General features: G+C 61.5%; 30 protein-coding genes. 6 read left to right on the top strand and 24 right to left on the bottom strand.

Going from position 1 to position 44096, the window contains the following annotated elements; all coding sequences use genetic code 11:
- Positions 1-185 precede the first annotated feature (185 nt).
- From P5205_02070 to P5205_01965, 22 genes are all read right to left on the bottom strand, one after another.
- Positions 186-1553: a DUF481 domain-containing protein gene (locus P5205_02070; GenBank protein ID HSA09133.1), complete on the bottom strand. Its 1368-nt coding sequence runs from the start codon at positions 1551-1553 to the stop codon at positions 186-188.
- Between the two features lie 59 nt (positions 1554-1612).
- Positions 1613-2698, bottom strand: coding sequence for a hypothetical protein (locus P5205_02065; protein ID HSA09132.1), 1086 nt, complete (start codon positions 2696-2698; stop codon positions 1613-1615).
- A gap of 22 nt (positions 2699-2720) precedes the next feature.
- Positions 2721-3005 carry a hypothetical protein gene (locus tag P5205_02060; protein HSA09131.1) on the bottom strand — a complete coding sequence of 95 codons (285 nt, stop codon included), beginning with the start codon at positions 3003-3005 and terminating at the stop codon, positions 2721-2723.
- The gene (locus tag P5205_02055; protein ID HSA09130.1) at positions 2995-3327 is read right to left on the bottom strand and encodes a lipocalin family protein; all 333 of its coding nucleotides are present in this window, start codon (positions 3325-3327) and stop codon (positions 2995-2997) included. The genes P5205_02060 and P5205_02055 overlap by 11 nt, the downstream gene beginning before the upstream one ends.
- A 197-nt stretch (positions 3328-3524) precedes the next feature.
- Positions 3525-5819, bottom strand: a complete 2295-nt coding sequence (locus P5205_02050) for a DUF2959 family protein (protein HSA09129.1) — start codon at positions 5817-5819, stop codon at positions 3525-3527.
- Positions 5820-6090: 271 nt separating this feature from the next.
- Positions 6091-8433, bottom strand: coding sequence for an arylsulfatase (locus P5205_02045; GenBank protein ID HSA09128.1), 2343 nt, complete (start codon positions 8431-8433; stop codon positions 6091-6093).
- A gap of 52 nt (positions 8434-8485) precedes the next feature.
- Positions 8486-9388, bottom strand: coding sequence for a transporter (locus P5205_02040; protein ID HSA09127.1), 903 nt, complete (start codon positions 9386-9388; stop codon positions 8486-8488).
- Between the two features lie 24 nt (positions 9389-9412).
- Positions 9413-10390, bottom strand: a complete 978-nt coding sequence (locus P5205_02035) for a transporter (GenBank protein HSA09126.1) — start codon at positions 10388-10390, stop codon at positions 9413-9415.
- Positions 10391-10439: 49 nt separating this feature from the next.
- Positions 10440-11057 carry a hypothetical protein gene (locus P5205_02030; GenBank protein ID HSA09125.1) on the bottom strand — a complete coding sequence of 206 codons (618 nt, stop codon included), beginning with the start codon at positions 11055-11057 and terminating at the stop codon, positions 10440-10442.
- A 37-nt stretch (positions 11058-11094) separates the two neighbouring features.
- Entirely contained in the window at positions 11095-12918 is a 1824-nt protein-coding gene (locus P5205_02025) for an alpha/beta fold hydrolase (protein HSA09124.1), read from the bottom strand.
- A gap of 171 nt (positions 12919-13089) precedes the next feature.
- On the bottom strand, positions 13090-15498 hold the full coding sequence (locus P5205_02020) for a hypothetical protein (protein ID HSA09123.1): 2409 nt from the start codon (positions 15496-15498) through the stop codon (positions 13090-13092).
- A gap of 30 nt (positions 15499-15528) precedes the next feature.
- The gene (locus P5205_02015) at positions 15529-16239 is read right to left on the bottom strand and encodes a hypothetical protein (GenBank protein ID HSA09122.1); all 711 of its coding nucleotides are present in this window, start codon (positions 16237-16239) and stop codon (positions 15529-15531) included.
- Between the two features lie 106 nt (positions 16240-16345).
- Positions 16346-16879, bottom strand: a complete 534-nt coding sequence (locus P5205_02010) for a hypothetical protein (GenBank protein HSA09121.1) — start codon at positions 16877-16879, stop codon at positions 16346-16348.
- Positions 16880-16918: 39 nt separating this feature from the next.
- Positions 16919-17611: a hypothetical protein gene (locus P5205_02005; GenBank protein HSA09120.1), complete on the bottom strand. Its 693-nt coding sequence runs from the start codon at positions 17609-17611 to the stop codon at positions 16919-16921.
- Entirely contained in the window at positions 17608-17928 is a 321-nt protein-coding gene (locus tag P5205_02000) for a hypothetical protein (GenBank protein HSA09119.1), read from the bottom strand. Before P5205_02000 ends, P5205_02005 begins: the two co-directional genes overlap by 4 nt.
- A 12-nt stretch (positions 17929-17940) precedes the next feature.
- Positions 17941-18387, bottom strand: a complete 447-nt coding sequence (locus P5205_01995) for a response regulator (GenBank protein HSA09118.1) — start codon at positions 18385-18387, stop codon at positions 17941-17943.
- A gap of 154 nt (positions 18388-18541) precedes the next feature.
- On the bottom strand, positions 18542-19597 hold the full coding sequence (locus P5205_01990; GenBank protein ID HSA09117.1) for a transporter: 1056 nt from the start codon (positions 19595-19597) through the stop codon (positions 18542-18544).
- Between the two features lie 18 nt (positions 19598-19615).
- Complete coding sequence (locus P5205_01985; GenBank protein ID HSA09116.1) at positions 19616-21376, bottom strand: arylsulfatase; 1761 nt, start codon at positions 21374-21376, stop codon at positions 19616-19618.
- Positions 21377-21603: 227 nt separating this feature from the next.
- A complete protein-coding gene (locus P5205_01980; GenBank protein ID HSA09115.1) occupies positions 21604-22461 on the bottom strand; it encodes a transporter in 858 nt (285 codons plus the stop codon).
- Positions 22462-22631: 170 nt separating this feature from the next.
- Positions 22632-23078 carry a response regulator gene (locus P5205_01975; GenBank protein HSA09114.1) on the bottom strand — a complete coding sequence of 149 codons (447 nt, stop codon included), beginning with the start codon at positions 23076-23078 and terminating at the stop codon, positions 22632-22634.
- Between the two features lie 130 nt (positions 23079-23208).
- A complete protein-coding gene (locus P5205_01970) occupies positions 23209-23886 on the bottom strand; it encodes a response regulator (GenBank protein HSA09113.1) in 678 nt (225 codons plus the stop codon).
- The gene (locus tag P5205_01965; protein ID HSA09112.1) at positions 23883-25967 is read right to left on the bottom strand and encodes an ATP-binding protein; all 2085 of its coding nucleotides are present in this window, start codon (positions 25965-25967) and stop codon (positions 23883-23885) included. Before P5205_01965 ends, P5205_01970 begins: the two co-directional genes overlap by 4 nt.
- A 334-nt stretch (positions 25968-26301) precedes the next feature.
- On the opposite strand from P5205_01965, the gene pepF reads away from it, so the two are divergent.
- Together pepF and P5205_01955 are read left to right on the top strand one after the other, a co-directional pair.
- On the top strand, positions 26302-28119 hold the full coding sequence (gene pepF, locus P5205_01960) for an oligoendopeptidase F (protein HSA09111.1): 1818 nt from the start codon (positions 26302-26304) through the stop codon (positions 28117-28119).
- 110 nt (positions 28120-28229) lie between these two features.
- Positions 28230-28841, top strand: a complete 612-nt coding sequence (locus P5205_01955) for a hypothetical protein (protein HSA09110.1) — start codon at positions 28230-28232, stop codon at positions 28839-28841.
- A gap of 102 nt (positions 28842-28943) precedes the next feature.
- Here the strand turns inward: P5205_01955 and P5205_01950 are convergent, their stop codons facing one another.
- On the bottom strand, positions 28944-30329 hold the full coding sequence (locus P5205_01950) for an alpha-amylase family glycosyl hydrolase (GenBank protein HSA09109.1): 1386 nt from the start codon (positions 30327-30329) through the stop codon (positions 28944-28946).
- A 37-nt stretch (positions 30330-30366) separates the two neighbouring features.
- The gene (locus tag P5205_01945; protein HSA09108.1) at positions 30367-33852 is read right to left on the bottom strand and encodes a carbohydrate-binding protein; all 3486 of its coding nucleotides are present in this window, start codon (positions 33850-33852) and stop codon (positions 30367-30369) included.
- Between the two features lie 97 nt (positions 33853-33949).
- Here P5205_01945 and P5205_01940 point away from each other — a divergent pair, with 97 nt between their 5' ends.
- The 4 genes from P5205_01940 to P5205_01925 all read left to right on the top strand — a co-directional run bounded on the left by P5205_01940 (position 33950) and on the right by P5205_01925 (position 44058).
- On the top strand, positions 33950-38050 hold the full coding sequence (locus P5205_01940; protein ID HSA09107.1) for an alpha-amylase family glycosyl hydrolase: 4101 nt from the start codon (positions 33950-33952) through the stop codon (positions 38048-38050).
- A 92-nt stretch (positions 38051-38142) separates the two neighbouring features.
- Positions 38143-41907 (top strand): alpha-amylase family glycosyl hydrolase, encoded by a 3765-nt coding sequence (locus P5205_01935; GenBank protein HSA09106.1) that lies wholly within the window; start codon positions 38143-38145, stop codon positions 41905-41907.
- Between the two features lie 370 nt (positions 41908-42277).
- Positions 42278-43000, top strand: coding sequence for a PEP-CTERM sorting domain-containing protein (locus tag P5205_01930; protein ID HSA09105.1), 723 nt, complete (start codon positions 42278-42280; stop codon positions 42998-43000).
- A 140-nt stretch (positions 43001-43140) separates the two neighbouring features.
- Positions 43141-44058, top strand: a complete 918-nt coding sequence (locus P5205_01925) for an MBL fold metallo-hydrolase (protein HSA09104.1) — start codon at positions 43141-43143, stop codon at positions 44056-44058.
- Positions 44059-44096 lie beyond the last annotated feature (38 nt).

Raw genomic sequence — 44096 nt, 5'->3', positions numbered from 1 at the left:
CGGGTCGCCACAGTTTGTGGGTGTGGAGGAAGGTTTGCCATTTGCGTTGACCGGCAGGGCGCATTCCAATGGTTGCAGCAGGCGCGCCGGCCCGTGGGGAGAGGGGGAGGCTGGTGCGACTACTGCATCGTGTTTTGCGGCTCGTGTTGGTGGTCGCGAAGAAGACGGAGGGCTCAGAGGCGACGCTAGAACCTTAGTCCCAGTCCCAGCGTGAGGTAGAAATCGCTATTCTGGGGGAGGTCGCCGTTGGATTCCATCGCGGGCTTGTGCAGGTATTCCCAGACAAAGGAAACGTCCAGGTCCAGGTGCCGCTTGATCTTGAACTCGAGGCTGGTGACTGAGTGATGGGTATACTGCCCGGCCTCCTCTTTTGTGAAGATGCTTTGTAGTTTCTCGCTCAGAGTCAGGCGCCGGGAGATGTCCACCTTGAAACTCGTCGACACGAAGGCGGCGGGCGTTGTGGCGCTTTCCGACTGACCGGTCTCCACCTGCTCAAATCTGGTGTACTGGGCGGCGGGACCTGCAGCCACGTTCCATGTCAGGCCCGAACGGTCGAAGATGTAGTAACCGCCACCTACCATGGCCGTCCCTCGCAGCGAGATGTTGGCAACAGGGTCGTGGTAGTATTCGATCGAGCCGGGGCGAACGAACCAGTGACGATCCAGCCGCACATCGTAGGTCAGACTCGCACGCTGGTTGTTGGCGTTCTGAATTCCGTTAGCCTCGCTGTAATTTCCCAGGTAGTCGAATACCAGGTCCGTGTTAGGCGTTCGCCGGGCCAGCTCGGCACTGGTACTCAGCGTAGTGATGCGGTTGTTGCCGGACTGGAGGCTCAGCCCGACGCTCAGGTTGCCGGACCAGTAGCTTATCCCCTTGCTGCCGGCAGGGGTAATACCGAGAACCCGGTCCCGGGGCGAGGTTAGCTCCTCCGCTCCGCCCACGGAAACGACGCCATTGCTAAGCACAACAGTTCCAAACACCGGTTCTTCGCGGTCGTCGAAGCGAACCCACGCCGGCTCGGCGGGACGGATCTGCCGAATGTCCTTCAACCGGAAGCTCTGTTCGTCCAGCTCGTCGTTGTCGAACTCCACGGTGCGGTCCTGGAGGTACTTGAATCTGCCGCTGAGCCAGGAGCCGGATTTAAGCTGAATCCAATCCGGGTTGTCGTGGCCGAGGCTGGGGGGAAGCCAGGCGTTGGTCGAGGTCGGAGAGCTGAAAGTCGAGAGTGGGTTCGTGCCCAGCGGCGGCTGGTTGGTGAGCGGCAACACGCTGACCGGCTCGCTGGCCGACTGGCGCTGGAGCTCGCGAACCTGCGCGCGCGACAAGGTAAGACGCCCGGCCACCTTTGACTCGAAGACGACAGTGCCGGGCGTCTCAGCGATGATCCGGCCCACGAACCGCTCACCCTCAGCGGTGACCAGCACATCGGCGTGATTCATGGTGGGCACCTTGACTTCGCCGGGCGATGCAGCGGCAGCGTCCGATTCGCTGGCCGAAGCTGCCCAGGTGAGCAGCAGCCAGATAGTCACGACGGCTACGCGATGAACCTTCACATGTCTCAAGTCAACCTGGTCTTAAAGTTCATGCCCAGTGCGTGGTTTGTTGTGACTGCTTATTGCGCGGGGATGGTGATCAAGGGCATTTTCTCGGAGCTGCCGGATTCGGCGAGGGTGAAGAAGAACATGACGGCGGTGAAGGCGCGTTTGGTTTGCCAGTCACCGTCGTCAACCCAGAACCAGTGGTCACGGTAAGGCACGGCGGCGAAAGCATGCCCCGGCTTGTCCTTGCCGCTGTGAATCCGCACAAAGGTCTGCCGGCTCCCCGGGGCGGCTTTGTCGAAAGCGGGCACGGCGCTGCGTTCCTTCAGGTGGACTTCCGGCACGTCCAGATAGCTCGAGAAGGCGCCCATGATTTGCAGCATGGAGCGGCTGTTGACGGCCAGCTCATTGTCCACCCCGCGGACCGGCGAATAGGCGAGCACGTATTTGTCCCCTTCCGCTGGCAGCTTGAGCAGCCGCCGGATTTCCGCCGCCTTTTCCAACATGTCGGCGGGGACATCGTCGCGCCGGAAGAACACCACCCCGGTCGAGCCTTTGGCCTTGTCTTCTTCGACGCGCATGCCGAACGCGCCGGCGGCCTGCACCTGGCGCAGCAGGTCCAAAGCACGGAGGAACTCCGGGTCCGCCTCGCGCATGGCGCCGGCGGCGACCGAACGGTTGCGCACGCCATTCAGGCCTTCGACGGTCAGGGCCAGGATGAAATCCGCCGGGAAGCCCGCTTGCAGCATGAAGAAGATGTTTTTGGGATCAATCGGCGTGATGAGGCCGCGCAGGAATCTTTCCCCGGTCAACGGCACGTAGGTGATGGTGGGCCGGTCGGTGTAGAGGGCCTGTCCGCCAGCCGCGAGGTAATTGCCCTGGATGGCTTTTTCGGAGGAGAGGGTGCCGTTGATGCTGACACCCGTTTGCATGGAGTAGCCACTGACGATGGACGCCACGTCCACAAACACCGGCAGGTCCATGTAGCGGAGCTTGACGATGTTGAGGAGCGTCTGCTGTTTCCACGAATCGGCGATGGCCGTGCTGTAGTCGAAACGGTCCACGGCCACGGTCCTGGGGCCAAGATGAGTGCAACCGGTCAAAACCACGGCGCCAGCGAGCACCGTGGCGAGGAGGTTTTGTTTGAGCCTTGTTTTCATAGTTGTGCGCTCTTGTTTGTCTTTATCTGCTGTGGTTATGAAAAGTGCTTTCATGCTCCAGCTTTGCGTTCTTGATTACGCCAAAAGGCAGCGAAGCCGGCGTGGGGCTGACTTCCAGTCTGGCTACGCTGGCCCAGGGAATGACGATCAAGCGGCCCTCTGCCTCGAAGGCGATTTTGTCGGATTCCATGATTCTCTTCATGGCTTCCAGCACCGTCGCCTGCGAGTTCCTTACCTGAATCGGAAAAGATATTTCGAGCCTGGTGCCATTGTTGTAGTGCACGACCAGCTTTCTGTCATCGTTCATAATGTTGTAGGTTGATTTCTGGTAGCTTCTCGTCTGGCCGACGAACCTGGAGTGGCTCGTAGCGCGCCTCTGAAATCGCAGGCGCGCCGTATTCCGCGAGGGCGGCCTCATTCGCCATTTGCAGCCGCGTCGGCAGCCGAGCGACCTCATACCAACGGCCGGCGTAGCGGCTGAGGTCGACCGACGCCGCAGTGGCCGGAGCGTCCAAGCCCCTGCTGGTGGTGGAACTGGACACCAGCCCACGCCCGAGCAGGAATAAGCCAACCGGACGCAGCATGGTAAAGGTCCCGGATTGCACCGACCTATTGGTTTGTTTGGTCATGACTGGTTTGAACAACTGCCCGCGCCCACCGGCGGGCGCGGGCAACACGATGCGATTTCTTCGGCTACCTGATCCGGGTCGCCCCAATCTTGCCGTTAAAGGAAGACGACGCGGCGTCGAAGTAATCGAGCACCACCGGTGAGGTGCCGATTCAACTCGCTGAATTCGCAAGCCTGGCGACGGCCTCGCACCTCGGTTTACTGGGCTTCCGAGGACAGCGCTTTCGCCATCTTATCCATTTCCTTCAGCGCAGCCTTCACTGCCTTGTCCACAAACTGGTGGTTCCAGTTGGCGCTCCTAACGGTGCCCTTGATCGCCTTGACGCCGCCCGGGGTCACGTCCGAGGCCAGGGCTTTCTGAATGTCGCCCAGGTCGGAGAGAAAGGGTCTGAACTTCTCGCCTGCCTGCCCGAGCGACGCCTCCACCTTGTCGTAGCTCTTCTGGACATTGCCCATTCGCTTCTGGGCCTTCTCCCGAAGGGATTGATTGGCAATGCCATTGACCGTGTTTTGCCAGTCCTTGAAATACTGTCGGCCATCGCTGGCCATCCATTGGGTCCGCGTCCGCGTCCAGCCGGCCGCCGATTCCGTGTTGGCCACTTCCTTGCAAAACGTGGTGTAAACAGGTCGGAGGTCACCTTTCGTCTGTGCCGTAAGGGCGTTCAGCGAGCCCAACGTGACCTTGAGTTGTGCCGAGGTCCGGCCCGTCTCCACGCGGGCTTCGCGGATGCTCCTGGCGAGTTGTTCCTGGCTGGCCTGGCTGGATGTGACCAGCAGGGCCGTCAGGCCGATAATGAGGTAGTTTTGCTTTTTCATATGTTGTTTGTCTTTCGTTTTGGTTGATGTCTCTAATCTATGTCTTCTACTGCTGCTTTTACGTTCGTGTCGCCAGCGAGAACGCGGACAAGTTGCACAGCGCGCGGGTTCACGAACGAAACTTTCACTGCCTCCCCATGGCCGCCTTGATCGCGTCCTCGGGATTGACGGTGTGGTTGTTCGGATCATCCGTGATCGAGAGCTGCACGCCTCTATCCTCTCCTTGTAGGCGTTGCTCACCGGTCCGCAATCGGGAGATACCGGGGCGCCCGAATCCTCACCCACATCGCATCCGTCATCGGCGGAGAAGATCATCGCCTGGGTCCAGTCCTGGTCCGAGTAGAGTTCCCACACGTTTTCGTCTAAGGGCACGTTCTTCGCCCCGATCAGCACCCAGGGAGTCCGGTGTTTCGTCGCAGCGGTCCAGCCTTTGTGGTAGATGGCGCGGTTGCCGAACATCTCGAAGTATTGCGTCTCGTGCCGCTCGGCGGCCTTGGGCGCGTCGAAGCTGTAGGCCATGCTGACGCCTTCGATGGGATCCTGCTGGACGCCGTCCACAGATTCGGGCTGCGGCAAGCCGGCCGCTTCGAGCACCGTCGGCACCACGTCAATGACATGGGCGAGCCGCGAGCGGATTTCGTCCCGGGCCTTGATGCCCTTGGGCCAGTGAACGACGGTGCCGTTGCGCGTGCCGCCCCAGTGGGAAGCCACCTGCTTGGTCCATTGGTAGGGCGTGTCCATCGCGTGCGCCCAGGCGACCGCGTAGTGGTTGTAGGATTCCGGCCCGCCGAGTTTGTCGAGGCGCGCCATGAGGAACTCCAGCGTCTCAAGCGGGGCCAGCCCGTTGAAGTTGGCCATCTCGTTGTAGGCGCCGTTGATTGTGCCTTCGGACGAAGCGCCATTGTCGCCCACGATGTAGTAAATGAGCGTGTTGTCGAGAATCTTCAGCTTGTCCAGCGTCTCCACGAGACGGCCGACCTGGTGATCGGTGTATTCCATGAATCCCGCATTGACCTCCATCTGGCGGCGCAGCACGGACTTGAGCGCCTCCGGCATCTCGTCCCACGACGGAACTTCCTTGGGCCGGGGCGTGAGCTGGCAATCGGCCGGGATGATTTGCAGCTTTTTCTGGCAGGCGAAGGTTTCCTGGCGCAGCATGTCCCAGCCTTGGTCGAACTTGCCCTTGTATTTGTCGGCCCATTCTTTGGGCCCATGATGGGGCGCGTGCGTGGCTCCTGGGGCGTAGTAGATGAAGAACGGCTTGTCCGGCGCGAGCGCCTGCTGCTGGCCGATCCATTTGATCGCCTTGTCCGTCATGTCCGGCACCCAATGATAGCCCTGCTCGGGCGTCTTTTTGTTTTCCACCGGCGTGTTGCCTTCGAAGAGCGTCGGATACCAGTGGTTGGCCTCGCCGGCGATGAAGCCGTAGAAATACTCAAAGCCGCCGCCGCCGGTGGGCCAGGCATCAAACGGCCCCGCCGGGCTCGTCTGCCAGACCGGCACCTCGTGGCACGGGCCGCCAAAGGCGCTGGAGGAGCCGAAGCCCGCGTCGTCAACGAGGACGATCAACACGTTCGGCGCGCCCTTCGGCGGGCGCAGTTGCGGGATTGGCGGATACTTGGCATCCGGGCTCTTCATGTCATGGACGACCGAGTCCGGCCGGACCGTGTTCGGCATGGGCAGGACGGAACGGTTGAGGGCGGCTTCGCTTGCCTGCGACAGACTTTGCGAGCTTAGACCCGCGCCCAGCGCCAGGCTGAGAAGGGCCAGTGTGGTTTTAATCTCATAGCTTTCATAGTGTTTTGTTGTTATTTCTTGCTCAATCAAAAGGTCTGCGGATATTCATGTTTAACTTTCGTCGGCACTGGATTTCCGTCTCGTCGGTGAATTCGCGGGCCGGTCCGTGCCGGAGGAAGTGCCGGGCCAGCTCGCGTGGTTCACAGACGTATCATTTCACCTCAACCGTGACTTTCGGGATGCGGCCGGTGAAGCGCGACTTGGCTTCGCAGCCGATGGACTCCACCACCGGCGTGCCGAGATCAATGCCCACGTCCGCCGTCTCGTCGGCAGAGAAAAGCCCGCCTTGGGTGTGATCGATCCGGCCCTCAGCCACCTTGTTGCTATCCACAAACAGCGTGCCCTTCCCGCCTTTGCCGGGGCCGCCGCCGTCGTAGGCGAATTCGAAGCGAAGTGTGTGTTTGCCGGCCGAGAGCGGCTTGGTGTCCGCAATCGTCGTGCTTTTTAGGCCCAGGAAGTTGTAGTCGTAGGCCGGGATGCCGTCCTTGGCATAGAGCGCCCAACCACCGAAGCGACCGGCTTGCGCGAGGATCATGCCGTGCGCGCCTTTCTCGGGCACTTCGATCTCGGCGGTGATGGTCTTGGACCGGTTCTTCACGTTGATGAAGACACTTTCCATCATGCCAGACATGCCTTCGGCGACGGTGATCGAGGTGCGTTTCCCCATGAGATCGGGGCGGCCCACGAGATCGCCGTTGAGCCGCTCGAACACGCGGTCATCAATGGGCAGCACATTATATTTCCGGGCCTCATTAAGGAAGACGGCCTGCAACTCCTTGAGTTTTTTTGGGTTTGCCGCGGCGAGGTCGTTGGCAAGGCTGAAGTCGGCGCGGGTATCGTAAAGTTCCCAAATGTCTTCCGCAAGCGCCCGGCGTGGCTTGGGTTCCCACGGCGCCTTGTGAGTGGTCCGGGCAAACCAGCCGTCGTGGTAGATCGCGCGGTTGCCGGCGATCTCGAAATACTGCGTGGTGTGGCGCTCCTTGGCCGCCGCGTTGTCAAACGTATAGACCAGACTGTTGCCTTCCATCGGAATCTGCGGAGTGCCGTTCACGACCTTGGGTTCCGGCAGGCCGGCGGCTTCCAGAATGGTCGGCGCGATGTCAATCACGTGGCTGAACTGGGGGCGCACCTCGTTCTTCGCCTTGATGCCCTTGGGCCAGTGGGCAACCATGCCGACGCGGGTGCCGCCGAAATCGGACGCCATCTGTTTGGTCCATTGGAACGGCGTGTCGAGGGCCACGGCCCAACCAGCCGCCATGTGCGGATAGGTTTGCGGGCCGCCCCATTTGTCAACCAGCTTGACCATATCCTCGACTTTCTCGGTGACGCCGTTGAAGTAGGTCATTTCGCTGAACATGCCGTTCATGCCGCCCTCGGCGCTAGTCCCGTTGTCGCCGGCGATGTAGAACACCAATGTGTTGTCGAGTTGGCCCACATCGTCAATGGCCTGAATCACGCGGCCAATTTCGTAATCGGTATGTTCCACGAAAGCGGCAAACACTTCGGCTTGCCGGGTGAAGAGTTTCTTCTCGTCGGCGGACAGCGTGTCCCAATCCTTGATGGCTTTGGGTTTCGGCGCAAGCCTGGTGCCGGCGGGCACCACGCCCATTTTGAGCTGCCGTGCGAGCGTCTCCTCGCGCAGCTTGTCCCAGCCGCCATCGAACTTGCCCTTCCACTTCGCGATCCACTCCTGCGGCACATGGTGCGGCGCATGCACGGCGCCCGGCGCGTAGTAAATGAAGAGCGGTTTGTCCGGCGTCATGGCTTTCTGGAACTTCAGCCACGCCACTGCCTGATTCGCCATGTCCGTGTTCAGGATGTAGTTCGGGTCGTTGGGAAGCTCGACCTGGGCGACCCCGTCATGCAGGTACGGCGCCCACTGGTTCGCTTCACCACCGATGAAGCCATAGAACTTGTCAAAGCCCTGCCGCAACGGCCAGCGGTCGAACGGACCGGACACGCTGGTTTCCCAGACCGCCGTCTCGTGCCACTTGCCGAACGCCGCCGTGCTGTAGCCATTCAACTGAAGAATCTTCGCCAGCGGGGCCACGTTGTTGGGGACCTCGCCGGTGGCACCGGGCAGACCCGTCGCCATTTCGGTGATGAAGCCCATGTTGCCCGTGTGATGGTTGCGGCCCGACTTGAGCGCGACGCGCGTCGGCGAACAGAGCGCCGTCGTGTGGAAGCTGTTGTAGCGAAGACCGCCCGTCGCCAGCTTCTGCATCGTGGGCGTCTTCATCGGACCGCCGAAGGTTTCCGTGGCACCGAAGCCGAGGTCGTCAATCAGGATGACCAGCACATTGGGCGCGCCCTGGGGTGCCTTCACTTCTTGCCTGGGCGGAATGGTCTTCACGTCCTTGGCGTAGAGTTCCTTGAGGGCGGGTGGTTTCGGGAACTGAACCGGCAGCACCGTCCGGTCGAGCCCGTCCGCCGCTGGTATTGCAATTGCACCTAGTGCGAGACTGAGGGTGGTGAGGATAGATTTTGTTTTCATAGTATCGTTTCGTTTGGAAAAGACCCGTTCGGTTGCAGGTGGTTCATGGGGTTTACTTCGGAAACAGGAATGAGATCTGGAAACGCAGGCCCCATTCCGGCGCACCGCTAGGCCCTTCAGCGTAATAGCGTCCGCCAACTTGCAGGGAGATGGGCTGCTTGCCAACTTTTAGCAACTGCTGCACGAACAGGTTCACCGGCACGGTCCATTGGGACCGCTGCCAATCATAGGTGCTCTCGGTATTGAGCCCGATGCTGGTGAAGGTCTTGGTTGTGTAGGACACAAAAGGTTGGAGGAACGTGCGATTGACATCAGCGCGACGCTCCTCACCAGCGAAGGACCAGACGTGGTTGAACAGAGTGCCATAGGTCCACGGCCCCTGCTGCTTTAAGACGACGGCGGTAGGGCCTGCGCCCCATTTTTCCTCGCCGAGCAGATCATCCGTGGCCGTCGGAATCTGCAGCACGGGTCCGGCACCCCAAATCCAGCCTCCCGGTCCGGGTTTCACTGGCGAGAAGAAGAGGCTCTGGGTCGTATCGGCAAGGCCCGACCTGGTGCCGGGGCCAGAGTAGTTTTCCCGATGAATAAAAGGCAGGATCGTGCGCGAAATGACATTCCAATTCTCGTTGAGCGATATTGGTATCACGGGTTGCACCGTTACCTTGTATTCAAATCCATCGTCCGCAGGGCCCGCACCCCAATCAAAATTGTTCTGAATGGGAACGCTGATGAGGCTGGCGATGGGGTTTAAAGTCGCCTTGGCGAGGGCGGCGGCTTTTGCTTGCTGATCCTCAGCATCAGAGACGGCTCCCGCACCACTTCCAGTGTCGGCCGTCTGGAGAGTAAGCGGACGGTAAAAACTCCCCGCGTTGTTCTGCGCGAGGGCCGTTGCCGCGGTGAGCGTGAAAACCAGTGTGATCAGGGAGAGCTTTATGGGATTTGTTTGGTTGGTCATGTGAGTTGTTTGAACTGCCAATCGTCAGAACAGAATGCCCAGCTTTACCCAGACGTAGTCGCCCTCCAGGCGCTTATCGGTGTCCAACTCGGGTAACCACTTAATTTCAGCCAGCAAGGTGGTATCACGGCCCAAGGGGCGAACGTAAGAAATAACCGGGCCGATACCGCAGGTCATTCCTTCGAAATCGCCGAGTCGCGCGCCGGGGCCACTGTCACCGGTCAATTGCTGGTAGTAAAAGGCGTTTCCACCCACACCCGCCAAGCCTCCAAAGAGAGGCAAGTGCTGCGCCACCGTCAGATCCATGTGCAGGGATGTGCCACTGGTATAATCGGTGTCGCCGTTTTCCGTGTTGAAATCCACACCGGTGTAAAGGCTGACTTCGGTGCCAATCTTGCTGCTGAACCAGCTCGCCATGATGCCCGGCTCAAAGGACCAGTAGTTTTTGCCGACGTTGGCCAGCCGGCCCTGTTCATAATCTCCGGTGGGAGCATAGATGCCCAGGCGGAGGTCGAGTTTGAGGTCGGGCGCGATATTTGTCCATCCCAGCATAAAAGGATAGATAGTCATATCGCCGAACCCATCCGCAGTATCTTTGGCTGTAAAACGGGTGCCAGGCTGTCCACCGGGGCCTGTGCGCTGCGCTTCTCCTTTCACTTCCAGCCAGACATAAGGCAGCGCCACACCCGCCGCCAACCCGCCGCCCAGGACGCTCCACGGTGTCTGGTAAACCGCCACGACGGTATTTGCATATACTGTTGCGTCGATGCCAGCGGTGAGTAACCCACCGAGCGGCAACTGGCGATTGACGGGCGCACTGGCTTCGTAATAGGTGAAGAAGTCCAGCACGGCGATACCGCCGGGCTTGCCAGGGAAAGCGTCAATGAAGGACGCGGTGCTACCGGGCATGTAATGGGCACTACCGCCCTCTTCGGCATGCGCGGTGACGGCGGTCATTGCCAAGGTACAGGCAATACCGGCTATAAGAACCTTCTGTTTCATAGTCATGTTAGGTTCTAATTTGTGATCTGTTAAGTTCTTGCCAGATCCGCTATGAGGGCGTTTCGACACTGAGCACCACCATTTCGGTGATGCGGATCACCACTTCTTCGCCGACATGCCGCTTCGTGAGGTCCACGTCCGGACGGACGGCGACCTTCCGGATGGCGCCATCCGGAAATTGGAGTGTGGCCCTGCGAGCTTTGAGATCGATTGCGGTTACCCTGGCGGTCACCTGCACGGTCTCGGTGACGATGCCGCCTGGTTTGGCGCCCTTGGGAGCCAGCGCCACGAACGCTGCGCCACCCTCCCTTTGTGACGCGCCGGCTTCGGCCAGGTAGGCAACCACTTCTTCGGCCACTGTCACCTTGAGTTGGTCACCTATACGGATCTGGTCGAAGTTGATCACATCAGGGCCGCACTTCACCGTGGTCTTCTTTCCATCTGAGGTGACGAGCGTCACTTTGCGGTTGGCCGCATCAATGCCGATCACAGTAGCCTTCATGCTGTGCGTCTCCACGACCAACCCGCCCGGCACGCCCTCCTGATAGGCGGTGGCGGCGGTCGTCTCGATGGGCGGCGTGAAAGGGGTAGACGAGCAGGAGGCGAAGGTTAGCATGGCGGCTGGAAGCAGCGCCAATCTCGTTATGTCCAGTGTTTTAGCGTTCATAGGTTTCTGTTGGTGGTTTTTTGTCCAGTTATTGTGTTTATTGATGGGCAGCCAGCTTGAGGCTGACCGGCAGGTCGGCCTGAGCGGTCTTGGGTGGCAATTCCTTGAGATGTTCGTGGAGGATGCGGCGCACTTCCTCGATCGTGGCCGGTTGATTCAGGCACGAATGTTTGCTTCTGACGACGAACTCGGACTCCACATAGTCCACGTGGGCACTTTGGTAGGCCACTACCCCGTCCCGCCCCTGCCGATAGTCGCCTTCCCCCAATACAGGAATAATGGAGTGAGCCTTCACCGACGGCACAACGGGGATTTCCGCCAGGACCAAAAGGCCGGGGTTCTTCGGTGACATGCCGTCGAGACTGGTGGGCAGCTTGTCGCCGGCAAAGTTCCCGGCGTCGGAGCCTTTGGCCAGGAGGAGCAGTTCTTTTCCGCGGGAAGCCAGAGTGCCGGGCAGCGTGACCAGCCGCCGGGCCAGCCGGCGGGCGAGTCCGCCAGAGAGGTAGCTGCCGCGGTGCGGGGTGGCAATGAACACGAGGCGGCGCACAAACGGCAGCGGCTCGAGGAAAAAGAGGCTTCGGAGTTCCGCGCGCTGCGCGTCACTAGTCTTCAAGTCTTCCAAGCGATTGGTGCTCAGCACGTGCCAGAGGCGGTCGCCGGTATCCACGGCGGCGCACTTGGTGAGCAGGCCCCCCTGGCTGTGACCGATCACCACCATTTGCCGCAACGCAGTGTTTGTCCCCTGCGGGTCAAGCCGTTGCGCCTCGGCCGTCAGGGCCGCGCGCAGGTCCGCAATGGATCGCACCAGCGGATTGCCACTGCCGTACTTAAAAGTCCAGAACTGATAGCGCTGGCGCAACACGGGGTCGGCGATCAGGGTGTTGCCCATTTCCGCCCAGGTGACCGGGCTGGAGAAAGTGCCATGGACAAGCACGACCGGGATGCGGCCCGATTCATAGGGCTGATTCAGGATCAACTGGCTGGGACTGCGCTTGGCTGGAGCGAGGAAATCCAGTTTGCCGAGCTTCCAGATCGTGGATTGGTTCAAGGTGTAGGCGCGATAGGTCGTGAGATCGGTCTCCAGCGGCACTTTAGCCTGTCCGATCGTCACGTTCGTGTCTTCGAAGGGAGAATACAGTTCCAGCGCGGCGGCGCCCCGGCTGGCAGCAAAGTCGGCCAGCGTCCCTTGCAAGCGTAGCAGCACCGTAGCGGGCACGGCCCGCCGCATGCCCAAAGCGGGATCGGTCGGCAAGACCGCAATCAGTGGCGCCCCCACACCCGGCTCGCGGTTGCGCACACTCAAGCCGTGGACGCGGAATTGATCCGCAAGCAGGATCTCCTCGCACTGATGGAGTTGCAATGCCAGCTCGTCTTGGCGAAGCCGCAATTCGATTTCGCCCATGGGCAGCCGGCGCCGGGCGTTTTCCAGTCGAACGACCGCGTTGGTGCTCCGCGGTCCGGTGAGCGCCAGGCCGAGACCGTAGTTGTAGAAATCGCACGCCGCGCGAAAGCGGCGATCGAACGGGCCGGGCGGCGCATCTTCTCCGTCACCAAACAGGAACAGCCAGGCATAAACCGCCGCGCCGAGGTAGTAGTCACGCGCCTCGCGCGGGTCCCAGGGCTTGACGCTGCGGCGAATGTGGTCCCCCGCCGCGTAGCTCAACTCCGCCAGCGCGAATAGGAGGTCTCGATCGCCGGTGGCCAGAGCCTTCTGGTAGAGCTGATGCACAGCCGCATCCGGCTGGCGGGGGGCCAGGCGGTCCAGATCGTAGCGGTGCAGGATCGAAACAGTATCCGCACTCGGCCCGCCGGTGCGGAGCGCGCTGGCTTGCACCTGCGCATAGGCCTGCCGCGTGGTCACGCGGACCGCGCCAATCGACGCGGTACAGCCGCCCAGGATTAAGGCCGCGAGAGCTGCCAGAGGGCCCGCGAATGATCTCAGCCTGGCGAGTCCTCGTGCCCGGGAGGGGCACCTCGGCCATTCTGGGCTGGTGGCGGATAAGCTCTGGGGTTTCATGCGGGCGAGGCGTTGTTATCTGCGCCGTCCGCCCCCGCCGCTGCGGGAGCCGCTGAAGCTGCTGCCACGGGAGCCACCCGAACTTTGCCACGACTGTGCTTTCTGGCTTTGCCGATTCCCATACTGGCGCGCCTGCGCCTGCGATTCCATGCTCTGCTGGTTGCGGCTCCAACTGCTCGAGGCGGAAGAAGCGCTTGTCGCGGGCTGTTGCCGATAGGAGCTGGCCTGGGCCTGACGGCTCGCGCTGGATGTGCTGGAGGCTTGCGGCTTGGCGGCGGCGGGCTGCGGTTTGGTCGTGCTTTCCCAACCACTGCCCGAGTTTTGCGACCATCCCCCGTCGGAGTCCTTCTTGTAAACGGTGCCGTCCTTTGCCGCATACACATCGCCCGACTGGGTCTTCCCGACCGACCCCTGGCTGTTTTTCGTGTCCCATGCCACCATACCGCTGCCCTCGGTGGTTCGCACCGCCCCAGCACTCCCGTAAGCGCCTGAGGCATAGCGGCCCGCCGCGCCTTGGCCGGTCGTGGGATTGTAGGCCGCGCCACGCCCGGCCGAACCGTAGGCGGTGCTGACCGACCCGCCCGCTGCTCGAGCTCCCGTATATGGATTGTACGCCGCACCCTGTCTCGCGGTCCCGTAGGGTGTGCTCACCGTACGACCCGCCGCCGAGGTGCCGGTGTAGGGATTATAAGCCGCCCCGCGGGCGGCGTTGCCGTAGGGACCGTAGGCGTAGCTTGAGCGCGCGTAAGTGCCGGTGTACGGGTTGTAGGAAGCCGTCCGCCCGGCCCCGCCATAAGGCCCGTATGAGACGTGCGCCGAGGCGTAGTAACCGCCATAACCGTGGTGATACACCGCGCCGCAACCGTAAGAGTAATGGCACGGGGGTGGGTAATAATAGTCGTCGTGGTGGTGGTCAGCGATGGCCGCGCCGGCCAACATGCCCATGCCGAACATGAGCACGCCCGTCGCGGCCACATATTGCCCGCTATAGCCGGACGTTTGGCTGTAAACGACGGTCGTCGGCGTCGAGCTTTGAACCACCACGTAGGTGACATTGTAGTTCGGGTTGGACGGCGGAATCGTGTAAATCGCCGCCGGCACGCTGGTGCAATAGGTCCAAGGCCCGCTTGGGGTGGGCGCCGTGAGCCACGCCCCCCCGTAACACCAGTAGTACCCGCCGCTGACCAGGAACACCTGGTTAGGCGTGTTGACCGCATACTGGACGGTCGTGCTCGGGATGGTCACGAATTGTGGCGCGCCGCTGTAAGTCACCACCTCTTTCACCGGCGCCATTTGCACCGTGGTGGTGCTGGGTACGGAGGCCAACAAGACGGCGTCTTGTGCTTCGCGCGTGCCGGGGACTGAGGCCTTCACGAAGGCCGCCGGATCATCATCGGGGATCTGGGCAAAATCCAGCGGCAGATCTCGGCTCGCCGCGGACCAGGGTCCAGCTATGCTGGCTGCGCGGAACCAGCGGCCGGCGACCAGGAAGTAGAGCTTGCTGTCGCCCGTGTGGAGAAACAACACGCTCTCTGTGTTGTTCACGCGGAGCAAGCGAGTCCCGCGGATGGGCATGTAGCTGGGGGGGCCGTCGGTCAGGATCATCTCGGCGGGTTCCTTCGTCACGAAGACGGTCGGGGCGATCTTGGCCGGTTTGCCAGGCAGCCGACGTCGAGCTTCCGCCCAGTTCTCGCTATTCGGCAGGGAGTAAAGGGAGGGCGGCAATGTCCGGGCCGGAGTCCACGGCCCGTTGAGCACGTCCGCCGTCGTCAGCCAGCCTTCGCGATTAAGGAGGTAATACTGCCGGCTCGCAGAATCGTAGAGCACATCCCAATTCGTATTCAGCGCGAAGAGGAGATCCGTGCGGTTGGTTTCCACGGGCTTGAACTGGGGTTCGCCCATGAAGATGACCAGGATGGCGGGGGTGGTGCTGCTGAAGATCTTTGGCGGGTCCAAATTGACTTCAACGGGCGGCTGAACCGGTTGCGCAGCCGGGTTCAGGTAAGCGATCACGCGATCCAGCGAAAGCGTCATTGCCTGCCCGGACGGGTGGAGTTCTTCCACAGCTTCGCGCAACTTCTTCAGTTCCGACTCCGGCACGTTGGCAAAGCGCAGTTCGCGCTTAAGGGGTATGAGGGCAACAACGCGCGCCGTGTGATCGGCCACGGTGAGCGCGTCCACCTCGGCTACGCCGAACTTCTCCTGTTTCGACACGCCTTTGACCGCGATGGCGCAACGGAAATGGAGGTTGGTATATCCGTTCCAGTAATCCACTTGGGGCTGATAGACGGTGAGCTGCTGCTTGCCCTTCTTGAACACACGCGGCCAGCCCGGGTCGGCCGGCTGCGCGGTCGCAGTGCAACCGTTGAAAGCCCCCGCCAGCAACAGTGGTGCGAGCAAGACTGGGCCGATTCGAGTTTTCATGAGGTTGGAATCGCGTTCGCTGGCGGAAGACTACATCTTTCGGTAGCCGCTGTTGGTTACGGTGACCTTCAATTTCTTGGCCCGCGCATCGAGCGCGGCATTGGAGGGGTACGCGGTGCCGTCGTTTAACTGGCCCATGCGCACGTCCAGGGTGACGGCATCGTCAGCGTCGTCCAGGTAGGTGGAAACCTTTAAACCGAGCGGGCGGTTGTTCGTCAGGTCCACTTCTACGCCAAGATTGTCCCCTGACTTTTCATAGTCTCGGAAGTTGAGCCGCGCGCGTTTGCCGGGCTGGAGGATTTCGATCGATACCTTTCCCATATCCTTGGCCGCCTGGATCCTCGCCGGGCTGGGCGGAACATAGCTTTTCACGAGGGCAATCGCGTTTTTCATGTAGTCGGTCAATTCCTCCGTCTTCTTGGCGGCGATCCGGCCCCGCACCCCGCGCTTCTTCTTTGGCTCTGGGGACTTGTTGAGTTCGACCTTTTGCACGCCGCCGTCGGCGCCGTAGTAGCACTGCGTTTGCTTGCGGGACTTCTCCTCGCCTTTGAGGCTGACGACGGTGGTTTCAATCCACTGATACTGGCGAAGGATCGCTTGGCTGGCAGCCAGTGTCGCCTTGAGCATGGCGGCACGCTCGGCCGCGGTCGGTTGTTGGGCGAAGGCCGGCAGCGTGAGCGCGGCCAGGACGAGGGTCAGGCATGATTGTTTTGCGAAGTTCAGGATATGATTGCGTCTCATAAGTGTCTTTTTGTTGCTTGGCGGACCCGGGTGCTGGAGCCCAGTCGTGGTTGCATTGTGTTACCGGTGGTTATTGGATTCATGGTTGCTTTTGCTGAATCGGACATCACTGAGATGGTTTCTGTGGCAGGGTTGGAGTAATCTGCGGCATTTCGGAGGCAATGCCGATGTCCACGAACAACGCCATCTGGTTTTCCACCTGAAGGAACTGCGCGGCTCGCATGGGTGACACGGTTGCGCTGATCTTCTTGTGGTACTTCGTCCACAGATCGAGCCGTGACTGGACGTTTTTCAGCCACTTGGCGGCCATCGGCTTGGCGTTCTGGTCGTTGAGGCTGCCCTTTTGGTAGTGGGCGGCGAACTCGCGGATCAACGCCAGCTTCTCGTCGCCCACGCGTGCCAGTTCCTTTTCGTAATCGCGGTAGATGGGCCAGAACACTTCTGCCTCGGGGCTGGTGAGTTTCATGGCCTGGTTGATCGTGCGAATCTTGGCCGCGTTGAAGTCCGAGCGCAGCACCTCGAAGTAGGTGCGCGCGTCGTCCGTCTGGTTCGTGGTGGCGGACTGGGCACCGACCCGGTTGAGTCCGAACAGCAGGGTTCCGGCAAACAGGCTGAGAAGCAATTTTCTGCTGATATTCATGGTTTATGGGTTTGGTGATTGAGTTTCTGGACTGTGGCCTTATTTGTTCAATTTCGAGTCTTTCCAGTACTTGGTGCCTGAAACGGTAGCCTGAAGGGAGACGCCGCTTTCGGTGAACTGGTAAATCTCCATGCCGCCGCGAGTTGCGAGGGCGGTGCCGGCACTGCCGTGCCCGCCGGCTTTGGCCGTCAGATCCGTGGAACTGCCGGCGGCCACGGTGCCCTCTTTGTAGTTCACGCCGGCTTTCACACTCTGTTCGCCGGAGATGCCCGTATCCTGGTATTTGGCACTGGCATCTGCCTGGCCGCCAAACTGCACCCCCTGCTCGACGAACTGCTTCATCACGGCGGGGTTGTGAAAGATGAAGATGACCCGCAGGTCTTTCACGCCGGCGCCCACGCCGCCGCCCAACGAGGCGACGCGCATGAAGGTTTCTTTCCCAGTCTGGTTGTCCACCACCATGCCGTAACCGTTGGCGCTGGCCAGCAGGAGCAGGTTGAGGCTGACCTGCTTGAAGGTGGCGTAGCCCGCGGCCTGGCTCAGCGTGCCTTGCAGCCGGGGATTGGCGGCGCGGAGCTGCCCCAGCATTTCATCGCGCTGCTGGCGAATGCTTGCTTTTTTCTCGGCTGCGGTGCTGCCCTTGGGGCCAAACGGCCCGGCCCGGCCCTCCGCGGGGCAGGACACGACGAACCAGGCGCCAACAATGAGAGCGAGGTGTAGATGGGATTTCATCTCGGGAACAGGAAGGAGACTTGGAACCGCAAGCCCCACTCGGGCGCTCCGTTCGGACCTTCAGCGTTATAGCGCCCTCCCGCTGGAGGGGCGATGGGCGGTTTGCCCACCTTCAGCAACTCCCAGAACCACCCGCTCCTCGTCGGGTTCACCAGCGAGAAGAAGTGACTCTGGATGGTATCGGCCAGGCCGGACTGGCTGGAGGGGCCTTTATGCTTCGCCTGATAGCCGCCGTTCCCAATGGCCCGGGAGATAACGCTCCAATTCTCGCTCAGGGGATTCGGCATCACCGAACGGAAGTGCGTATTAGTGTTCATGGGGAGTGCTTTCTACCGGAGGACTTTGCCAGATCGGCGCTCGGCGTCCGTAATCTTGGGAGAAGCGACCCCGGCAGCACGCCGGATCGTCTCCAAGATCTGTCCTCCGGGATCGGTCTTTCGGAAATAACCCGCACAGCCGGTGGCCAGCGCCCGGGCTCGCACCTCCGGCTCATCGTGGGCCGTTATGAAAATGACGGGAGTGGCATCCTGGACCGCAGCCAGGCGCTGGCCCAACTCCAGACCCGATATGCCCCCTAATTGGATGTCGAGGAGCAGACAGTCGAACCGCGGACGCTTGGTGTCCTGGAGCAGCGCCTCCGCTGACGCATAAGTGACTGGCTGAAGTCCGGCTATACGAAGCAGCCGGGCGAACGAACGACACACGCTCTCGTCGTCGTCCACAACCGCGACGTAGACGGTGCTTTTGTCCGGACCTGGCGATTTCATGAAGTGCATAGTCCCAGAAACATCAAAACGGCCGCTACTGCCCTTTGGGGAAGCTGGTCAGTGACCAGCCAACCCTGATCAGTGATCGGTAAACCGTTTGTGTATTCGGCCAACTGCTTGAAATATCTCAAGTGCATGCCACAGCACCTGCGGAGCACCTTAATCATTCCTCGTCTTTGAGCCGCTTCGAGCCCTGGACGATCTTGTGCCAGCCGTACGTGATCGAGATGCGAAAGCCATCCATCTGGAGATCCCCACGGTCGTTGTCGTTGACCGTTGCCATGTAGCCGGCGGTGACAGAGAGGTTGTCGCTGATCTGATAGCCGAGGGTGAAACCGACGCCCAGGTTGTTCAGCGAATCGCCCTTAACTCCGTCTATGCTCGACTTGCCGCCAGTTACCCAGGTCGAGTCGAGCGACCCCCACAGAGTCTCGGTGAGGTCGCGGGTCAAATGCGCCTCCAGCTGAAATATGGGGTCCGTGCTCAACCTGCGGCCCACGTAGTCGTTGTTGTCGCTGAAGAACCAGACCGAGGGAAGCAACTCCAGAGTGGTGCGCCGGCCTGGCACCCACGGCCCGATCTGCTGGATGATCGGCGCTCCCACCCGGCCATACCAGCGGTTCTGGCCAAGGTTCAGCGGCTGATCGTTGTCGTAATCGCCGATCGGGAACGCGACGTCCGCGATCACGTTGAGCGAAAGCTTGGGCTCGTAACGCACAAGGTCGGGGATGCTCTTGAGCGCCTTGGGCCCGATGAGATTGTAGCCCACCTCCAGCATTGGATCGCCGAATCCGTTCGCGTCTTTACTGAAACTCTCACCGGCCACGCTGACATCGCCGGAAATCCGCCCCACCGGTTCGAGCACCGCCAGAGTAAGCGTGCGATCGAATAGCGGCAGCATTTTGGCGTAACCGACGACCAGGACGTTGGCTTCGACTGAAGCCGAACTATTGGTGAACATGACATGCGCCGGGTCTATGGGATTGGCATTGCCGCTCAAGTTTTGGTAGATGACCGGCACGGCATTTGCCCCGGCGAGGCTCTGCCAATAAAAGCGCGGCGGCACCTGCGCCAGTGCGAGCGTCGGACAGATTATCGCTAGAGCAAGGGTGGCGGTGGCGAGGCGATGAGAGCACGGCGCGGATGGTGAGTAATCCCCCTGGCGGTGCCGTTTGATTTCGTTGTTCATGGGATGGGTGGTTCGTTGAATTGAGTTCATTTTGGGATTTGGGCGCGATTACGGTTTCGGGTCGGCCAGCATGTTGGGTGGCGGCACGAACTGGCGTTTATAGATGAGCGGCGGGTAGCCATCCACCACGGGATAGCGGTCCGGCATCTTCTTCGCCATTCCCTCCCATATCACGCGGCTGGGCAGAACCACCTTGTTGGCGCGGACATAATCGTCCCAGAGCGCCATGAGGGCCTTGACCTTTTCGGGTTGCGCGGCGGCGAGATCGTGGCGTTCAGCCGCATCATTGGCCAGGTTGAATAGCTCCCATTCCTCGGTGCCATACGGCTTATACTGCCATCGCAATTTCCAGTCACCCTGGCGGACCGCGTGATTGCCGAAGATTTCCCAGGCCAGGTAATCCTGGGCCGAACGCGGCGATTCCTCCTGGCCCGCCAGCATTTTGACCCACGACTTGCCGATCAGCGGCGGCGGTTCGTGACCGTTGACGGTCTTGGGATAACTTGCGCCCGCCACTTCGAGCAGGGTGGGCACGAGGTCCGCCACGTGCATCAGGGCGCTGTGGTTGATGCTCCCCGGCGCCCGTTTGACAATCGGGCCGCTGACGATCAGCGCGTTGCGGATGCCGCCCTCGGCCATGTTGCCTTTGTATTGGCTGAAGGGGGTCATCGAGACCTGAGCCCACATCGGGCCATAGCCGACGTAGGTATGCGGATCCCCCCAGGCGTTCGGATGGGTTTGCGACCACTGCATCGAGGCGAACAGGAAATCGCGCGTGCCAGGCGTGCCTGCAATCATCTTGAAGAGGTCGGCCCCTTCCGCCCCGTTGTCGCCGAACACGATGAAGATCGTGTTGTCGTACTCGCCGATCTTCTTCAAATAATCGATCAGCCGCCCGGAGTGGTAGTCCAGGTTCTCCACCATGCCGGCGTACAGCTCCATCTTCTTGCCCATGATGGCGCGCGCTGCGGGCGCGAGCAGGGCGGCATCGGGGATGAACCACATGCGCTCGGCCAGTTCGGTGCCCTTCGGCACGAGGCCCATTTCAATCTGGCGCTTGAGCCGTTCCTGGCGCAATACGTCCCAGCCCTTGTCGTATTCGCCCACATGCCGGTTGCGCCAGTCGCGCGGCAGATGATAGGGGTCGTGCGGCGCCTGGTGCGAAACGTAAGCGAAGAACGGCTTGCCATCCTTCCGGTTTGCTTCGATGTAGCCGATAATCTTGTCGGTGTAGGTCTTGGTGGCGTAGTAATTCTTCGGCAGCTTCTTCAGGTATCGCCCATCCTCGGTGAAGTTGGACAGCGGGCTGACGGCGGTGAAATTCCACTTGTCCCAATAGCTGCCCGCGCCGTCGAGCAGCGAGAAGTCGCGCTCGAACCCGCGCGCGGCAGGAATTTGATCGGGCTTCTTGCCCATGTGCCATTTGCCGGCCATGTAGGTGTGGTAGCCGGCATCCTTGAGCAACTGGGGCAGGGTAGTGACGTGGTTGTTGAGGTAGCCTTCGTAGCCGTCCACGCCCCACTGGTTGGGCGCAGTCCACTCGTCCATGTTGCCCAAGCCGTTCAGGTGCGTGTCCACGCCGCTCAGCAGCATGGAGCGTGTGGGGGAACAACTGGCGCTCGTGTAGAACTGGGTGCAGCGCACTCCGGCCTTGGCAAGGGAATCGAGGTTTGGCGTGTTGATCTCGCTGCCGAAGCAGCCCAGGTCCGAATAGCCCAGATCGTCGCCGAGGATGATCACGATGTTCGGCCGCTTGCCCGAGACGGCGGTTGAAGGGCCCGCAGCCTGCAGACACACTGTCGCCGCCACGAGGGCAGCCAATGACCAGGCAACAATCAGGTGCTTCTTGTCAGTGCTTTTGCCTCTCCTTCCCCCAGGAAGCTCGTGACAGGCCGAAGCGCCAGCGTCGTGTGGAGAACTGCAATCGGCCGAAGCCAAGCGCGAGGCCCAGGGCGGTGATGATGAGTGCGCTTTCATACTTGATTCCATCTCGTTTGCTGAACTGTCTCTTTGTTGGGGTGGTTAATTCAAGGGGTTTATTTCGGGAACAGGAAGGCGACCTGGAAACGCAGACCCCATTCCGGCGCGCCGCTGGGACCTTCGGCGTAATAGCGTGCGCCGATTTGCAGGGCGATGGGCTGTTTGCCCACTTTCAACAACTGCTGCACCGTCACATTGATGGGGACCAGCCATTGGGATTGCCGCCAGTCATAGTTGGATTCGGTGTTCAACCCAAAGCTCGTAAAGGTCTTGGTGGTATAGGACACAAACGGCTGGAGGAACGTCCGGTTGACCTCCGCCCGACTGCTTTCCCCGGCAAAAGACCACACGTGATTGAACAGCATTCCGTAAGTCCATGGTCCTTGCTGCCGCAGAGCCACGCCCGTCGGGCCGGCACCCCATTTCTCCTCCCCCAGCAAATCATCGGTGGCGGTCGGAAGCTGCAGCACCGGACCGGCGCCCCAGATCCACCCGCCCTTCGTCGGTTTCACCGGCGAGAAGAAGAGGCTCTGGACGGTATCCGCCAGGCCTGACTGGCGGGATGTGCCGATGACGTCCTCCTGATAGACGTAGGGCAGGATCGTCCGGGAGATGACGTTCCAATCCTCGCTCAGCGAAATCGGAATCACCGGTTGCACGTTCAGCTTGTACTGGAAGCCGTCGTCCTTAGGCCCACTGCCCCAGTCGAAGTTGTTTTGCAATGGGACGCTGATGAGGCTGGCGACGGGATTGAGGGTCGCCTTCGCCAGGGCCTCGGCTTTGGCTCTTTCGTCGTCAGCCGCCGAATCGCTTTGGGCCAACGCCACGGTCGCCGCGAGGGCGCCGACCCACATCGCGTAGAGGAAGTAATTGTTTCGGGTGATTTTCATTTGCGTGACTTGTTTCAGTTGCATGGGTTTGGATGCCTTATCTGGGCGGAGGCGGCGGTAGCGCCGGGAGACCCTGCCCAGCGCGGCCGCGCAATTCCTCGATCAGGTCTATGCCTTGGGTCATGGTGTTCATGGTGTTAGCTGTGGCTTGTCGGCAATCAGCAATCAATAATCGGCAGTCTTTGTTTTCTTGGTCATGGCTTTTTGGTGGAAGTCTTGCCAGGGCACAGACGGGGACCCGGCGTCTTGCCATGAGCGGTGCTCGTGGCGCGCCGGATGGCCTCCAGCACCTGTTCCCCGGGATCGGTCTTGCGGAAATATCCGGCGCATCCGGTCGCTTGCGCCTGCGACCGCACCTCTGGCTCATCATGGGCCGTGATGAAGATGACCGGGGTAGAATCCTTGACCGCCTTCAGGCGCCGGCTCAATTCCACGCCGGACATGCCGTCCAACTGGATGTCGAGGACCAGGCAATCGAAGTGCGGACGTTTGGCATCCTCGAGCAGCGCCTCCGCTGAGGCGTAGGTGACGGGTTGAAACCCGGCGGTGCGAAGCAGTCGGCCAAATGAGCGACACACGCTTTCGTCGTCATCCACGACAGCCACGTAAACGATAGCCTTGCTTGCGCCTCGGGATTCCATGGGCGCATATTCCCAGAGAGAGAGAAATAAGCGCTACTGCCCTTTGGGGAAGGTGGGGAGAAGTAACCAGCAATCGGTGATCGCAAGCCGCTTCGTCAGCAGCAACCCGCCGCTGGTTACCGATTACTGGCTAATGACTGCCAACCGCTGATTGCTCAATAAAGCCCGCTGCCTGAACCATGCGGGTCAGCTCGGCCACAGAGTGCACCCGGAGCTTGTTGGTAATATGGGTGCGGTGGAGTTTCACGGTGCGCTCGTGGATACCGAGGTCGGCGGCGATCTGTTTGTTAAGCTTGCCTTGCACAACGTGCTGGAGAACTTCGCGTTCGCGGTCGGTCAACAACTCGAAGGGCTGGCGCAAGGCCTGGAAGCGAGCGCGCTCCGCCCGATCCTGTTCGTTGCGAGCCAAGGCGCGCTTCACGGCGGCGATCAAGTCCTCCTTGGGCGCGTGCTTGGTCAGAAAGTCCTCCGCCCCGCGGCGCATGGCTTGCACCGTGATGGGAATATCACCATGACCGGTGAGGAAGAGGACCGGCAGGTGGCTGTCCGCCTTTTGCAGCGCCTCCTGCAAAGCCATCCCGTCCATGCCCGGCATCTTCAGGTCCGATACCACGCAACCAGCCATGTCGGCTCGCAATTCCGCGAGGAACTCCGCTGCCGAGCTGTGGACGACCACGTGCAAGCCGGAGGCCCGCAGCAGGCGCGAAATGGACCGCAGGAAAGAGAGGTCGTCATCAACGACGAAGACGGTCGGTTGCGGCAAATGGCCGGGGGCGAGTGGCGAGTGGCCAGTGGCGGGTGGATTCATCGCGCGGTTAGTCGTTTGTCGCTCTTCGCCCCTTGCGCCTCTCCACTGTTCACCGGCAGGGTGAAACAGAAACACGCTCCGCCTTCCGGGCGATTCTCCGCCCAGATTCTGCCCTGGTGCGCTTCGATGATGGTCTTCGACACGGGTAAGCCTATGCCCATACCGTTGGTCTTTGTGGTGAAGAACGGCTCGAACAACCGCTCGAGCAATTCGCCGGGTATCCCCGGACCGTTGTCGCAGACGCGGACTTCAACCCCGCCGTCCCCAGCTCGCCCCACGGCGACCTGGACGCGCGGCTCCTTCGTGGCAGCCTCACCCAGCGCGTCCATGGCGTTAAGCAGCAGGTTGAGCAGTACCTGCTGAAGATGAATGCGGTCGCCCCGGGTGCTCGGCAGACCCGGAGCGGCGAAGTAACCCAGCTTCACCCGGCGAGCTGCGGCATCGGATTGCACCAGCGACAGGACCTCGGCGATCACGTCATCCAGCGCGACCGGTTGCAGGTCGAGGCTGCGCCGTTTGAGCAACGACCGCAGCCGGTCAATCACCTGGCCCGCCCGTTGGTCGTCCGTGCGAATGTCCTTAACGATGGCGCGCAGCTCCTCCCAGTCGGGCGAAGGCATTCCAAGCATGAGCTCAGCCGCCTCGGCATTGCGCAGGATGGCCCCGAGCGGCTGACTGAGTTCGTGGGCGAGCGCGGAAGCCAGTTGCCCCAGCAACGTCACCCGGCCCGAGCGAGCCAGGCTGCTCCGCAGTTCCTGCGCCTCCCTCGCGGCGTTCTTCAGCTCCGTAATGTCCTTTCCAAAGGCCGACACCCCGAAAATCTTGCCGTCCCGCCTGAGGACGCTAAAGCTCAGGAGCAAGGTCCGGGTGTGCGTGTAAGTCAGGTATTCGATCGTGAAAGGGCCCTGCTGTATCGCCCGTTGGTAAAACGCGCGCCACCGCTCCACATATTCGCCTGCCGGAAACAGTTCTTGCGGCCGCATCCCCGGCTCGATACGGATGCCCCGGCCCTGCAGGAAGTAATCCCGTAAGCCCCGGTTAAATGTCATGAGGCCGAATGAAACGGGGTCCACGCTCCAAATCAGATCGCCGGTGCTGTCGATGATCTCATTCAGGGTCGTCTGGGTTTCACGCAGCGCTTCCTCGGCCCGTTTGGCCGTGGTGATGTCCACAGACACCCCCATCAGCCGGCCCTGATCTCGTTTCCCGCCGTGGGAGAGCTGGCCGCGCGCCCGAATCCAGCGAACTTCTCCGTCCGGCAGCACGATCCGGTACTCAACGAACAGGGGGGTCTCGGTGCGCAGGGTATTCTCGACCGCCCCGCGGACAGACTCGCGTTCCTCGGGATGGATCACCTCCAGAAAGCTCTCTTGGGTCAAGAGAACATCTCGGCTGAACCCGAACAGCGCCCGCTCACTGCCCGAGGCCCAGACCTGCCGGGATTGGCGGTCCATGCTCCACGCCCCCATGCCCGCCGCGTCCAGAGACATGCGCAACTGCTCTTCGCTCTCGAGCAACGCCTGGTCGTAGCGCTTGCGGGCCAGCGCGTTGGCAAAGATCTGCGCGACCAGTTGAAGGCGTTTCACGATCTCCTCCGGCCAGGGGCTTTCCTCCCGGACCGTATTGAATGAAAGCGCGCCCAGTGTTGGTCCTCCCCCGGCTGAAAGCGGGATGGTCAGACTGGACTTGGTGCCGTAATGGCGCCAACTCTTCAGGTCGCGGGCCGCTTCCGCCGGCGCCTCGGCCAGCGAAGCCAAGGCAATGATTCTCCCCGCTCTCACCTCCTCCAGGCACCAGGGAAAGTGTTCCAGTGCGTTCATCCGCTCAGGCACCGGCGGGCCTCCCAGCGGGCGATAGAGATGGGTCAGAGTGATCACTTCCGGGGCATCAGCCGATACCTGCCAAAGCGTGCAAAGATCCAACCCGAGAGACTCGCAAACGCGGCGCTGGGCATCCTCAATTTCGTGGTCCACCTGTCCGGGAGGCAGGTTGACGAACTTCGACGAGAGATCGGCAATGAGCGTCTCAAAGCGCAGGCGCTCCTCAAGTTCAGGAAGCGGAGTGTTAGGTGGCGGCGTCATCGGTCTGTCTCAGTTCCTCCGGAAGGGTAGCTTGAGGGGGGTGCTGGTGGCTAGCGCCAAAGGTCTGGCTGGGACGTCGCTTGGGGCAGGCAGGGCCCGGCGTGCCGGGCCGAGCCGGTGCTGCCCGGCCTTGCCGGCAAGTCCCCCGCTTGGGGCTGGAACCACGATTGCCGATCGTGTAGCCTGTCTGCGTCGAGCGGCGCGCCGCTTGCGAAAGTTTGAGTTTGAGCCAATGGTATCCGCAAGCATGCGTCTGAACTTGATGCGCAAAATGACAACATTAACCATTCCGAGCGCCCGGTTGCGGCGCTGCACTTCCATTGCTCTTCTGGCTATGACCTCCGCCCTGCCCGCCGCCAGCACCACCCCGGAACGCTCAACGATCGAGGACCGCTACAAGTGGGACCTCGGCAAAATGTATGCCTCGCCGGAGCAATGGGAGGAGCATTACCAGCAGGTCTCCTCGCTCGTGACCGAGTTTGCCGCCAGGAAAGGAACCACCGGCCAATCCGCCAGCAACCTGCTGGCCGCTCTCCAATCGCGGGACCAGGCCAATATCCAGCTCGAGAAGCTCTATGCCTATGCGGCGATGAAACGCGACGAAGACATGCGCGTCCCCGCCGCCCAGGCGCTCTACCAGCGCGCGCAAACGCTGGCGGTCAAGTGGGACGAAGGGAGCTCCTGGTTCCAGCCCGAGCTGCTACGAATTCCGGAAGATCGGCTCCGCGGCTGGCTGGGGGGCGCCGAGTTGAGAGTCTATCAGCATTACTTCGACGACCTGCTCCGGACCAAGGCGCACATCCTGTCCGCCCGCGAAGAAGAACTGCTGGCCATGTCCGGCAAAGCCACGGACGCGTCGAGCGAGTCCTTCGGCCTGCTCAGCAACACCGAGCTGCGCTGGCGCACGGTCAAGGACGCGGAGAACCGGGATATCGAGATCACCACCTCGTCCTTCAGCCAGGCCATGCAGTCCAAGGACCGCCGCTACCGGCACGACGCGTTTCTCGCGTTGCACAACAGCTTCCTGGATGTGAAGAGCACGCTGGCCGCGACCCTGGCCGGCGCTATGCAGAGGGACTGGTTCTACTCCAAGGCCCGCGGCTACCCCACCTGTCTCCACCGCGCGCTCGACGCGGAGAACCTCCCGCTCGGGGTGTATGACAACCTGGTCAGGACGGTGAATGACCACGTGGGATTGCTGCACCGTTACGTGGCGCTCAAAAAGCGCGTGCTCAAGCTCGACCAGGTGCACTTCTACGATCTCTACGTGAACCTGGTGGATGTGCCCGAGCGCGATTACCCGTATGAGAAGGGGCGAGACCTGGTCCTGAACGGGGTCAAGCCCTTCGGGCCGGAGTACGTCGGGGTGATGAAGCAGGCCTTCGACTCGCGCTGGATTGATGTCTATGAAAACAAAGGCAAGCGCAGCGGCGCCTACAACATGGGCACGTATCTCTCTGCGCCTTACGTGCTGCTTAACTACAAGGGCAAGTTCCACGACGTCTCTACGGTGGCGCACGAATTGGGGCATGCGACCCAGAGCTGGTTTGCCGCCCAGAACCAGCCGCCGATCTACGCCGGCTATCCCATGTTCACCGCCGAGGTAGCCTCGACCGCGGCTGAGATCGTGTTCAAGAAGTCCATGCTTGAGCAGACTAAAGACCGAAAGGAGCGGGCATTTCTCATCAACCAGATGCTCGAAGACATGCGCGGCACCCTTTTCCGCCAGACTCAGTTTGCGGAGTTCGACCGCGCCGCGCACACGCTGGCCGAGAAGGGCGAGCCGATGACCGCCGAGGTCCTGATGAAGCTCTGCCACGACCAGTATGTTCGCTACTACGGCCCCGACTTCGCCATTGATCCGGAGCTGGATGTGGAATGCCTGCGCATCCCGCATTATTACCGGGGCTATTACGTTTACCGCTACGCGGACAGCTATTGCGCCGCGGCCGCCATTGCCAAACGCATCCTCGGCAACGAGCCGGGCGCCCGCGACCAGTGGATGAAGTTCCTCAAGACCGGCAACAGCATGTACGCGATTGACATGCTCAAGGTCGCCGGCGTGGACATGACTTCGCCCAAACCGATCGAGGACGCCATGGCGCTCTTCGAGCAGTTGCTCAAGGAGCTTGAACAGCTCCTTGAATCCTAATCTGGTCCACGACAAACGGTCCTGTCCGGCCAACACCGTCCACGAGCCGCCGGCCGACAGTTCGAGAACCGCGGCTTGACCTGGTGTATTGGGAGCCTATGGTACTTCCAATGACTAAGATCAGGAAGGGGATTGGACTGTTCCTGGTCCTTCCCGGAATACTGGTTGCCCAGCGCGGTGCGGGGGCCGACTTCAATGTCGTCAATAATGGCATCAGTGACTACCGAATCAACGGTGTGAATGACCCCACCCTCACACTGATCCGCGGACAAACTTACTCATTCGCCATCGCCGCAACAGGCCATCCATTCTGGATAAAAACCAACGCCGTAACCGGCACCACAGCCGCGTACAATAGCGGAGTGACGGGAAACGGAATAGACAACGGAACGCTAACCTTCTCGGTGCCCCTGAATGCACCCAATTCACTGGCCTATATCTGCCAGATTCACGCTGCCATGCAAGGCGCTCTCGTCATCACCAACCCGCCTCCTGCACCAGCTCTGTTGAGCAGCCCGCGCGTCTCCGCCCCGGGCCAGTTAAGTTTCGATGTCCAGGGCGTAAGCGGCCGTTTGCATGTGATCGAGGCCAAAACCAACCTGGCAGTGTCAGGCGCTTGGATTCCAATCGGCAGCAATACGCCTCCAGACGGTTCGTTTACCTTCACTGACACCAATACGGGGGCATCCGACAAAAGGTCTTATCGAGTCAGGACACAGTAGCCGCAGGCCTCCTCGAGGCGCTTCAACTGCGGAGCAGCAGGATTTCGCTCATCTGCCGGGGCGCCGGGAAGACGGGGGGAATGGCAAAGGGAGAGCCCTGCGCTACTTCACTGTGCGATGATAAATGCGCCACTCGAAGCCGTTGAGGCGGAAAAGCGGGAAGCAATCCGAGGGCGGTTCGGGCATGCCAGCCATCTTGACCGGCTGGAACTCCCGGTCGTGCATCACCTCCACCCAGCCGATAACGGGGCGGTTTGAAAAGTTGATGACCACTACAAATTCGTCCTTGCTGTCCAGACGCATGAGGGTCACCAGGTTCGCCTCGTCCGAGTTGCGCAGCCAGATGACACGGTCGTTGCGGAAGACGGGGTATGCTTTGCGCAGCCGGATCAGGCCTTGATAAATCTGGCGGAGCGGCGGGCGCTCCTTGGGCTTCCAGAAGACCGGCAGCTTCTCAAACAGGGCGGGGTCGCCGGATTCGGTCGCGTCGCCGACCTCCATGCCGTTATAGAGCAGCGGTACGCCGTCGAGCGTGAACATCAGCGCCGAGGCCGCAAGCGCGCCTTTGGCCCCGAAGCGGGCCACGGCGCGCGCCTCGTCGTGGTTGTCCGAGAACCGCACGTGCAGGGAGCCTTGGGGAAACTGCTTCCGGCTTTCCTCCCACGACCGTTTGAACTCGGAGGCTGGCGCGCCGCGCAGCAGCACCTCATTCAAAGTGCCGTGCAACGGCCACGAGTAGTCCGCGTCGAAGGCCTGGTAGAGCAGCTCGGGTTTGCTGGCTTCGGCCAGCATGAAGATGTCGGGCTTGACCTTCATCAGCTCGGCGCGGGCTTCTTCCCAGAAGCTGGTCGGCACTTCGTAGGCGACGTCGCATCGGAAGCCGTCGAGGTCGAATGTGCCGGGATCAATCCAGTGCTTGAGCATGCCGATCATGTACTCTCGCAGCTTGGGATTCTGGTAGTTCAGGCCGGCAACGTCGGTCCATTCCTTGACTGGCGGGATGATCTTCCCGCTGGCGTCCTGCTTGTAGAACTCCGGGTGCGCCATCAGCACGCTGTCCCAGGCGGTGTGGTTCGCCACCACGTCAATAATGACCTTGAGCCCGCGCTTGTGGGCTTCGGAAACCAGGCGCTTCAAATCGGCCTCGGTGCCGTAATCAGGATTGATGGCGTAGTAGTCGCGCACGGCGTAGGGACTGCCGAGGGTGCCCTTGCGCAGCTTCTCGCCCAGCGGATGAATGGGCATGAGCCAGAGGATATTAACGCCAAGGTCCTTAAGGTCGTCGAGGCGCGCGGTGATGCCGTTGAAATTGCCCTCCGGGGAGAAATTGCGGGGGAAAATCTCATAGACGACTCCATCGCGGACCCACGGCGGGACGGAGCGGGCCACCCGCGCGGGGTCGGCGTGAAGCGGGAAGAGCGAGGTGGCCAGAAGAACGCAGGCGAGGGCCAGCCATCCTGAACGGCGGCGGATAATGTATGTGTTCATGTGTTTTATCATGCGCGGTGATTTATGAATTGAAAATCTAAGGGAGCAGCCTTACCCGGTAGAATCGTTGAGTGGCGGCTGCCGGCGGCACTGGGTCGGTGCAGGAGAGGATAAGCTGGAGCGGGCCGGCGGTGGTAAGCCCGCCAGGCAGGTTGCTCCAGGCGCCGCCGAGGAACGCAGTCCACTCAACTTGGTAAGAATGACCCGGCATGGCGGCCCAGTTGACCGCATACCCGCTGGCGCCAACTTGCAGGTTCTGCAATGTGAATCCCAACGCCGGGTCAAGGCGGTCGAACTTGCCGTCCGCATTGTTGTCGTGCAGCGCCGCGGTCGGGATGACAAAGAACTCGCCAGGGTCAATATCCGGGCCGGTGCCGGCGGGGCATTGGGCGGCCAGAACGCCATTGTCGGCGGTCTGGTAGGCGGCGGCGCAGAGATAGATGTTCGTCGGCATGTAACCAAAGGCAGCGACCAGGTCAATGGTGCCCGCCATGGCCCCGGAGCTGGTCGCGGCCTTGAAAGCCGTCGAGGAAGCTGGGGCGTTGAACCAGGCAACGTAGGTGTTGATGCTTTCGCTGGCGAGAAAGGGCTTGCTGGTGGCGGCAGCGACGTAGCCGGTCTTGGCCCAAGGCGCCCCGGCGGTGGCCGAGGAGAGGAGTTGGTCGCTGACCAGAATGAAATGGTCATTCGGCCCGCTGGTGCCAGTGGACCACGTGGCGACATAGAGCGTTGTGCCGCGCAACGCGCCATAGAGCACCATGCCGCTCGAGGCGAGTTGGTAGCCAGGGTAATTGAAGGTGCCGTCAAGGATGAAGGGTGGAATGTTGGTGGGCGGCGCGGCGAGAGTGTTGGTGCAGACGGTGGCGCTGGGCGCGGAGAGGCCGATGTTGTTCGAGGCGACAACGGAGTAGCAGTAGTAGTTGTCAGCGGCGAGTCCTGTGTCGGAGTAGGTGACGGCCGTGGTCAAGGCGAGAGGTGAACCGGCGCGGTGGACGATGTAGGCGGTGGCGCCGGAGGAAGCGGACCAGGCTAGGTTGATCTGGTTGGTCTGCACGGGAACCAGGACAAGGTTCTGAGGCTGGGAGGGAGCCTGGGGTGTGCTGCTGACCGGGAAATGCCAGTCTTGGCCGCCATTGTTGTCCCAGGTGCCGCTGCCGTTGTTGAAAACGCAGTCCAATTGGGTCGCGTCGGCGGGCACGGTCACCGTGTATTCCCAGCGATTGGAGGCCGAGTTAAACGTCATGGCCGGATCGGGATTGACGACCGTGGACCAACCGTTCCAGCCCAAGTGGATGTAGATGGCGCTTGCGCCGACCAAGGGGCCGCCGACAGGGGTGAATGCAATCGTAGCGCTAACTCCGGCCACGGGTGGCGCCGGCGAAACGCAAACGCGATCATTGCACCCATTCGTGGCGCCGCCTCCCCCCCCGCCCTGGGAAGCGCCGACATAGACGTGGTAGATGGGAGACTTGCAGGTATTCCCGCGGCTGTCTGTGCCCGCGACATAGTAATCCACGTAGCTGTTGGTGACGCCGCTCACTTTCGCATAATAGTAGTCTGCGATGTACTGCGGGGTCACGCCGATGACGGGAGCGACCACGCGTTTGGTCATGTTGGAGGTGAGCCAGGCGCCGGCCAGCGGGCCACCCGCATAGGTCTTAAACTGGTCGCTGGTGGGCGGGTTGGTCCCGTTGATGCGGAAGTGCAGGGTGACGTTCGAGATGCCCGAGACGTCATAGCCGTAGGTCCAGACCCAGAAGTCGGAGTTGGTGGCGACGGTCAGCTTGTAGCCGTATTGCACGCCGAAGTTGGTGCCGCCGGGATTCCACGGATGCCGCTGCGGCGGAAAGAGTGTGGGGGCGGTGGTGTCGCCGGCGGGATTGCCCGCCAGGATGCCGTTGACGTTTCGGACAGCGTTGGATTGGGCGACGACAGCGCGGTGGCATTCATCGTCGTGGCAGCCGTAATAGACGAACCCGCTGTCGAGACTGCCCAGGTAATAGTGCCAGCCCAACTCGACGCCGTTGGGAGTGGTGCTGAAACTGCCCGGATCGCGCACCTGGTCAATGTTCGGCGTTACCCCGGCAACTTGCTGCGCAGTCTTAACGCGGTTCTCCGTGGCGATGATGACGCGCCAGTTGTCGGCCTTGTCACTGACGCCCTGGCTGGGGTCCACGACGTTGACGCCACTGCTGGAGTAGCTGGGAGGCCAGTGCCAGTTGATGAAGATTGGCGAACCGAAGTCGCCGTCGGCATACACCCAGCCGCCGTCTTCGACATGAACGACGTCGTTGGCGTCGGGCGGGAATTCCTGCAAGAACTGCTCGACGGTGGTGAGTTCGTAGCCGCGCCCGCTCGCCTGGCTGGCGAAATTCTGCACCCACTCCATGTAGTAGGAGTAGCCCCCGCTCCAGGCGTTGTCACCGTCATGGGCACACATCACCAGCGCCGGTTTGGCGGGGTTATTGCGCGCATCGAGCGGATCGAGCAGGCCCAGCCCCCACTGGCCGTAGCTGTCTTTCCAGCCCAGGGCCTGATCGCTGGGCACTACAATAATCTTGGATTCCGCTCCGGTATCCGGGTCCACGTGGCGCGCATAGTGAAGCTGGAATCCAAACGGCATGACCTGGATGGGTGAGCAGCCGCGGTCAATTGAAATGCGTTGATAGTTGCCGGCGCCCTGGGCCGGGTTGAGTTGGTCGGCCAGGTTAGGCAGGTCGCAGTTCTCGCCCCCGGAGCCGACTGCAACCGGGAAGTCCGCGCATGCGCGCGCCAGATGGGTGTTGGCGATGATAGTCCAGTCAATCCCCACGCGCTTCAGGATGGGAATCATCCGCTCGGAGAAGCAGGTCTCCGTCGGGAAGTAGCCGCGCGAGAACGCGGGGTTGGTGCCCCAGAAGATCTCCATTTGACGGCGATGGATTCGCAGCTCCATCTCCAGCGTCGCATCGCTGAGCAGCGGCGCCAGGGCGTGGTGGTAGGTGAAGTTGACCAGGTCCATGCGCGGCTTGCCGGCGGTGGTGGTCCACGTTCGGGCATTGCGATTGGCCCCATACCACGCGGGATCGTAGCCAAGCTGGCGCGCGGCGCCCAAACTCTGAACATTCTCCATCAGCGCACCGGAGTAACTGATCTGTGCGCCGGAATTGAGATAGCCCCCGATGGTGCCGAGCGCCGCGCTGGGCCGGCCTTGGTAAGCATTTACACGGTCGTCCAGGCCAAAGATGGTGCGCAGTCCCTCGGGGTTGGGATGCGGCCGCCCCGCATCCTGCTGCTGGATAGTGTCCCAGGCAGCCTCGTAGTGGTCGGTGCCGTAGTTGCGGCGATCGGGCCAGTAGACTGGTTGATGCAAGTGCCAGAGCCAGGTGGTATGGATGCCGGTGGAACCCCAGGCGGTGCTACAGGCTGCGAGGAGGGCAAGGTGGAGGATAGCCGCCGCCGGGAAACGAAAGCGGCGGCTGGAAGGCAACGGAAAGCACTCGACCGCCCAGGATCGCTGCGGTGTAGTCGGTATCACGGACATCGCTACTACTTAAGCAGATGGCGGGACATTCCGCGCCCGCATCTTTGTGCGGTAGCTATCGGGCGCCGCTGAATGTTAAGCTCGATAATATCGGACTATGCGCACTAGCCTTGCCCACCGCACCGCGTCTTTGAGCGTCGTTTTCATACTTCTCTTTGGCGGCCTGACGGCTGCCCGGGGCGAGGCAATGCTTCAGCTCTTCCAGATGAAGTGGAGCGAACTCAGCCAGAAGATGCCCGAGCTGGCGGAGGCCGGCTACACCAGCCTGTGGCTCCCCGTGCCCGCCAAGGGCGGTGGGCTGCTGTCGGTGGGCTACGATCTCTTTGATCCGTTTGACCTAGGCGACAAATATCAGAACGGCACCGTCGCCACCAAGTACGGCACGAAAGCCGAATTGCTGGAGATGGTCGAGACCGCCCACCGGTTCGGCATTCGCGTCTACTTCGACAACATCATGAACCACCGCCAGGGAGTCGTGCCGGGCTATGACGTTTACACCCCCACCAACTTCTTCCCGGGGCTACTGCCACAGGACTTCCATTTGAAGACCACCAGCAGCGGGAACCGGAACTGGCCGAATGTGGAGGACTGGGGCGATCAGGATTATGTGCAGAACGAGCCGATCAACGGCCTCTGCGATCTGGCTACCGAACCCGGCGGGATCAACTATAACTTTGGCCCGTCCCTCTGGAGCCAAGCCAGCAAGCCCTTCTTCGTCCGCCATCCCGCCAATCCCGAGTACTACATGGACACCAACACCGTTGCCCTGGGTTCATGGGCTGCCGGCGGTTCGCCTGGCTTTAGCTGGCCCGGAGGCACCTGGCATGCCTTCAACGGCACCAACGGCCAGCCCGTCGCCGAGCGGGTCGAGGACTACCTCACCCGCGCCGCGATGTGGACGATCCACGCCACCAAGTGCGACGGTTTCCGGCTGGATGCAGTTAAGCATGTGCCTTCCCCTTTCTTCGGCGACTACTCGACCAGTTGGCGCGGTTACCTTGGCGGAATTCAGGCCATGTTCGATTTCACGCACGGCTACGGCAGCAACGTCCGCACCAACGGCTACCCGGAAACCGACGATAACCGGAATAGTTGTTTCGACACCGAGGCGCCGCGCAATGACGCCATGGTCTTCGGCGAACACCTGGGCTCCCCGCCGTCGTACGGCGAATACATCAGTACCGGGATGCGGTTGTTGAACTCGCCCCTGCGCACCGTGCTCAATGGTGGCTTGCAGGGCGGCGGCTCGCTGCCTGCGGACCTTGACCAGCCTCATTTCATTCCGTACGACGGCGCGTTCAGCGCCGCCCAGGGCGTCCAGTTCGCCGAGGATCACGACCACCTCCTCTGCTGTCCGACCCACCGCGAGCTGCAGAACGCCTATTACTTCATGCACGAGGGCCTGCCGATGATCTACTCGGATAACTTCAACTGGGCTGGCCCGCCCGGCAGCGAATCCACGTTCCCACAGGTCCCCATGACTTGTTACCTCGGTCAATTCGGCGATAACACCATGCCCGAGACCTGTTACATCCACAATCAGATGGCCCGCGGCGGCACGCGCCCGCGTTGGAGCGACAGTCATATCGTCGCCTTCGAACGATATGACTATCGCGACGTTGCTGGCGGCGATCCTTACAGCAACCCCGACGCCACGGTGGTCCTCTTTGCGATGAACGCCACCTACAACAACCCCTCCGGCGATGTCCTCTTTGACGACGGGATCGTTAGAGCCGATGACGGTTACTACAACTGCTATAACGGAAGCCCCTCCAAGGGTTTTGGCTTGGTGGTCGGCTTTCCACCCGGATCAGTCCTGTCACAGATGGCCAGCAGTTCGCCAAATGGCGGCAATTCCCGCACCTGTGCGAAGCTGTTGGTGCATGAAGCCACGACCAGTCAGGCAGAGGCGACTTCCACCGCCTTCGCTGCCAGCCCGGCGCAACGGAAAATCTATGTGGCCGGCGGCCAGGTCCTGGCCCCGGGAGGCGGCGCCATTGAGTTGCTCATTCCGGCCGGGGGCTGGGTGATGTACGGCTACCAGTGGCCGGAGCCGAGCCGCGCAAATGTGCTGACCAATGCCATCACCTTCCGGCAGGGCGGGGCAGTCGCGCCGACGCTGCTGGTCACCCGCCGCGACGGCAGCCACGGCGATCCTGGCTTCGGCCCGGTTTATCCCTTCAAGATGCGGGGGAGCGTGGACTCCGGCGGCAACGTCCTGCTCGCTCCCGGCGAAGGCAATCTCGCCGCCACCACCAGTACCTACTCTATCCGGATTCCGGTCCTGACCAATGCGCCCTTTGACATGCTCCTGCGCAGCGACGCGTCGGCCGTGAATATGGCGGTCAAGTTGGACGGCGGGCTCGACCTGAACAGTCACATGGGCCTCGGCCCCGGCACGGGCTTTGACCGGCGGGACAACCGGCCTGGTTATGTCACTGACGTATGGCTCGGTTACGAGCAGGCGCTGCAGCAGTTCCGCTATGGCCCGGAGAAATTCGGCGCACGTTTGGTCGACCGGAACACAATCGCTTCACCCGGCGCCGAGACGTACAAATACACCGTCGGCACCACAACCACGTCGGTGGTCAATGGGGCGGGTGGAGGTTTGGGTGTCAAGACCCAGACAGCCGACTGGGTTTATCACGATCCGGCGGCGACTAATACCGCCAAAGGCCGCAGCACTCCCACTCAGCGCATCCCCTACAATCCGGGGGCCGGCCAGCCCGTGGATATCTGGATCAAGTCAGGCTACCAGTTCCAGATTGACAAGTGCTTTATCTACTACACTACCGACGGCACCAATCCCGAAGGAGCCTTCGGCGTCGGCAAAGGGACCACCCAGGTCGTCGAGGCGGGGTGGCAGACCAACGACGTGGCTGAATCCACCATCGACTGGTGGAAGGGCACCATCCCGGCACAGTCCGGGAGCCCCGAAGTTCGCTACAAGGTGGCCCTGTTCAAGGGCGGCGTCTATGGCCCGATTGAGGCCATTTCCGACGCCGACGGCGCCAAGCTTTACGGCCTGACCCAATTCGGTATAACGAACTTCAATCCCACCGCCGCCACGGTGTGGCTGCATAACAACCTCAACACGAGCGACACCACCACCGGCTTGCGTAGCGGATTCCACATTGTCCGCGCGCGCGCTTTCCTGCCGCGCAGCGGCAAATCGGCGGTCTATAACACCTTCCTGCAGACCTTTTACTACGCCGGCCAGTTGCCGGGCGGAGTCATTGCCTACCCCGCCACAGACGGCGCCACGCTGACTAGCAGCACCTACACCGTGGTCGTGCGCGCCGACAGCTCGACAACAGCGGTGGATTACTGCATCACCGACAACAATGGCCAGAACTGTGGCACGGCCAGCGCAGTCTCTCCGGACGGCGGCCTGAGTCAGCAGTACCCCAATTACCCGCAGGAGTTTCGCTTCGCCTACAGTCCCGTTGCCAGTAGCGGCACCGCCACGATTGATGTTTACCTCAAGGACACCGCGTCGAGCGTTTACCCGGAGCGCTACACTACGGTCACCCGCACAATCAATGCCCAAGGACCGGCCACCGTGCTCAATATCGTCAATCCATCCACTGACGGACAGGTGCTCACCCTCAACTCCAATGATGTCTTCACCATCTCATCCTGTTTTACCGCCACCCTTACCACCACCAATTACAACCTCTTCAGCATCTACATCAACGGCGTCTTCCAACCGCGTCAGGACGCCAACAGCAACGTCCTCTACAACATCCGCCCCTTTGGCTGCGGCACGGGAATGCGCCAGATCTACTACAACTGGCGGGACTTTTCCCCCGGCACCAACACCATTCTCGTCACCTTCTCCAACGGCGTGAATCTCAGCGCGAGCCGCACCGTGCTTGTGGGCATCCGGAACTCGGTCCTCGACACGGACGGAGACACCGTTCCCGACTGGCTCGAACTGCTCGCCGGCACCGACCCGGGCGACCTCAATTCCTTCCTCCGCATCACGCATCTGGTTCCCGACACTCCTGCCGAGGTCACTTGGGCCAGCGTGCCCGGCAAATCCTACCAAGTGCTCGCCACTACCAACCTGCACGAGCCTATGCAGCCAATTGTCGGCGCGGTCGTCCCGGCCAGCCTCACTGACCCTGTCACCCGCTGGTTCGACTCTTCCTCCGGCGCCACCAACCGTTTCTACCGTATCCAGGTCCTGCCCTAAACTCGCGAGCCGGACCTAATGCGAAAATGTCTCTTCGTCGACAGGAACGTCTCGCCGAGGCGTCCGCTCCGCGCTTCAAATTCCCAATTGCCATGAAAAGTCACTCTCATCTGGCCATCCTCGTCTGCTTGGCCATGTGCCTGACCACTGGTCACCAGTGCTTCGGGGTGCTGGCCAACGCCTGGCACATCCCGGACAACACCAGCGATCTTGGCTTCAACATGCGCAGCCCTGAGTTTGAGATCGGAACTGACACCACCGTCACCGTTTATCAGGGAGTCCAGAAGTACAACAACCCCGGCTATGGCACCGCCAACCAGACCGGCGGCACGCTCTACTACAAGGGCGCGACGCAAGGTTCCTGGAGCAACACCGCCCTCACTTGGCACCTCAACGGCGGCCCCAGCCCCAACAACCAATACTGGAAGGCGTCGTTCAACAGTGCCAGCGTCGGCACCAACGAGGTCATCCAGTATTACCTGTACCTGAACTTCGACTCCGGGGCAGAGAACACTTATCTCTACGGCGGCGACGGCGGCAGCAGCACGACCACCAGTCAGGCTACCGCCGCCACGTCTCCCTTCGCCATCCGCAACCGCCCGGCTTGGCTCTTCCACGCCGGCAACCGCGTCGTCAGCCCCGGCGACGACGACACTCACTACAACGTGGCTTTCTGGATCAAGCTCGGCTACATTGGCAAGGACTCCAGCCTCGCCTCCCGCTGGGCTGATCATGCCGCTGTCTATTTCACCACTGACGGAGCCACCCCAACCGGCTCGCTCGGGGTCGCCGGCGGCACTTCTCAAGCGGTATCCCTGGCGCTCGACCACGTTGAGGACGACACCAGCCCCGCAGGCAACGCCATGTGGTGGCAAGGTACAGTGAGCAACCTGCCCGCCTTCATCACCATCAAATACAAGATCGGCGCCTGGCACAGCACCAACAACGAGGAGAAGTTCGCCGATTACAACGCGGGCTCGCCCAACACCGTCTTCGACTTTTCCATCGGCGCCGCCGGTGACCCCGTCCTCACCGTCAACGGTCTTAACGCCAATTACACCACCACTCACGTCTTCGTGGATGAAACGGCAGCCGACTCCGTCCCCCTGGCCATTCTCTTTTCACCCGGAGTCTCGGGCGTCACCAACGCCGAGGTTTTCTCCAACCTCAATCGCCGCGACCGCGCCGCGCTCGATGCCAACGGCGACGGCGTCGAAGACGGCATCGTGCCGCCCGACGGTGCCGCTATTGCCGCCGGCGACGACAGCCAATATTACAAGGCCTACACCATGAGCCCGGGTGGCCAACCCGGCCAATACACCCTCACGCTCAATGCGCAAAAGACCGGCGCCTATCGCCTGACTGCGCGCTACCAGATAACCGGCGACACTAACTGGTTCTGGTATTCCGACGGCGGCCGCCGCGATCACGCCCTTGTTGTCGCTCCCCGCAAGGCCCGCAATATCACTCTCTACGAGCTGAACGTCCTCAACATCGGCTCCCAGGGCATGCAGGATTATCAGCGCAGCACATTCACCGACCTCCACGGCGGGCCCGGTTCCCGCCCCTATGATCCCGTTACCAACCGCTTCAACCTGGCCTATGCCCGGAATCTCGGCGTGAACTGGCTCTGGTTCCAGCCCATTCATCCCATCGGCGATGCCGGTCGCCATACTGATCCCGCCACCGGCCAGCCCTATTCCATCGGCAGTCCATACGCCGTGAAGAACTTCTTCCAGGTCAACCCCCTAATGAGCAAGGCGAACACCCGCGACGCCGCCATGACCGAGTTCACCAACTTTGTCGCCGCCGCCGACGCCGCCGGCCTCAACGTTATGCTCGACGCCGCTTTCAACCACACCGCCTGGGATTGCGAACTGGACGGCAGCGGCGTTTACTACTTCGCCAGCGGCGCGCAGGCTGCTGATCAGATCCGCAACTGGGAAGCCCGCTTCTATTCCCGAGCCGACCGCTACGATATGCGGGCCTCGGGGGTCGGCAACGTCGCCGTCGCCCCGGATCGCTGTGACTTCGGCAAGTGGAGCGATGTCGCCGACGTGTTCTTCGGCCGCTACGCGGCCCTCACGCCCAGCGCTGCGGAATCCGGCGCCCACCTCAACGAGGCCGATTGGTTCGACTACAGCATCGGCGACGAGGACCAATACGGCGACCAGAACGGTCACTTCGACTCGGTGACCCGCAATGTGTGGCGTTACTTCTCCGACTATGTCCTCTACTGGCTGGACAAGACCGGCTGCCCCTACGGCACCCCCGCCGCCCAAACATCCAGAGGCATTGACGGCCTCCGCGCCGACTTCGGCCAGGGCCTGCCGCCCCAGGCCTGGGAATACATCATCAACAAGGCCCGCAGCCGCAAATGGGACTTTGTCTTCATGAGCGAATCCCTCGATGGCGGCAATGTCACCTACCGCTCCAACCGGCACTTCGACATCCTCAACGAGAACATCGTTTTCCCGCTCAAGTCGGCGGCCACGGCCAGCGACTACCGCAACATCTTCGCAGACCGCCGCCGCTCTTACGGCCAGGGCCTCGTCCTGCTCAACACCACCTCCCACGACGAGGAGAACTACGATGACCCCTTCCAGGCCCTCATCCGCTATGCCGCCTGCAGCTCCGTGGACGGCGCCCCGATGATCTTCTACGGGCAGGAGCTTGGCATCACCCGCACCACCGGGTTCGACCTCTATGAGATCAATTTCAGCAAGCTCATCCCCCAGTTCAAGAAATACAACTCTCTCCAGCCCATCTTCAACAACCGCGGCTATGGTGTGGACTTCCTCTGGCCCGTCTATGCCGCCATCAACCAGGCCCGCGGCTTCAGCCCTGCGCTCCGCTCGTCCAATCGCTTCTTCCTCAACCAAGTTGGCAGCGGCAAACCGCAGACAAACATCTTCTCCGTTGCCAAGTATGAGCAGCCGAATGGCTCGCCCAACTGCTTCGACGTGATCTTCGCCTTCGCCAACCTTGATCGCAATAACTCCCAGCAGGGCAATTTTAACGTGGACATTACTCAGGACAGCGCCAACCTCTTCGGCATCAAGCCGGCCCGCACCTACAACGTCCGCAACATCGCCGCCTACACCGCCTACGACTCCAATCGCCGCAACTACTGGCTCTGGCCTGGTGCTGGCCTGGCTGGCTCCAACCTCCTCGCCAACGGCATCTACGTCTCGCTCAACCCCGTGCCCGGCGCCGACAGTGGTTGGACCAACGCGCCTTTCGAGCCCCAGTACTTGAAGCTCTACGACGTCACTCCACCCGCCACCCCTTCCGCTCCCTCGACTCCGAAGGCTTATTCCATTGGTCCCAGTGCAACCTTCACTTGGGCTCCGCTGGCGGATCCTGAAGGCGGCGTCTCTGCCTATCACCTCATAGTCGGCACTTCTCCCGGCGCCTCCAACGTCTTCGACGGTATCGTCACCGCTACCGCGCAGACGATCACCAACATCCTCGGCACTACCAACTACGCCATGGTCAGCGCCTTCAATAACGCCGGCATCGAAGGCCCCTTCAGCCCGTCTAGCGCCGGCGTCGTTCTACTCGATCCCAACGGCGACTTCGATCAGGACGGTATCACCAACGCCGCCGAAGACCTCGCCGGCACCAACCCGCTCGAATCCAATACCCCCCTTCGTATCCTGAGCCTGGCATACGGAAACCTCCTCACCTGGTCCAGCGTCTCCGGCAAGACCTACCGCGTCTGGTCCACCGCCGACCTCAACAGCAGCTTCGTGCCCATCAGCGGAATTGTGACCGCTGCGAGCGCCACTGCCAGTTGCCCCGTGGGACCAGCCACCAATGCCAGCATGTTCTACCGGGTCAGCGTGCTGCCCTGACGCCCCCGCAGAGCCGGTGGCCGCGGCCAGTTTAGCCGAATTCGCGGCCACCCATCGGCCAATCCTCTGCCTTGCCTGAATCCACGAATCCTCGACCCTATGGGTGGCGCTTGGCCGCCGTTTGGCGTGGCGGCACGGCGTAGCTGCCACGGGCGGGCGGAGACATTCCCGCGTGTTCCGCTCATATTCCACCTGCACACCGCTCGTAATCTCCCTTCTTCGGCAGGTCCAAAACAGCCGCCATGCCGGCCAGTAACGACCCGCATGTACATGCGGTATTTCTATTGCCCAAGCAACGTATTTTCTTCTTTACTCCTATGCGAATTGCGCTAAGAATAGGCGCAAGTAATTGTCACATAAGAAATCTGCTATGAAAAAGAATGTTTGCCTTACTGCAGCGGCCATTTTGATGTCCCTCTGTCTTTCAGCGCAAGCCGTGGATTATGCCGGAAACGGCAATAGCGGCTGGGGCGGCGCCGTGGGCCTGGGCACCCTGAGTTTGACCCACACCCCGACCGATCTGAGCTTCACCCTGACCAAGGGTGCCGGCAGTCTGGACAATGCGCTGGTGATCTACATTGATTCGGTAGCGGGTGGCTTTACGGATACCTCGACGCTGTCCGATGACGGTGACGGCGCCCGGAGCGCCATCTCGGGTTATACTTCCACCGGCAATTCCGGCGGCCCGGGGCGTAGCACGATGACTTTCCTCTCGGGTTTTGAGCCCGAATACGCCGTGGCTATTGAAGGCGGGTATGCCAGCCTGTTTGGGCTCGCAAGTGGTGGTCAATGGAGCCTGAACTGGATCGCTGGAGCCAACCAGTCCGGCAGCGGCAGTTCTACCTTTAGCCTCTCTTTCCCGCTCGCCAACATTGGGGTGGGCGTTGGCGATAGTTTTGACTTGTTCGGAACCTACAGTTCGCCCACCGGCTATCGTTCTCAAGAGGCAATCGCGGGCAACGACTTTGGCACCGACGGCTGGAATCCGTTTACGCAGACGGCCTTCGTCACTTACATGATTCCGGAGCCTGGCACGTTTTCCCTCTTGGGCCTCGGTTTGGCTGGCTGGCTCTGTCTCCGTCGCCGCTCCTGAGTTCTGCCACAGGTTTGTCTTTTCAAGCCCCGCCTCCGCGGGGCTTTTTCATTGGTGCGCCCGGGGCCGTGATACATTCTCAGCTTTGAGTTTGGCTCGGTATAGGCTAGCATAGGGCGTGTAGTCAGCCACAGGGTTCCATGAACACAGGCTCAAGCACCAACGGCAGGTCGGGGCGCGCCCAAACCACGCGAGTAACGTTCTGGGGCGTTCGCGGGTCCATTCCCACCCCGGGGCCATCCACGGTCCATTACGGCGGCAATACTTCTTGCGTCGAGGTCCGCGCGGATGGGCAAATCATCATTCTCGACGCCGGCACCGGAATGCGCCTGCTTGGCCGCCACCTGGCCGCCGAATTCGACACGCAACCGCTCGAACTAACCTTGCTGCTGACCCACACGCATTGGGACCACATCCAGGGCCTGCCGTTCTTTCAGCCCGTGTACAAGCCGCAGAATCACTTGCGCATCCTGGGTTACGAAGGAGCGCGGCACGGTTTGGATGTCGTGCTGGCGGGCCAGATGTCCAGCCCGTTCTTCCCGATTGGCCTGCGCGAGGTGCCGGCCAACGTCCGCATTGAGGAACTCCAAAGGCGCTGCTTCCGTATCGGATCGGTCCGCGTCCAGGCCGCGCCGGCCAATCATCCCGGCAATTGTTTTGGCTACCGGCTGTTTACTTCCAGGGGGTCTATTGCCTTCTTCCCCGACAATGAATCGCAGCCGGGGGGCATCACCGCTGGGCGGAGCAAGCACCGCAATTTGGTTGAGTTCCTGCGCGGCACCGATCTCCTGATCATGGACACGCAGTACGATGCCAGGGAATACCAACTGCACACCGGTTGGGGCCACGGCTGCCTCGATGACGTCGTGTCGCTCGCGCTCCTGGCGGAGGTGAAAATGCTCTGCCTCTTTCATCACGACCCCAACCACGACGACGCCAAGATCGCCCGGATGCTGGCCCACGCCCGGAAGCTTGTTGCCACCCGGAAAGGCAAGCTGAGAATCGAGGCGGCCCGCGAAGGAGTGACGGTGGACTTGCCGGTCGCGATGCGGGCGTAACCGCCGCGGCCCGCGGCAGGCGGCACCCGCCGACTGGC

Source organism: Candidatus Paceibacterota bacterium (assembly GCA_035452965.1).
GTDB lineage: Bacteria > Verrucomicrobiota > Verrucomicrobiia > Limisphaerales > UBA8199 > UBA8199.
This window is presented reverse-complemented; position numbering and strand designations above follow the sequence as displayed.

Excerpts from the sequence above, each read along its gene's own strand:
- P5205_02065 (HSA09132.1), bottom strand. The coding sequence starts at position 2,698 with ATGAAAACAAGGCTCAAACAAAACCTCCTCGCCACGGTGCTCGCTGGC.
- P5205_02060 (HSA09131.1), bottom strand. The coding sequence starts at position 3,005 with ATGAACGATGACAGAAAGCTGGTCGTGCACTACAACAATGGCACCAGG.
- P5205_02055 (HSA09130.1), bottom strand. The coding sequence starts at position 3,327 with ATGACCAAACAAACCAATAGGTCGGTGCAATCCGGGACCTTTACCATG.
- P5205_02050 (HSA09129.1), bottom strand. The coding sequence starts at position 5,819 with ATGCCGAACACGGTCCGGCCGGACTCGGTCGTCCATGACATGAAGAGC.
- P5205_02045 (HSA09128.1), bottom strand. The coding sequence starts at position 8,433 with ATGAAAACAAAATCTATCCTCACCACCCTCAGTCTCGCACTAGGTGCA.
- P5205_02040 (HSA09127.1), bottom strand. The coding sequence starts at position 9,388 with ATGACCAACCAAACAAATCCCATAAAGCTCTCCCTGATCACACTGGTT.
- P5205_02035 (HSA09126.1), bottom strand. The coding sequence starts at position 10,390 with ATGAAACAGAAGGTTCTTATAGCCGGTATTGCCTGTACCTTGGCAATG.
- P5205_02030 (HSA09125.1), bottom strand. The coding sequence starts at position 11,057 with ATGAACGCTAAAACACTGGACATAACGAGATTGGCGCTGCTTCCAGCC.
- P5205_02020 (HSA09123.1), bottom strand. The coding sequence starts at position 15,498 with ATGAAAACTCGAATCGGCCCAGTCTTGCTCGCACCACTGTTGCTGGCG.
- P5205_02015 (HSA09122.1), bottom strand. The coding sequence starts at position 16,239 with ATGAGACGCAATCATATCCTGAACTTCGCAAAACAATCATGCCTGACC.
- P5205_02010 (HSA09121.1), bottom strand. The coding sequence starts at position 16,879 with ATGAATATCAGCAGAAAATTGCTTCTCAGCCTGTTTGCCGGAACCCTG.
- P5205_02005 (HSA09120.1), bottom strand. The coding sequence starts at position 17,611 with ATGAAATCCCATCTACACCTCGCTCTCATTGTTGGCGCCTGGTTCGTC.
- P5205_02000 (HSA09119.1), bottom strand. The coding sequence starts at position 17,928 with ATGAACACTAATACGCACTTCCGTTCGGTGATGCCGAATCCCCTGAGC.
- P5205_01995 (HSA09118.1), bottom strand. The coding sequence starts at position 18,387 with ATGCACTTCATGAAATCGCCAGGTCCGGACAAAAGCACCGTCTACGTC.
- P5205_01990 (HSA09117.1), bottom strand. The coding sequence starts at position 19,597 with ATGAACTCAATTCAACGAACCACCCATCCCATGAACAACGAAATCAAA.
- P5205_01980 (HSA09115.1), bottom strand. The coding sequence starts at position 22,461 with ATGCAACTGAAACAAGTCACGCAAATGAAAATCACCCGAAACAATTAC.
- P5205_01975 (HSA09114.1), bottom strand. The coding sequence starts at position 23,078 with ATGGAATCCCGAGGCGCAAGCAAGGCTATCGTTTACGTGGCTGTCGTG.
- P5205_01970 (HSA09113.1), bottom strand. The coding sequence starts at position 23,886 with ATGAATCCACCCGCCACTGGCCACTCGCCACTCGCCCCCGGCCATTTG.
- P5205_01965 (HSA09112.1), bottom strand. The coding sequence starts at position 25,967 with ATGACGCCGCCACCTAACACTCCGCTTCCTGAACTTGAGGAGCGCCTG.
- pepF (HSA09111.1), top strand. The coding sequence starts at position 26,302 with ATGACCTCCGCCCTGCCCGCCGCCAGCACCACCCCGGAACGCTCAACG.
- P5205_01955 (HSA09110.1), top strand. The coding sequence starts at position 28,230 with ATGACTAAGATCAGGAAGGGGATTGGACTGTTCCTGGTCCTTCCCGGA.
- P5205_01950 (HSA09109.1), bottom strand. The coding sequence starts at position 30,329 with ATGAACACATACATTATCCGCCGCCGTTCAGGATGGCTGGCCCTCGCC.
- P5205_01945 (HSA09108.1), bottom strand. The coding sequence starts at position 33,852 with ATGTCCGTGATACCGACTACACCGCAGCGATCCTGGGCGGTCGAGTGC.
- P5205_01940 (HSA09107.1), top strand. The coding sequence starts at position 33,950 with ATGCGCACTAGCCTTGCCCACCGCACCGCGTCTTTGAGCGTCGTTTTC.
- P5205_01935 (HSA09106.1), top strand. The coding sequence starts at position 38,143 with ATGAAAAGTCACTCTCATCTGGCCATCCTCGTCTGCTTGGCCATGTGC.
- P5205_01930 (HSA09105.1), top strand. The coding sequence starts at position 42,278 with ATGAAAAAGAATGTTTGCCTTACTGCAGCGGCCATTTTGATGTCCCTC.
- P5205_01925 (HSA09104.1), top strand. The coding sequence starts at position 43,141 with ATGAACACAGGCTCAAGCACCAACGGCAGGTCGGGGCGCGCCCAAACC.